Source organism: Mesorhizobium sp. C395A (assembly GCF_030323205.1).
Taxonomy (GTDB): domain Bacteria; phylum Pseudomonadota; class Alphaproteobacteria; order Rhizobiales; family Rhizobiaceae; genus Mesorhizobium.
On record NZ_CP100473.1, the window covers coordinates 3,717,061 to 3,771,758 of the forward strand.

The following is a 54,698-nucleotide window of genomic DNA, read 5'->3' on the forward strand; positions in this document are numbered from 1 at the left end:
CGGACGGCGTCGCCGCTTCCGCGACCTGGACGCCATCATAGGTCCAGACCAGCTTATCCGGCGTCCACAACAGGCCATAGGTGTGATAGCCGTCGGTGTTGGAGACATTCACCGTCGACCCGACCGTGGTGTGGGTTCCCGTCTCATTTGTGTGCGCGGTCATGAGAAGCGCATTCGGGTTCTGCCCATACATTTCGATCACGTCGAGTTCCGGGGGCCATGAACCGTCTTCGGGCAGAAGCCAGAAGGCCGGCCACGCGCCGGCGTTTTCCGGGAGATCGGCCCGCATTTCGAAATAGCCATAGGTCTGCGAGAAGGTGTCGTGCGTCGTCAGTATGCCGGAAGTGTATTCGTAATTGTTGATCAGCGGCTTGATGTCGTCGGGCGCATGCGCCGCGGTTATGGTGAGCACGCCGCTTGCGACGCTGAACGGATGGACCGAGCTGGTCGGCGCATAATTGGCGTCGATATACCATTGCAGCTCGCCGTTCTGGGGCTGCGAGCTGCCGTTCTGCGCCCCCCACCAGAAATTGGAATCCCAGATGCCGCTCTGGCCGTTCCACAGCCTCAGCGTGTTGAAATCGTCGTTGAAGGACAGCGTCATGCCGGTCTTGTCGATCGGCAGCTCGAACTGCCCGGGCTGAAACTTGTCGATCGTGGTGTTGTGGAACACCAGCACCTCGCTCGAGCCGAGGTTCAGCTGCACGTTCGATCCCACCTGGACCATATTGGCGTGGACGGCCTCGAACGAGGTGAAGGTATAGCCGTTGAGGCGCACCGTGTCGGTCGCGCCGAAATCGGAGATCAGGTCGCTGCCATTGCCCTTGGTGACGATGAAGGTATCGGCGCCGGCGCCGCCGATCAGCACGTCATTGCCCTTGCCGCCGTCCAGCGTCTGGCTGCCAGCGCCGCCCGTTATGATGTTGTCCTGAGCATTGCCGAAGGCATAGTGGCCGTCGCCGGTGACGACGAGGTTCTCGAAATTGGCGGGCAGCTTGTAGCTCATCCAGGTATCGATCGTGTCGACGCCCGCGCCGTAGTTCTCGACCGCTTTGTTGATCGTCGAATAGAGATGGTAATAGTCGTCGCCCGCGCCGCCATACATGGTGACCTTGACGTTGGTGTCGCCCCAGAAGGAATCGTTGCCCGAGGTGCCGTAGCGGTAAGACGCGCCTCCAGTCGCCGAGAACCAATGGGTGGAAGCGCCGGTATAGGGAAGTGGAATGCCTTTGGCGTTGAGGACTGTGGCCATTCCGACACTCCTTGCGCGTGCTGCCTTGGTCGTTCGACAACCTTCGAGCGACCATTTCGGATCAACTCTTAAATTGATCCGTCGTTCCAGGGAATCATTCTATAGTACACCAAGGAGATCGTCGCCCATCATTTAATAGATAATGCCGAAGGCGTTAAGCCGATCCTAATACAACTTTGTAGGAGAGACTTACAATTTTAATAAATTGTGAGATCCGCGCCGAAAAGTTAAGCAATCTGTCAATGATGCATGCAAATTTGACGCGACACGGCCGCCTGCCTGAGGCGGCGGTCGAAGTCGTGGGCGGATGGCCGCCGGCAAAGGGCTCAAGAAAATTTGACAGGCTGTGTCGGACCGGGTGAGGTTCACCCGTCCTTGGGGCATCGAACAACGAAACCACAAAGGATACCGAAGAGATGCCAAGCACCGTACGTTTGCACCGCGTTCTGACGACCAGCCCGGAGAAGGTCTACCGCGCATTCATAGAAGCCGACGCGCTGGCGAAATGGCTTCCGCCGAACGGCTTCACTTGCACGGTACACAGCTTCGACGCGAAAGTCGATGGCGCCTTCAAGATGTCGTTCCGAAACTTCACGACGGGCGGCAGCCATTCCTTCGACGGCGAATATCTCGAACTCGTTCCCGGCGAGCGCCTGCGCTACACCGACAGGTTCGACGACCCCAATTTGCCCGGCCAGATCGAAGTGACCGTGCTCCTGAAGAAAGTGTCGGTCGGCACGGAACTCGACATCATGCAGGCCGGCATTCCGGACGTTATTCCGGCCGAAGCCTGCTATCTCGGCTGGCAGGAGTCGCTGCGCAATCTGGCAAAGCTCGTCGAACCCGAGATCAATCAGTAGAGCCCATCGGATCGGCGGCGCCGCCCAGCCAGTCCGCGCCGCCGACAATGCCGAGCCGAGGACTCATCCCTCACGGCCCGGTGCAGATCGGCAACGGTTGTGGCGGCGGTGGCGGGTTGTCCTTGGCGTATTGCGCGATGATCGGCTCAAGGCTCTTTCGCGGCCAGAATTTCGGCTTGCCGATCTCCTTCAGGCAGGACGCATTCCAATAGGCGCCCGATTTACCAACGGCGGCGATGTCGCGCGATTCCGGGTAGATATAGAGCGTCGTCGGATTGCTCTTCACCATCGAAATGATCTGGTCGGCGTCGGACGGCGACCAGCTGGTGCAGCCATTGCTGCGGCCGCCGGCGTAATCCACCAGCTTGCCGTATGGGACGAAGCCGTCATGGTCGGCATAGGAGCTGTTCGGGTTCTTGCGCAGGCACATGCCGCGCAACAGCTGCGCCGCGTGGCCGCCGATCACCCGCTGCCTGGCATTCGCCGTCTCCCCCTCACCGTCGAACTGGATGAAGGTGCGCAGCAGCGCCTGGTCCTTTCTTGCGCCAATGCGGTAAAAACCCTTGAATGAGGTCTTTGCCTCGCCGGTCATATAGGCGCCACCGGTCGTCAAGGACGAGTCCAGGGCATTGCCGAAGTTTTTCGCGCAGCGTTTGCCGTTGGAGAAATCGACCACGCCTTTCAAATTGCGGCCGCCGCCATGGCCCGACGAGATCGCCCTGAACGACTGCTTGGCCTCGCAAATGACGTAGTAGCGCCGCCCTAGCACGCCATTGCCGAGATCGCCGGGGCGCGTCGCATCCATGGCGAAATAGCAGCTATTGTGGACCGCGCCTTGCGCGACCTTCTTCAGGTAAAGCGCGCGCGCCCGCTCCAGCACCACTTGCGAAATCTCGCCGTCGTCATTGCCGACATGGGCCTGCAGCCAGGCCGGTATATCGGAGGACGCGGCAAAAGACCGGGCAGACATCGTCAAGGCGATGCCGGCGACGGCGAGGAGGCCAAAGACAAAGACAGCCAGAGATTTCAACCGCACAACCCTCCCGCCCGAACCGTTCTGCGATTCTCGGAAACCCATCCATAAATCGTCGCGCGTCGATCGGCGAAACACATCTTGTTCAGAACCGCGCAAGCAAGTCAGGTAGCTGCCTGTTCGCCTTTCACAGCGCCAGGCTGCCCTGTTCCGCCTCCGCGGCATTGGGGTCGCCCGGCGCCGTCGCCCAGGCAAGCTCGACCAGCGTCACCGTGCGGCGGCCGGTGCCGTCGAGCTGGCAGACGATGAGGCCCTGCTCCTCGATATAGGTGAGCAGCCGCCGGGCGCGCCGCAGCGAATGCGAGCCGTAGGCGCGCGCGATCGCCGCGTCGCTCGGGCACGGCCAGCCCTCCTTGGCGGCGCGGGCGATCATCATGAACACGCCCTGCATGTCCTCGGGCAGCAGCGAGGCGCGCACGGAAACGTCCTGCCAGGCGTCATCGCCTGCCATGTCGGCGCCGAGCCCGGCGCGGGCGCGCGTCAGCATGCGACGGAATTCTGAGAGGTCCGGCACCACCGAAGCGAGGCCTTCGATGCGGCAGCGGACGACGAACTCCTGATAAAGCACGCCGATGACGCGGAAACCCGCATCGGGCTGCGCCATGATGGCGCGCAGGACACGGTCCACCTGCTCTCGCCGGTCGGCGATATCCTCGGCGCTTACCGCCGGTTCCGCAGGTTCCGGGCGGATCTCCATCGCCGCAGACTTCGCCGCCATCAGCTGGTCGAGCAAATCGGGCGACGCCATCCGGCGCGGCGCGCGCATCGTCTCGGGCGGCGGCGCCGCCAGGATGATGGCCCGTGCGTCCTCGAGCGCTGTTTCCGGCATTGCCATCAGCCGCGGCGTACCGTTGCGCGGGCTGGTCTCGGTCTGGCCGATGCGCACGCCGAGCGGGCGGCGCGACAGCGCCGGTCCCAGCGCCATGAAGTGCCCGCGCTCCAGATCGCGAAACGCCTCCGCCTGGCGCCGTTCCATGCCCAGAAGGTCGGCGGCGCGCGCCATGTCGATATCGAGGAAGGTACGGCCCATGAGGAAGTTGGAGGCCTCCGCCGCGACATTCTTGGCGAGCTTTGCCAGCCGCTGCGTGGCGATGATGCCGGCAAGGCCACGCTTGCGGCCGCGGCACATCAGATTGGTCATGGCGCCGAGCGAGAGTTTGCGCGCCTCGTCGGAAACCTCGCCGGCCACCGCCGGTGCGAACAGCTGCGCTTCGTCGACCACCACCAGCATCGGATACCAATGCTCCCGGGCGGCCTCGAACAATCCGCCGAGAAAGGCAGCGGCGCGCCGCATCTGGTTCTCGGCATCGAGCCCTTCGAGATTGAGCACCGTGGAGACGCGGTGGATGCGCGCCCGCTCGCCGGCTGCTTGCAGGCCACGCTCCGTATGCTCCTCGGCATCGATGACCAGATGGCCGTAATGGTCGCCCAGCGAGACGAAATCGCCTTCCGGGTCGATGATGGTCTGCTGCACCCAGGGCGCGCTCTGCTCCAGGAGCCGGCGCAAAAGGTGCGATTTGCCGGAGCCGGAATTGCCTTGCACCAGAAGCCGGGTCGCCAGCAGCTCCTCAAGGTCGAGCGCCGCCGGCGCACCCGCCGTCGTCTGTCCCATCTCGATGGCTACGGTCATGTCACGACTCTCCTTGCGGACAGGGCTTATCAACCCGGCCGCGAGCCGTCGAGCGCGCCATGGCAACTCGCCCGCTGTTCCACACCTATGCTGCCAAAGCGCCACACATCAGCCCATCTGCCCATAGGGAAGGCACATCAAGCGGAGTTGACCGGCGGCAGAAGCGGCGCTTCCAGCCCGTCGAAGGGATCGCGCCAGGCATCGATGGCTTCGAGCCGGCGATACCAACCCAGAACAGAGGGATAGTCCGCCAGCGGCAGGCCGGCTGCATCGTTGAACGGCAAAAACGTCGCCATGCGGAAATCGGCATAGGAGAGCGACTTGCCCACAAGCCATGGCCGCTTGGCGAGCTCCGCCTCGAGAATCGCTGCCGCGATGCGGAACTCCGCCAGCCCCTCCTCGACCTTGCCCTGGTCGACAGGCCCAATCCCGTAGCGCTGCTTGGTTCCGCGCTCGAAATGCACGGTGTCGCAGGCCCGGACGAAATTTTCCTTGCCCCAGCTCAGCCAGCGGATCATGTCGGGTTGGTCGCCGCCGCCGCGCCAGAAATCCGAACCCGCTTCGCGCGACAGAAGGCAGGCTATGGCGTCGGCTTCCCACAGGCTGCCGCCCGGCCATGCCAATATCGGCAGGGTAAGATTGGGATTGAGCTGACGAAACCGCTCAGCCTGCCCGGGCGCCATGGGTGCCGCAAACTCAAACTCGACCTTGGCCTGCAGATGACCTGCCGTTGCAACCGCGAGGCGCGGATTGGGATTGCGGCTGAAGTACAGTTTCATGTCCGGTCCTGGATGCTGTGGGCTCGATCCTATCAAACACGCAAACGTGCCATCTCGGCAATCTGGTCGGACCACGATTCCGCTGGCACACGCCGTCGTTCGGCTTATTATTTCCTTCGGGAGAGGGTTCTTGGCAGGAGGAAGCCATGAACGTAGTGCAGAGCGTACCTGTCATCGACGTGACAACCCAGAACCTTGTTTCCTCTGCGCTTTCCAGATTCCGCGCCGGCGATACCGTCTCGACCAGGGCGGCGCTCGACGCTATCCGCCGCATGGATCCAACCTGTGTCGACAGCGACGACGATCTCGTCGAGCTCGTCGTCATGGCGGCAATTGGTAAGACCATGGCGGTCGTGTTCGACCACCGCTCCCGCTAGCCCTGTGGGACGAACCTGTGCCGTTCAACTCGCTTGAGCTCGAGTGGATTCGGTTGGCGAGCTTTTACAACTGCAGCCCGGGAGGCGCACGTCTTCGTGCGCGAAGGCCGGCAATAGCATAAGCGGGCAAGACTCAGATCCCCAAGGGATGCGGCATGTAGCCGACGAAGCCGCCGATCTTCCAGTGGCCCGCCACCTTCCTGCAAAAATACAGCGTCTGCCATTTCAGCTTGTCGACGCTGCCATCGGCCTTGGCCACCGAGCCGTTGAACTTCTTGTGCAGCACGGCGCGGTCGCCATCGACGTCGATGTCGCGCATGTTGGTGACGCGAAACAGCGCCTCGCGCAGCGGCTCGGCGAATCTGGCCGCCGCCGTCTCCTTGGCCTGGCGCAGCCATTCGTCGCGATAGACGGCAAGGCTCGGGAATTGCAGACGCCAGGCGTCGGCATCGCTGAGGAAATGCGCATGCATGCCGAAGAAGCTGTCGGCGAGGAAATCATCCTCGACCATCGACCAGTCCTGACCGATAAAGGCGTCGATGTCGCGCCGCACCAACATTTCCCAGAGCGCGTGGCGATCGGCATCGCCCTCTGGAAACGGGTTCTTGTCGAAGGTCATTGAAATCTCCTGTCGGGAAAATGCGACGCGCAAGATGCTGGCGAGCCTGCGATAAAGCAACACGCGTTTGGAAAAATGCTGCTTTCCAAAAAGCCCCCTATGAGGATCACCGGGACAGGCGTAGAGCGGTCGGCGAAAACGGGACGCGGCCCGCCATTCTGAACAGGAGTTTCCTTTGCCTAAAGAGTGTTTTGGAACATCCCACGTGCCGCTGTCGCCGGCCGTGCGCGCCGGGGATTTCGTCTACATCTCAGGTCAGGTGCCGGTCGACAGCGACCGCATCGTGGTCAAGGGCGGCATCACCGAGCAGACCGAGCAGGTGCTGCAGAATGTGAAGGCGGCACTCGCGCTGGCCGGTTGCACCATGGACGATGTCGTCAAGACCACGGTCTGGCTCGAGGACGCGCGCGACTTCGGCGCCTTCAATGCCGTCTATGCCAAGCACTTCCCGAAGAATCCGCCGGCCCGCACCACGGTCGAATCGCGGCTGATGATCGACATCAAGATCGAGGTCGAAGCCGTCGCCTACCGGCCGGTTTGACCAGTCGGGGCATGATCCCGAAAGTGGAAACCGGTTTTCTCGGACAAACGGAAACCGTTTTGTCCAGAGATCATGCCCCAAAACGAAGAGAGGCAGGCGCCGATGCAGTTCGATCTCCTGATCACGGGCGGCCGCCTGATCGATCCGGCCTCGGGCCTGGACGCGCCGCGCGATGTCGCCGTTGCGGGCGGTCGCGTCGCGGCCATCGAGACTGCCATCGACGCCGAGCATGCTACGCAGGTCGTGGATGCCAGGGATTGCATCGTCACGCCCGGCCTCATCGACCTGCACAGCCATGTCTATTGGGGCGGCACCTCGCTGGGCGTCGACGCCGACCGGCTGGCGGCCAAGAGCGGAACCACTACCTTCATCGATGCCGGCAGCGCCGGCGCCGGCAATTTTCTGGGCTTTCGCCGCCATGTCATCGAGCGCTCGAAGGTGCGTATTCTCGCCTACGTCAACATCTCCTTTGCCGGCATATTCGGCTTCTCGCAAAGCGTCTCGGTCGGCGAATGCAGCGATCTCAGGCTCTGCGAGCCACGCGAGACGGTGGCCGCGGTGCGCGAGCACGCCGATGTCGTCGTTGGGGTAAAAGTGCGCTCCGGCAAGCATGCCGGCGGCGCCAGCGGCATCGCCCCGGTCGATCTTGCGCTGGAAGCCGCCGACCAGGTCGGTCTGCCGCTGATGGCGCATATAGACGAGCCGCCGCCCGGCCGTTCCGAGGTGCTGCCACGGCTGCGCCGCGGCGACATCCTCACCCATTGTTTTCGGCCATTCCCCAACGCGCCGGTGTTCGCTTCCGGCGCGGTGCGGCCGGACATGCGGCTGGCCCGCGAACGCGGTGTCATCTTCGACATCGGCCACGGCATGGGATCGTTCGACTTCGCCGTGGCGAAAGCGATGCTGGCCGAGGGCCTCGCGCCCGACGTCATCTCCAGCGACGTGCACCTCTACTGCGTCGACGGTCCGGCCTTCGACATACTGGTCTGCATGTCGAAGCTGATGGCGCTGGGCATGCCGCTGGTCGAGGTGCTGCGCGCCGCCACGCAAAGGCCAGCCGAGGCGATCGCCAGGCCGGAGCTTGGGACGCTGAAAGTTGGCGGTGTCGGCGATGTCGCGGTGCTGAGACTGCGCCCCGGGCGCTTTACCTTCGTCGATGCGGTCGGTGCGGCGCTGATCGCGGATCAGCGGCTGGTCTCAGAAGGCATTGTTATCGGCGGTGTCTGGTGGCCGAACGAGGCGCCCGACCACAACGAGACCGAGCGCTTCGAGCCGCATGCGGCACATACGCATGTCGAGGTCGCGGCACGGCATTTCGGGCGTGGATAATCTCCCTCCTTGAGGGGGAGATGGCCGGCAGGCCAGAGGGGGTCGGTTCGACCGGACGCAAGCTCCTCGCGGCAGCTGGAGGTCAGCGCTCCACGCGCGGCGACCCCCTCTGTCGCCTTCGGCGACATCTCCCCCTCGAGGGGGGAGGAGATCGCTAGCGCCCTGCGTTACTCACCGCCCCAAACACCGGCGTCGCAATCCCTTCCATCCGCGCCTTGATCTGCAGCGCCACATATTTCGAGTAAAACCGCGACAGCGCCAGATTGCCGCCGTGGAACCACAGCGCGTCCTGCGCCGTCGGCTTCCACATGTTGCGCAGCTCGCCTTGCCAAGGACCGGGATCGCCCTTGACGCCGGAGCCGAGGCCCCAGCATGGCCCGACCTTGTCGGCGACCTCGCGCGAGACGATGGCCGCCACGGTCTCGTTCATCGACTGGTAGCCGGTACAGGCGACGATCGCATCGACGGCCAGCTCGCTGCGGTCGTCGAACAGGATGCCGGTCGGCGTCAATGAACTGATGCCGACGCCGCTCTTCACTTTGATCTCGCCATTGATGATCAGTTCGCAGGCGCCGACATCGATGTAGTAGCCGGAGCCGGTGCGGTAGGCCTTCATCAACAGCCCGGTCTCGTCCTCGCCGAAATCGATGGCGAAGCCGGCGGCGCGCAGCCGGTCGTAGAAGGACGCATCGCGCGCCTTGATAACTTCGTACAGATCTCGCTGGCCCTTGGGCACCAGCGCGAACGGCGTCGACGCGACGATCAGGTCGGCCTTGTCGGTGCTGATGCCACGCGCCAGAGCCTTTTCCGAAAAGATCTCGAAGCCGACTTCCATCAGAGTGTCGGATTTCACCACTGTCGTCGGCGAGCGCTGGATCATGGTGACATCGGCGCCGCTTTCCCAGAGATCGACGCTGACATCGTGCCCGGAGCTTGCCGCGCCGATGACCGCGACCTTTTTTCCGCGGAATTTCTCGCCGCTTGCATACTGGCTGGAATGCAGGAGTTCGCCCTTGAAGGTCTCGGCGCCGGGCAGCGCGGTCTGCCGCGGCGGACCGTAGGCGCCGGTGGCAAAGACGATATGCTTCGGCTTCAGCGTGATCTGCCGGCCGACACGGTCGACCACCACAGTCCATACCTTCTCGGTCTCGTCATAGCTGGCGCTGACGCATTTGGTGGCGACCCAGTAGTTGAGCTCCATCACCCTGGTGTACATCTCCAGCCAGTCGCCCATCTTGTCCTTGGGCGTGAACACCGGCCAGTTCTCCGGGAACGGAATGTAGGGCAGATGGTCGTACCAGACCGGATCGTGCAGCACGAGCGAGCGATAACGGTTGCGCCAGGAATCGCCGGGGCGCGCATTTTTCTCGATGATGATCGTGGGCACACCGAGCTGCCTCAGCCGCGCGCCGAGCATGATGCCGCCCTGCCCGCCGCCAATGACCAGGCAATAGGGCTGCTCAGTGGCGCCGAGATCGCGCGTCTCGCGCGCCCGCGCCTCCGCCCATGTCTCGCGTGCAGGGTCGGCCTTGTGGCGGATGCCGAGCGGCCGCGCCGGTCCCTTTTTCTCCTCGAACCCTTTGAGCTCCCGCACCGCCGTGAACAAGGTCCGGCAGCGGCCGTCCGTGAGGCGCACAATCCCTTCGCCCCGCGCGACCGACGTTTCGAACGTGAACCAGGCCTCGACGGTGCCCTCATCCGAGGTCGCCTCGCCGGACAGCGTCCAGTGTGAGGGCTTCGCTTCCGCCAGCGTCGCTTGCAGCATGTCGCGGATCGCACCGCGGCCTTCCATCGTGGTGATGTTCCAGGTGAAAGCCAGCAGATCGCGCCAGTAGCAATCCTCGCCGAACAGGTTGGCGGCCGCCTCGGCGTCATCAGCTTCCAGCGCCCGCGCAAGCGCGCAAAGCCATGTCGCCGCCTGTTTCGATGGTGCCATGTCGAGCATCTGTTTTTCCCTCGTTTTGCGTTCCCATTGTTTCCAAAGACGGCGGCGCCGCAAGAGGGGTCGCGATATCATGGCGTCGGTTTCTAGCGGCCCGGAACGGAGCCATCTCCCGGAAATCTTTATAGGAATTTTATATCTTTCCTCCGCGGCCCGTCTCGAACCTTTATGGCGATCGGGTCCATATTCCACTTCGAGCAAAACGCTCCGGACGCCGTAGCCCTCGAAGCTACGGCGGGTAGTTCTCATGGATTTCTGGCTCGCCAGTCGCTGGGGCCAAATACAAGCAGAAGCAAGGACAAACACAAATGGACATCGTCGTCATCGGAATCGAGGTTTTGTTCTTCGGTCTTTCCCTCGCCTACATCAAAGCTTGCGACGCTCTTTAAGCGGAAGGATCGCACCATGTTTTTCGATTACATCCTTGGCGGCGGCGTGACCTTGTTCCTGCTCGTCTACCTGACATACGCCCTCGTTCGCCCAGAACGCTTCTGAAGCAAGGCACGGAAAGCCATGACACTCAACGGATGGATACAGATCCTGGTTTATTGCGGGATCGTCGTTTTGCTGGTGAAGCCGCTCGGCGGCTACATGTACCGCGTCTTCAACGGCGACCGCACATTGCTGTCGCCAATACTCGGGCCTGTTGAGCGCGGCCTCTACCGCATTTCGGGAACCAGCGAGCGCGAGGAGCAGCACTGGACGACCTACGCGGCAGGAATCATCTTCTTCAGCCTTGCCAGCTTCCTGGTGCTGTACTTTCTGCAACGCCTGCAGGGCGTCCTGCCTTACAATCCGGCCGGGATGGCATCGGTCGAACCCAATCTCGCCTTCAACACTGCCGTCAGCTTCGTCACCAACACCAACTGGCAGAATTACGGCGGCGAAAGCACGATGACCTATCTCGTGCAAATGGCCGGCCTCACCGTGCAGAACTTCATGTCGGCCGCCGTCGGCATTGCCATCGCGGTGGCGCTGATCCGCGGCTTCGCCCGCGCCTCGGCAAAATCGATCGGCAATTTCTGGGTCGATATGACCCGCTGCACGCTCTACATCCTGCTGCCGCTCAGCATCATGCTCACCCTGGTCTATGTCTGGCTCGGCATGCCGCAGACGCTGGGGCCGTATGTCGATGCCACCACGCTCGAAGGCGCCAAGCAGACGCTCGCCCTTGGGCCCGTCGCCTCGCAGGTTGCCATCAAGATGCTCGGCACCAATGGCGGCGGCTTCTTCAACGCCAATGCCGCGCATCCTTTCGAAAACCCCGACGCCATCTCCAACATGATCCAGATGGTGACGATCTTCGCGCTGGGTGCTGCACTCACCAACGTCTTCGGCCGCATGGTCGGCAACCAGCGCCAGGGCTGGGCGATCCTGGCCACGATGGGTGTGCTGTTCATCGCCGGCGTCGTTGTCTGCTACTGGGCGGAAGCCGCGGGCAATCCGCTGGTGCATGCGCTGGGCATCGATGGCGGCAACATGGAAGGCAAGGAGAGCCGCTTCGGCATTGCCGCTTCGGCACTATTCGCCGTCATCACCACGGCTGCGAGCTGCGGTGCGGTGAACGCCATGCATGACTCGTTCACAGCACTTGGCGGCCTGATCCCGATGCTCAACATGCAACTCGGCGAAGTCATCGTCGGCGGCGTCGGCGCCGGCTTCTACGGCATCGTCATGTTCATCGTCATCACCGTGTTCGTCGCCGGCCTGATGGTTGGCCGCACGCCCGAATATCTCGGCAAGAAGATCGAGGCCAAGGAGGTCAAGATGGCAATGCTCGCCATCCTCGCTCTGCCGTTGGTCATGCTGGTCTTCACGGCAATAGCGGTCGTGCTGCCAAGCGCCGTCGCCTCGATGGCCAATGGCGGTCCGCATGGCTTCTCCGAGGTTCTTTATGCCTACACTTCGGCGGCGGCCAACAACGGCTCGGCCTTTGGCGGCCTTTCCGGCAACACGCCCTGGTACAACATCACGCTCGGCATCTCCATGTGGGTGGGTCGCTTCTTCGTCATCATTCCAGCGCTTGCCATTGCCGGCTCGCTAGCGACGAAGGAGACGGTTCCGGCTTCCGCCGGCACCTTCCCGACCGACGGCCCGCTGTTCGTCGGCCTGCTCGTCGGCGTCATCCTGATCGTCGTCGGCCTGACCTTCTTCCCGGCACTGGCGATCGGACCGATCGTCGAGCACCTGGCTGCCATCAACGGCCAGACATTCTGAGGCTTGTCATGTCCTGGTTCTACCCAAAACGCATGAAGGCCCGGCCGCGAGCCGGCCCACGAGCCGGCAATGCGGGGGAGGAAACGCCCCCTCCCTTCCCCGGCGTGTCCACCTTCCTCGGCATTGCGGCGGTCAATGATCGTGATCTGGCTGCTGGCCTATGGTCCGCCGCCCCTCTTTTCGGCATCCGATCGGTCGGTGCCGGCCAACAGTTCAGATTCTGGAGCCATCAAATGAGCCAGTCCAAATCCGCGGTCATCATGGATGCCCGCATCCTGTGGCCGGCCATCGGCGGCGCCTTCAGGAAACTCGACCCCCGCACGCTGGTCAGGAACCCGGTGATGTTCGTCGTCGGCATCGTCTCGCTTCTTACCACGGTCCTGTTCGTCAAGGATCTCGTCACCGGCGGCGGCGATTTCGGCTTTACGCTGCAGATCATCATCTGGCTGTGGTTCACCGTGCTGTTCGCCAACTTCGCCGAGGCCGTCGCCGAAGGCCGCGGCAAGGCGCAGGCCGATTCGCTGCGCAAGGCGCGCACCGAAACCCAGGCCAAGCTGCTTGCCGGCGAAGACCGCTCCAGGTTCAAGCTGGTGCCCGGCACCAGCCTGAAGGTTGGCGACATCGTGCTGGTCGAAGCCGGCGACATCATCCCGTCCGACGGTGAAGTGATCGAAGGCGTGGCCTCGGTCAACGAGGCGGCAATCACCGGCGAGTCCGCACCCGTCATTCGCGAATCCGGCGGCGACCGTTCGGCGGTCACCGGCGGCACGCAGGTTTTGTCCGACTGGATTCGCGTGCGCATATCAGCCGCCTCCGGCCACACCTTCCTCGACCGCATGATCTCGCTGGTCGAGGGTGCCTCGCGCCAGAAGACGCCCAACGAGATCGCGCTCAACATCCTGCTCGTCGGCATGACGCTGATCTTCGTGCTGGCCACCGCCACGATCCCGAGCTTTGCCTCCTATTCCGGCGGCTATATCACGGTGACAGTGCTGGTCGCGCTGTTCGTCACCTTGATCCCGACCACCATCGGCGCCCTGCTGTCGGCCATCGGCATTGCCGGCATGGACCGCCTGGTGCGCTTCAACGTGCTGGCCATGTCCGGCCGCGCCGTGGAAGCGGCGGGCGACGTCGATACGCTTTTGCTCGACAAGACCGGCACCATCACGCTCGGCAACCGCCAGGCCACCGAATTTCGGCCGGTCAAGGGTGTGACCGAGCAGGAACTGGCCGATGCGGCACAGCTTGCCTCGCTCGCCGACGAGACGCCCGAGGGACGCTCGATCGTCGTGCTGGCCAAGGAAAAATACGCCATCCGCGCCCGCGACATGGCGACATTGCACGCCAGTTTCGTGCCCTTCACCGCGCAGACCCGGATGAGCGGCGTCGACATCGACGGCTCGTCGGTGCGCAAGGGCGCCGTCGATTCGGTTCTCGCCTATGTCAGCCAGTCGACATCGGCCACCCATGGCGCGCGCCCCGGCAGCGACACCGTCAAGGATCTCCAGGCGATCGCCGACGAGATCGCCAAGGCCGGCGGCACGCCGCTGGCCGTCGAGCGTGACGGCCGCCTGCTCGGCGTCGTCCACCTCAAGGACATCGTCAAGGGTGGCATCCGCGAGCGCTTTGCCGAACTGCGCAAAATGGGCATCCGCACCGTGATGATCACCGGCGACAATCCGATGACTGCGGCGGCGATCGCAGCCGAAGCCGGCGTCGACGATTTCCTCGCCCAGGCCACGCCCGAGGACAAGCTGAAGCTGATCCGCGACGAACAGGCCAAGGGCAAGCTGGTCGCCATGTGCGGTGACGGCACCAACGACGCGCCGGCCTTGGCGCAGGCCGATGTCGGCGTCGCCATGAACACCGGCACGGTTGCCGCCCGCGAGGCCGGCAACATGATTGACCTCGATAGTGACCCGACCAAGCTGATCGAGATCGTCGAGATCGGCAAGGCGCTGCTGATGACCCGCGGTTCGCTGACGACCTTCTCGATCGCCAACGACGTCGCCAAATACTTCGCCATCATCCCGGCCATGTTTGCCGTCTTCTACGTTGCGCCGGGACATACAATCGGCCCCCTGCAAGCGCTCAACATCATGCACTTGGCGACGCCGCAGAGCGCCATCCTGTCGGCCATCATCTTCAACGCGCTGATCATCATCGCTCTGATCCCGCTGTCGCTGAAAGGCGTCAAATACCGGGCCATCGGCGCCGGCGCGCTGCTCAGCCGCAACCTCCTGGTCTACGGCCTCGGCGGCATCATCGTTCCCTTCGCCGGCATCAAGGCGATCGACATGATCGTCACCGGCCTCGGCCTCGCTTAAGGAAATACGTCCATGCTCACTCAGATAAGACCCGCTGTTATCATGATCGTCTTTTTCACCGTTTTGACCGGCCTGATCTATCCCCTGGGCATGACCGGCATCGCCCAGGCGCTGTTTCCGCACCAGGCCAATGGCAGCTTGATCGAGAAAAACGGCACGGTCATCGGCTCCGAACTGATCGGCCAGGGCTTTGCCGACGACAAGTATTTCCATGGCCGCCCCTCGGCTGCCGGCGACGGATACAACGCCGCAGCGTCCAGCGGCTCCAATCTCGGTCCAACCAACCCCAAGCTGATCGACCGCATCAAGGGCGATGTTGCAAAGCTGAAGGCGGAGAACCCGAACCAGCCGGTGCCGATGGATCTGGTGACGACGTCCGGCAGCGGCCTCGACCCCACCATCAGCCCGGACGCCGCCTATTTCCAGGTCGCTCGGGTGGCCAAGGCCAGGGGCTTCGACGAAGCCAAGGTCAAGGCGCTTGTCGACAGTCATGTCGAAGGCCGCGAACTCGGCTTCCTCGGCGAGCCGGTCGTCAATGTGCTGGCGCTCAACCTGGCACTGGACGATACCAAGCAGTGAGAGACAATCTCTGAAGCCAGGGGCCAGGGATCGACACGATCCTCGGCGCCGTTCATGATCGAGCCTGATGCCGGACGCCAGAAGCAACTATACCAGACCCTCTCCGGACGCGCTGCTCGAGCATGCGGAACGGGAAGAGCGCGGCCGCCTGCGGATATTTCTGGGTGCTGCACCCGGTGTCGGCAAGACCTACGAAATGCTGATGGCCGGCCGCGCCATGCTTGCCGACGGCATCGACGTGGTCATCGGCATCGTCGAAACCCACGGCCGCAAGGAAACCCTGGCGCTGGTCGAAGGCTACGAGGTCATCCCGCGCCAGAAGGTCGACTACAAGGACCGCGTGCTGAATGAGATGGACATCGACGCCATCCTCGCCCGCCGGCCGGCGCTGGTGCTCGTCGACGAACTCGCCCACACCAACGCACCCGGCAGCCGCCACCCCAAGCGCTATCTCGACGTCCAGGAAATCCTTGCGCGCGGCATCGACGTCTACACCACGCTCAATATCCAGCATGTCGAGAGCCTGAATGACGTCGTGGCACAGATCACCCGCGTCAGGGTGCGCGAAACGGTCCCGGACTCCATCATCGACCAGGCCGACGACATCGAGATCATCGACCTCACGCCCGACGACCTGATCAAGCGGCTGAAAGAGGGAAAGGTCTATTTCCCCAACACTGCCCAGCGCGCAGTCGAAAACTATTTCTCGCCGGGCAATCTGACCGCGCTTCGGGAATTGGCGCTGCGCCGCACCGCCCAGCGCGTCGACGAGCAGTTGCTCAACCACATGCAGTCGCACGCGATTCCCGGCCCTTGGGCGGCGGGCGAAAGGGTGCTCGTCTGCGTCGATGCGCGTCCGGGCGGAGCGTCTCGTGTCCGCTATGCGCGCCGGCTGGCCGACCGGCTGCGCGCACCGTGGACGGCGCTGCATGTCGACACGCCGCGTTCGGCCGCCATGTCGGAGGAAGACAAGGACCAGCTGGCCACGCTCTTGCGCCTGGCCGAGCAGCTCGGCGCCGAGGTGACGACCATTCCGGGCCAGAACGTCGCCCAGGACATCGTCCGCCACGCCATGGCCAACAACTTCACCCATATCGTCGTCGGCAGGCCGACCCGCTCGCGCTGGCGCGAACTGATCGAGGGTTCGCTCACCTACGATCTGATCCGCAATGCCGGCGATATCAGCGTCCATGTCATTTCAGGAACGGAGCGCGACAACGAGGCCACGTCGAGGGTCAAGGCGGCGGCCGAGCAGACGCCATTTCAAATCTGGCCTTATCTTTTCTCGACCGTCTATGTCGCCGGCGCGCTTGCCGTCAGCGCCGTCCTCGATCAGTTCCTCGACGTTCGCAACCTTGCCAGCGTGCTGCTGCTGGCGGTGCTGACATCGGCAGTGACCTTTGGCCTGTGGCCGGCGCTGTACGCCTGTTTCCTCAGCGCCATTGCCTTCAACTTCTTCTTTCTCGAGCCGCGCTACACGATGACGATCCGCGATCCGGAGAGCATCGTTGCCTTCGCCGTCTTCCTCGTCGTTGCCGTCATCGCCAGCAATCTGACGGCGCGTGTGCAGCGTCAGGCAGCCGCCGCCCGTTCACGCGCCCGGGCCACCGAGGACATCTACCTCTTTTCAAAGAAGCTCGCCGGCGCCGGCACGCTCGACGACGTTTTGTGGGCCACAGCCTTCCAGATCGCCTCGATGCTGAAGCTGCGCGTGGTGCTGCTTTTGCCGGAAGAAGGCACGATCACCGTCAAGGCCGGTTATCCCCCCGATGACACGCTGGCCGAGGCCGACATCGCGGCTGCACGCTGGGCTTGGGAACACAACCGGGCTGCCGGCCGTGGCGCCGATACCCTGCCCGGGGCAAAACGCCTCTACCTCCCCTTGCGCACCGCACGCACGGCCGTCGGCGTCGTCGGCCTCGACAATGACAAGCAAGGCCCGCTGCTGACGCCCGAGCAACAGCGCCTGCTCGACGCGCTGGCCGACCAGGCGGCGGTTGCCATCGAGCGCATCCAGCTGGTCGCCGATGTCGACCGCGCCAGGCTGGCGGCCGAGGCCGACCGCTTGCGCTCGGCACTGCTGACGTCGATCTCGCATGATCTGAAGACGCCGCTGGCGGCCATCATGGGCGCGGCCGGCACGCTCAGGGAATTTGCGCCGGCACTGCCCGAGAACGATCGGGCCGAGCTGCTGACCACCGTGCTCGACGAGTCCGAACGGCTGAACCGCTTCATCGCCAATCTGCTCGACATGACCAAGATTGAATCGGGCGCCATGGAACCGAATTTCGCCCTGCACTATGTCGGCGATGTCGTTGGCTCGGCCTTGCAGCGGGCACGCAAGATCACTGCCGGGCACAAGACCGAGGTTGATATTCCGGCCGACCTGCCGATGCTGAAGCTTGATCCCGTGCTGTTCGAACAAATGCTGTTCAATCTGCTCGACAATGCCGCGAAATACGCGCCACAGGGATCGACAATCCGGCTGCAGGGCTGGGCCGACAATGGCTCCGTCGCGCTGCAGATCATGGATGAGGGACCGGGCATTCCGCCCGCCGACCTGGAGCGCGTCTTCGACAGCTTTTACCGGGTGCGCAAGCGCGATCAGGTCCAGGCCGGCACCGGGCTCGGCCTGTCGATCTGCCGGGGCTTCATCGAGGCGATGGGCGGCACGATCATGGCGGCGAACCGCAGCGATCGCCAAGGCGCGGTCTTCACCATCCGCATGCCGAAGCCGGCACGATCGCCCGGCCTGGACGAACGGAACGCGGACGGGCAAAACTCTGGTGATCCGGCATGACAAATTCCAACGTCAGCATACTGGTCGTCGACGACGAGCCGCCGATCCGCAAACTGCTGCGCGTCGGCCTCGGCAGCCAGGGCTATGCGGTCAGCGAGGCGCCCAACGCCAACGCTGCGATCGAACTCGTCGACGCGCAAAAGCCGGATCTGATCCTGCTCGATCTCGGCCTGCCCGGCATGGGCGGCCTCGACCTCCTGCGCAAATGGCGCGGCGACGGCCTCGACGTGCCCGTGGTCATCCTGTCCAGCCGCACCGACGAAGCCGGCATCGTCGCGGCGCTCGAACTCGGCGCTGACGACTACATCACCAAGCCGTTCGGCATGAACGAGCTGGTCGCCCGCATCCGCGTCGCGCTGCGCCACAAATTCCAGCAGCAGGGCGAAAAGCCGGTGTTCCACACCGGCGATCTCAGCGTCGACCTGGTCAAGCGCATCGTCAAGGTCGAAGGCAAGGAGATAAAGCTCTCCCCCAAGGAGTACGACATATTGCGCATTATGGTGCAGCATGCCGGCAAGGTGCTGACCCACCATTTCATTCTGAAGCAGGTGTGGGGCGATTCGACCGACGTGCAGTATCTGAGGGTCTATGTCCGCCAGCTCCGGCAGAAGATCGAAAAGTCGCCCGACCAGCCGCGCTACATCACCACCGAAACCGGGGTGGGGTACCGGCTGCGCGAGGTTGAGTGACCGGACGTTTTCCGCTCAGTCCGCCGAGAGTTCCGCGGTCCGTGCCAGTGCGCCGCCGAAGCCGTTGAGCGGGATAGTGAAACTCACCGCTTGACCGGTGTCGGCCGCGAAGGCGTCAATCTTCAGCGTGGTGGCTGCCTTGAGCAGCGGCGTGACGCTGGCATCGAACGCCACCGGCACCAGGCAGCCGACGGCCTGGCAGGTGTTGAACGGCAAGCTGCCTTCCAGCTTCTGGTCGTCGATGGTCAGGCTGACTCCTTTGGCGAGCGCCAGGCCGAACGGCAGCGCCAGCGTTCCGGCGGCATCCTCGCCGCTCTTGCTCGACAGCTCGATCGCCAGCAGGCGCTGGTTGGACTGCTTGTTGAACTGCTGATGCGACAGGCTGCAAACCTTGGCCGTGCCGGTTACCTGGCAATTGACCGTCCAGTCGCCATGTGTCTCGGACAGCGCCGAGGCGCCGCCAGGCAATGTCGGGCCGGCAGCAGGGGCGGGCGCTGCGGCGGCAGGCGCCGCCTTGTCGGTCTTGGTTTGCGCCGCGACTGCCACCGGGCCAAGAATACAGATGCTGCCCAGTAGCGCCGCGAAATATACTTGCCTGCTTTTCATCAATATGCTCCCGATTGTGCCTCGAGTCAGCAGCGATTGAGCCCGAGATCCGCGCCCGATAGAGCGGTCAATCGATCTTTTCTGTCAAGTGCGGCCAGGCCGCTTCCTCAGGGATTTCGCCAACCCGTGGCAGATCGGCCCATGGCAGACCCACCCATGGCAGATCGAGACGAACGCCCTATATAGAGAGGAGGTTATATCTGTACGGGAACGAACTGATGTCGACGCTTCGCCTATCGACAGTTCTGATGTCGGCAATGCTGGCGGTGGCAACGCTCGCCGGAATCATGCAATCTGCTGCGGCTCAGTCCGTCAATCCCAGCGCCAACCGGCTGATCCAGCAGAACCAACTGCAGCAATTGCGCAACAGCCTGCAGCGGCAGCAGTTCCAGCAACAGCAGCAGCAATATCGCGAGCAGGACCGTCGGATCGTGCCGCAGCCGCGCCCCGAAGTGCCCGTCGTCCGGCAAGCTTGTCCGATTCAGATCGTCAACAACCATATTGTGCGTGTTTGCCGTTGATATCGGTCGCTTGCGATTTACTTAGTCGACTTATTTACCAAAAATGCCTCATCGCCTCGCGGGCATATCAGGGGTTTGCAGGCGGCGTGCGGCGGTGCGCCCGCCGACCGGATTTTCAGCACATGGCGACGACCAAGAAAAAGGCGGTACGCAAGGCAAGGCGAGGCGAACGCATTCGCCAGGTCGCCGCCATTCCCTTTCGCCTGGACGTTTCAGGCAATTTCGAAGTGATGCTGGTGACGTCGCGAGCGACGAAGCGGTTCATCGTGCCCAAGGGCTGGCCCATGAAAGGCAAGAGCGGGCGCAAGGCCGCCACCATCGAGGCGCGCGAAGAAGCCGGCGTGCTCGGCAAGACCCGCAAGGCGCCGGCCGGCAGCTATTCCTATTGGAAACGGCTGGAGCACAATTTCGTGCGCGTCGACGTCGTCGTCTATCTGTTGGAGGTGTCCGAGGAACTGGCCAACTGGCAGGAGGCCAAGAGCCGCCAGCGGGCATGGCTCAAGCCGCAGGACGCGGCGTTGCTCATCGATGAGCCGGATCTCTCGACGCTGATGGCCAACCTGGCGCCGCCTCAGCCGGCAGTGCCGGACCCAGCCTGAACCAACCTCACTTGCCCTCGTCCCCTTTAGTGGGACCCTCATCCCCCTCAGCGGGAAATGGCCGCAGCGGCGTGCCCGTATAGGCCCACAACCATTCGCGCGGCAGCGGACCCTTGTTGCGGTCGCTTTGCTGCGACTGCTCCCATGCATGCGCCAGGATGCCGACCGAGCGCGAGAGCACGAACAGGCCGCGCGTCAACGGCGGCGGAAAGCCGAGCTCGCCATAGATGACGGCGGTGGCGCCGTCGATGTTGAGCGGTATTTTCTTCCCCTTGCGCCGTGCCACCTCTGATTCGACGGCCTCGGCGATGTCGGCAAAGCGTCCGCTGACGACGCCGCGCGCGGCAAACTCGCGCGTCACTGCGATCAGGCGCGGCGCGCGCGGATCGACCGGGTGGAAGCGATGGCCGAAGCCCGGCACATAGCCTTTCTCCTCGGCGAAGAAACGGTCGAGCCGTGCGGCTACGGCTTGGTCCAGCGCAACACCCTGGTCAAGTGCCACGGCAATGTCGCCATAGAAGGACAGCGCCTGTTCGCCGGCGCCGCCATGCACGTCACCCAGCACGTTGACGGCGGACGCCATGGCGCTGTTGATGCCGACGCCGCAGGTGATGGCCATGCGGGCAATGGCGATCGACGGCGCCTGCGGCCCGTGGTCGACGGCCGCCCCCAGCGCAATGCCGAGCAGCGCCGCCTGCTCCTCGCTCGGCAATTCGCCGCGCAGCATCAGCCAGATCGTGGCCGGAAAGCTGACGCGGCCGATCAGCTCCTGGATTTCATAGCCGCGCAGCCGGATAATGCCGGGGCTCATCTCGATGATGCCGGTCTGCCACCATTCCTCGCCGCGTTCGCGGCCGGTTTTTCTCTCGCTCACGCGCTTCTCCTGGCGCGCGGCGGCAGGGTGGAAAAAACCTCGTCCATATGCTCGCCCAGCACAGGCGGCGGCAGGACCGGCAAGGGTGCCGCGCCATCGACCATGAAGCCGCCGCGCACCACGGTCAGCGGCTGCGCCATGCCGGGCAGACCCTGGAAACGCGTGGTCATGTCGCGCTCGACCACCTGGCGCTCGCCAAGCACTTGGGGGATCGTCAGCACCCGGCCCGCCGGCACGCCGGCGCGGTTGAATTTTTCCTCCCAGGCTGCGGCCGAGGCGCTCGCCAAGGCCGTCTCGATCAGCACCTTCAGCACAGCGCGGTTCTGCTTGCGCGTCTCGCGCTCGGCAAAGCGCGGATCGTCGGCCAGTTCCGGCTGGCCGATCAGCCGGCAAAGCGTGACGAACTGCTCCTGCTTGTTGGCGGCGATGTTGAGCAGGCCGTCGCCGGTGCGAAACGCGCCGGAGGGCGCAGCCGTCATGTTCTCATTGCCCATCGGCTGCGGCTCGACGCCGGCGGTCAGATAGTTGGACACCGGCCAGCCCAGCGCCGACAGCGTGCATTCGAGCATCGAGACATCGAGAAACGCGCCCTCGCCCGAGGTCTTCTGCTTGACCAGCGCCGCGGCGATGGCGAAGGCCCCGACCAGCCCGCCCAGCGTGTCGGCGACGGGATAGCCGACCCGCAAGGGTGCGGTCTCCGGCGTGCCGGTGATGCTCATGATGCCGGACAGCCCCTGGATGATCTGGTCGTAGGCCGGATTGTCGCGCATCGGCCCGGTCTGGCCGAACCCCGATATGGCGCAATAGACGAGACCCGGACGAACCGCTTTCAGCGCCTCATAGCCAAGCCCCAGCCGCCCCATCACGCCCGGTCGAAAGTTCTCGACCAGCGCATCGGCGGAGGCGACGAGATCGAGGAAGCGTTCGCGGTCGGCTTCGCTTTTGAGATCCAGCACCACCGATCGCTTGCCGGCATTCTGCGCCAGGAACGACGCGCCCATCCCCGCCTCGTTGAGCGCCGGCGAGGCGCCGAGCTGGCGCGCCAGATCGCCGCCTTGCGGCGTCTCGACCTTGATGACATCGGCGCCGAGCAGCGCCAGCTGGTAGGCACAATAAGGGCCCGCCAGCACATTGGTCAGGTCGAGAATGCGGATGCCGGCAAGCAGATCGGTCATGATGCTCCAGGTCGCTCAGGCATCGCCCGGCACATGCTCGGGTCCGCGCCGGCGCCGATGCTCGATGAAGGCCCAGATATGCGGACCGGCGAGCCCGATGAAGGCAAGGATCAGCAGCACCAGCGACAGCTTGTGGGTGTAGAACACCGACCAGTCGCCGTTCGAGATCGTCATCGCCCGGCGGAACTGCGTTTCGGCAAGCGGCCCCAGGATCATGCCGATGATGACCGGCGCGGTCGGGAAATCGAAGCGCCGCATCAGGAAGCCGGCGGCCCCCAGGAGATAGAGGATGACGAGGTCGATCGGCGATTGCGAGATGCCGTAGGTGCCGACGGTGGCGAACACCAGGATGCCGGCATAGAGCTGCGGCGCCGGGATTTTCAACAGCCGTACCCACAGCCCGATCAGCGGCAGGTTGAGGACGACCAGGATGACGTTGGCGATGAACAGGCTGGCGATCAGGCCCCAGACCAGATCGGCCTGCGTCGTCAACAGCAGCGGTCCCGGATTGATGCCGTAGCTCTGGAAGGCCGACAGCATGATTGCGGCGGTCGCCGAGGTCGGCAGGCCAAGGGTGAGCATCGGCACCAGCACGCCGGCAGCAGACGCATTGTTGGCGGCTTCCGGTCCGGCAACGCCCTCGATGGCGCCGACCGTGCCGAACTCCTCCTTGTGCTTCGACAGCTTCTTTTCGATGGCATAGGACAGGAAGGTCGGGATCTCGGCGCCGCCGGCAGGCATGGCGCCGATCGGGAAGCCGATGAAAGCGCCGCGCAGCCATGGCTTCCACGATCGTCCCCATTCGGCCGCTGTCATGTAGAGCGATCCCTTGAGCGGCACGATCTCGTCCTTGCCGGCATAGCGGCGCGAGGCCATGTAGAGCGTCTCGCCGACGGCAAACAGGCCGACCGCGGCAATGATGACATCGACGCCATCGAGCAGTTCGTTCATGCCGAAGGTGAAGCGCGGCTGTCCCGTCTGCAGGTCGACGCCGATCATGCCGATGACGAAGCCGATGAACAGGCTGGTGAGGCCGCGCACGGAGGACGAGCCGAGCACCGCCGAAACCGTGATGAAGGCGAGCACCATCAGCGAGAAATATTCGGCCGGCCCGAAGGCCAGCGCGAACTTCACCACCACCGGCGCCAGGAAGGCGACGCCCATCGTGCCGATGGTGCCGGCGACGAAGGAGCCGATCGCCGAGGTCGCCAGTGCCGCGCCGCCGCGACCCGAGCGGGCCATCCTGTTGCCTTCCAGCGCGGTGACGATGGTGGCGCTTTCGCCCGGCGTGTTGAGCAGGATCGAGGTCGTCGAGCCGCCATACATGGCGCCGTAATAGATGCCGGCGAACAGGATGAAGGAAGCCTCCGGCGCCACCTGGTAGGTGATCGGCAGCAGCAGCGCGATGGTCAGCGCCGGCCCGAGACCGGGCAGCACGCCGATGGCGGTGCCGAGCGTGGTGCCGACCAGGCACCACAGCAGGTTCATCGGCGAGAAAGCGACGGAAAATCCGTGGGCGAGATGGCCGAGCGTCTCCATGGCGTCAGCCCCTCACAGTGGCGATGATCGCGTCGATCACCGTGTTCAGCTGGTTTTCGATGAAGCCGGCGCCAATGTTGACGCCGAGCGCCCTGGCAAAGCCGAAATAGGCGGCAAGCGCCAGGATCAGGCCGGTCAGCGCATCGCGCAGCGTGTGCTTGCTGCCGAAGCCATAACAGACGAGCACGAACATGATGACCGAGGCGGCGGTGAAGCCGAGCGGCTGGATCAGCACCAGATTGGCGACCAGGCCGGCAACGACGATGCCCATGGCCTTCCAGTCGGTCGGCGTTTCCTTTTCCTCCTGCGGCTGCCAGCCGCCGCGCAACGCGGCGACGATGAGCAGCAGCGAAAGCACGATCATGCCTGTCATGGTGATGTAGGGGAAGACGGTCGGCCCGACCTTGGAATAGAGCGGCGAAACCGGGATCGCCAGGGTCTGCCACGCCACGGCCGCGGCACAGGCGAGAAGCCCGATGCCGATCAACAATTCGGGCATGGCAAGGCGCGGGGGCGCCGGCTGCTGGTCGCTGGTGCTCATCGATGTCCTCCCGAGATGGCCGGCATCCTCCCGCCGGCCGCATCCGCAGTTTCACTCCCAGCGCATGATATGTCCATGCCGCAGGCTAATGTCGGAAGGGGCGGCCGTGGCCGCCCCTGAAGACATCAGGCGAGGCCGAGATCCTTGAGGATCGCGGTGATGCGGGCGGTGTCGTCGACGAGGAATTTCGCATAATCGTCGCCGGTCAGAAGGATGGGGGTCCAGTTGCGGTTCTTGCATTCGGCTGCCCAGGCATCGCTCTTGGCCATGGTCTCGATCATCGTGACCATCGCCGCCTTGTCGGCGTCGGAGACGCCTGGCGGTGCGAATACGCCGCGCCAGTTGAACAGTTCGACGTCGATGCCGGCTTCCTTCATCGTCGGTGCGTCGATGCCGTCCTGGCGCTTGTCGGCGGAGATCGCCAACAGCCGAAGCGCGCCCGCCTTGACCTGCTCGGAGAACTCGCCGAAGCCGGAAATGCCGGCCGCCACCTGGTTGCCGAGCAGCGCCGACAGGGCCTCGCCGCCGCCGGCGAAAGGCACATAGGAGAGGTTGGTTGCCGGAACGCCGACCGTCTTGGCGATCAGCCCGAACAGGATGTGGTCGGAGCCACCGGCCGAGCCGCCGGCCACCGGAACCTTGGTCGGATCCGCTTTGAGCGCGGCGACGAAATCGCCGGCCGTCTTGAACGGCGAATCCGCCGGCACCACCAGCGCCTCGAACTCGCCGGTGAGGCGAGCGATTGGCGTCACTTCGGAGAGGTTGTTGGCCGATTTGTTGGCGATGATGGCGCCGACCATGACCATGCCGGCCACCATCAGCGAATTGCCCTTGCCCTTCCACTGGCTGATGAACTGCGGCAGGCCGACAGTACCGCCGGCGCCGCCGACATTGGTGATCTGCGAGCCGGAGATCAGTTTTTCACTGCGCAGCACCTGGTCGATGGTGCGCCCCGTCTGGTCCCAGCCGCCGCCGGGCGCGGCCGGCACGAAGATCTGGATCTGCGGTGCATCCTGACCGAGGGCGGGCGTCAAATGCGTTGCAACGAATCCGGCAGCGCCTGCGGCCGCGGTGCTCATCAAAAATCTGCGTCTGTTCAGCATGGGATTCCTCCAAATCACGACACCTCCTCCGGTGCCTGCCAGAAACGTAGCCTGAAAACAGACCCGCTCGGCAAAAATTCATGCCGAATTCGGTACGTTCTGTCAACAGGAACGCTGTTCTACTAGACAGAACCATGGATGTGCGGCACAATCGCTTCGGCCGGCCTTTGTCCGAGCAGGTAAACTGGAATGAAACTGTTCGTGAGATGACCGAAGCGCGATCCCAGCCGTTGCCGGCCGATGGTGTTGCCGCGCTCGACCGCGCGATCGCCATTCTCGACGCGTTCGCGACCGCCGACCGCTCGCTCAGCCTGGCCGAGATCGCGGCGCGCACCGGGCTCTACAAAAGCACCATTTTGAGGCTGGCGAACTCATTGCTGCGCGGGCAGTTGCTGGAGCGGCTCGACGATGGCCGCTACCGCATCGGACCCGCCACCTTTCGGCTTGGCGCGCTTTACCAGCGCTCGGTCGTGGCGGTCGACATCCTGCTGCCGATCATGCGTGATCTTGCCGAACGCAGTTGGGAAAGCGTGGCGTTCTATGTCCGCTCGGGCGACGCCCGCACCTGTCTCTACCGCGTCGAATCCAAGCATCCTATCCGCTACACGATCCGGGAAGGCGACCTGCTGCCGTTGCTCACCGGCTCGGGCGGCCGCGTGCTGGCAGCGTTTTCAGGCCAGCCGGGCGAACCATACGAGACCATCCGCAAGGCCTGCCACTATCTGTCGATCGGCGACCGCGACCCTGAGACGGCGGGCGTCTCGGTGCCGGTGTTCGGACCGGGCCGCGTTCTGCTCGGCGCCTTGACGCTCGCCGGCCCGTCGACACGCGTCGATACGGCGTTCCTGCGCCGCATGACACCGGACCTGCTGGAGGCCGCCGCTCGCGCCACCCGCGCCTTCGGCGAGGATGCCTCGACGCTGGAGCAGGCAGCGCGCCTAGCCGGCGCTGAAACCGTGATCGGCCTCAGTTCGCCTTGACCAGCACCACGCGGCGGTTCTTGGCGCGGCCGGTTTCGTCATCATTGCTGGCGACAGGCGCCATCATGCCGGCGCCGGCGGCGGTCAGCCGGCCGCCATCGATGCCGTATTTCGAGACCAGCGCCGCCTTTACCGACTGCGCCCGCCGCGACGACAGATCGATATTGTAGTCGAAGGCGCCCTGGTTGTCGGTATGACCGACGACGATCACCGCCATGCCGGGCTCGTTGGTCAGAAGCGTCGAGATCTCCTTCAGCGTCGGTTCCGATTCCGGCTTGATGTCGGCCTTGTCGGTGTCGAAGAAGATGCCGTAGAGCGAGATGGAGCCGGTGGCCGACAGCGAATCCGCCATCTTGGCCGCTTCGACCACCACCATCTTCTTGTCGCGCGCCTTGGGCTCCAGCACCTGAACGACGGCGATGGTGCGGCCGTTGAGTTCCTTGCAGTAGAGGTCGTCGGTCAGCGAATAGGCCTGAACAGTGACATAGGCGTCGCCGCCATCCTGCGGCACCTTGGCAGCGAAGAAGCGCTGGTCGTTGATACCGGTGGTTACCGCACAGGCGCCATTGGAAAAGGCCGCGTCCTTGACGTCGCTTTCATGGAAGAAATACATCATCAGGCTCATGTCGCCGCCGCCACCGCTCGACGACCGGTCGGCGGCGCCGCCGCACTCTTCCTTCTTGCATTCGAACAGGACTTCGCCGCCGGCGGCCGCGATCACATCCTGGTAGTTGCGCAGCACTTCGAGCGGGGAGCGCTCGGCCGGCAGCACATAGGCGATGCGGGTCAGCGCGCCTTCGACCTCGGCCTTCTTGTCCGGCGCGAACACACGGTTGTTCATCGTGTCACGGGCCTCCGGATCGGCGCTCGGCTTCAGCGGCGACAGCGGCACTGTAAAATCGGTATAGGCGAATTTTTCGTAGGAGACGATGAACGACCCCTCGTAGCGCTTGGCCAGATGATTGTCGGCACCGCCCTCGATGTCGGCGGTCGGCACCGTCGCATCGGCGCCCGCCAGTTGCACGGCCGCCAGCAGCAGCAGCCCCGCCCAGAAAAGCTTCAGAAATATCGCATTGATCGCACGCATGGTCGGCTCCCCCAAAGAGCAATTCCAGGAAAAGTGTGAGCGGTTTTCCCACAGGAATTGCGTAGCTAGATTAGAATAGCCAACCCTAGCAGAACGTGGAAATTGCGTCGATGAAGCGCTTCACACCCGCCGTTCGAGCAGGATCGTCAGCCCGTCGTGATAGGTGGTTTCCAGGACCTTGGTGTAGCCGCACTTTGCCGCAACGTTCAACGAACCGGTGTTTTCCGGATCGATGATGCAGACGGTTCTCGCGCCGGCAAAGGTGTCGTCGCCCCAGGCCAGGGCCCTTCTGACGACTTCGCTGGCAAGACCCTTGCCATGCGCTTGCGGCGCCAGCGCCCAGCCGGCTTCCGGAATGCCCTCGAGCGACGGCTCGATGTCCCGCTTCAGATCGTGGAATCCGGCCTCGCCGATGAAGCGACCGCTGGCCTTGTCCTCGACCGCCCAGAAGCCGTAGCCGAGCAGCGACCACAGGCCGGCATGCCGCAGGAACCGCATCCAGCTTTCCTCCCGCGTCCGCGGCTTGCCGCCGATGAAACGGGTGGTGACGGGGTCGGCCCACATGACGGCATAGTCGTCGAAATCTTCGATCCGGTGCGCCCGCATGATGGTCCGTTCCGTTTCGAGAACCGGGACGCCGGCTGTTTTTGGACTGCCCATGAAACTCTGCCTCCGTTGACGGTCAGCGCTTAGCAAACCAGCGCGCCCGGACAAGGGCCAAGCCGGATCATCATTCAGCCAGGGAAGCTTCCGAACGGCCTGGCGCGACCAGGCGGTCGAAGCGAACAGCGTCGGCTTACTTTCAGCCGTGCCAGACCATCTTCATGTAGAGCCCACCGCGCCGCAATTCGTCCAGCATCTGGTCGAGCCGCTTCTGCCTGGTGTCGCTGCGTTTGGCGCGGGCGACCCAGCCGAGATAATCGTTCTTCTGGTAGTCCGGCCGCGCCTCGTAGGCCGCTGTCAGTCCTTTTTCGGTCAGGGCGATGCGGATGTCGTCCGGCATCGGGTTCAGGGCGCGCTTCAGTCCGGTCATTTCAGAAAACCCCAGCTGTCAGGATGGCGACGCCGATGGTCCAACCCAGGTCCGCCTCTGGGAATTCTGCCGAACGATGCTACCTTTCGCAACCGGTCCGGCAAGGGCCGGTCTCGATACCGCCAATGGGAGGAGAACGCCATGGACACCACCGATCTCGTGCTTGCCATTTTCCATCATCTGCTGGTGTTGTCGCTGGCCGGCATCATCGGCGCCGAATTTGTCCTGATCCGCGGCGACCTCTCCGCCGCCACGCTCAAGCGGCTTGCCGGCATCGACCGCCATTATGGCATCATCGCCATGCTGATCATCATCATCGGCATCTGCCGCGTCATCTACGGCCTGAAGGGCTGGGAATTCTACGTCTACAACTGGGTGTTCTGGGCCAAGATGGCGGCGTTCGGCATCGTTGGCCTGCTGTCGATCATCCCGACCATCCGCTTCATCTCCTGGAACCGGCAAGCCAGCGCCAGTCCCGGCTTCCAGGTGCCGGCGGCGGAACTCGCCTCGGTGAAGACCTATGTGCGCGCCGAGGCCTTCATCTTCCTGCTGATCCCGGTCTTCGCGGCGGCGATGGCGCGCGGCTACGGTTATTGAAGCAACGCCAACACGAAACCCCATCTTCGCCGGGCATACTCCCCCTGATTGCCATGGTTGCGCACGGCTGTATTTTGCAGTTTGCGTCAGGCGACAATCTGTTAGCTTGCCTTTGTTGCACCGTCGCTGCCTGACCTGCACAGCGATCGGAGATTGATATCCTGGGAGGAGAATTACGATGAGGAAAATTGTAGCCGCCCTGGCCGCCGCCGCGGCCGTCTCGCTTTATTCGTTCGCCGCCAGCGCACAGACCTATCCCGAGCGCACCATCACCGTCGTCGTGCCGTTTGCGGCCGGCGGTCCGACCGACACGGTTACGCGGCTCGTCGCCGAAGCCATGTCGAAGGATCTTGGCCAGCAGATCATCGTCGAAAATGTCGGCGGCGCCGGCGGCACGCTGGGCGCCGGCCGCGTCGCCAACGCCGACCCGGATGGCTACACGCTGCTCCTCCATCACATCGGCATGGCGACCAGCGCGACCCTCTACAGAAAACTCGCCTATGACACGCTGAACGCCTTCGAGTATGTCGGCCTCGTCACCGAGGTGCCGATGGCGATCGTCGCCCGCAAGGACCTTGAGCCGGTCGACCTGAAAGGGCTGGTCGAATACGCCAAGACCAACAAGGACACCATCACCGTCGCCAACGCCGGCATCGGCGCTGCCTCGCATCTGTGCGGCATGCTGTTCATGAGCGCCATCGGCACGCCGCTGGTCACCGTGCCCTACAAGGGCACCGGCCCGGCCATGACCGACCTTCTCGGCGGCCAGGTCGACATTATGTGCGACCAGACCACCAACACCACCAAGCAGATCCAGGGCGGCACGATCAAGGCCTATGCCGTCACCACGCCGGAACGCCTCGACGTGCTGAAGGACGTGCCGACGACCATCGAAGCCGGCCTGCCCGCGGTGCAGGTCGGCATCTGGCACGGCCTCTATGCGCCGAAGGGCACGCCGGCCGAGATCACCGGCCGACTGTCGAAATCGCTCCAGGTCGCACTGAAGGACCCCAACGTCATCGCCCGCTTCGCCGAACTCGGCACCAAGCCGTCGTCCGAGGCCGACGCGACGCCGGCAGCGCTGAAGGCCAAGCTGGAAGGCGAGATCACGCGCTGGAAGCCGATCATCGAAGCCGCCGGCCAATACGCCGACTGAGGCTTGAACGGGGCGCTGCCGGCGCCCCGTTTTCGCTTCGACGTCCGTTTTCACATTTGCAACGGCAAGCCCGTTGCAAGGGTCAGGGGAGGACCGCCATGAAACCTTTCGCCATCGACAGGACAAACGGCCTGTGCGCCGCGCTGTTCATCTTTTTCGGCGCCTTTTTCGCGATACAATCGCTCGGCCTCGAAATCGGCACCGCCTTTCGCATGGGACCGGGCTATTTCCCGCTGGTGCTGGCGATCGTGCTGATCGTGCTCGGCGCCATCATCCTCGTCCAGGCGGTGCGCGTCGAGGGCGAGCCGATCGGCCCCATTGCGTGGCGCGGCATGCTGTTGATCCTGCCGGCGCCGATCTTTTTCGGCATGACCGTGCGCGGCCTCGGCTTCGTCCCGTCGATCTTCCTGACGGCGTTGATCGCCTCTTTTGCCAGCGCCCGCATGAAGCCGCTGACGGCACTTCTGCTGTCGGCCGGCCTGACGCTGTTTTCGGTGCTGGTCTTCAGCTACGCGCTCGGGCTGCCATTCCAGCGCTTCGGCCCCTGGTTGCCCCAATGGCTGGCATTGTGAGGCGCTGAGATGGACCTCCTCAGGAACCTCGAACTCGGCTTTTCGACGGCCACCACGCCGGCCAATCTGGGTTTTTGCCTCATCGGCGTTCTGCTCGGCACGCTGATCGGCGTCCTGCCCGGCATCGGCGCCACCGCAACCATCGCCATGCTGCTGCCGATCACCTTCCAGATCGGCGACCCGGTCTCGTCCCTCATCATGCTGGCCGGCATCTACTACGGCGCCCAGTATGGCGGTTCGACCACCGCCATTCTCATCAACATGCCCGGCGAATCCTCCTCGGCCGTGACCGCCATCGACGGCTACCAGATGGCCAGGAACGGTCGCGCCGGGGCGGCTCTGGCGATCGCCGCGATCGGCTCGTTCTTCGCCGGCACGGTGTCGACCTTTCTCGTCGCCGTCTTTGCCCCGCCGCTGACGGCAATAGCCCTGCAATTCGGCGCGGCCGAATATTTTTCGCTGATGATCGTCGGCCTCGTCTCGTCCATCGCGCTCGCCCACGGCTCGATCGTCAAGGCGCTGGCGATGGTCGTGCTCGGCCTGCTGCTCGGCATTGTCGGCACCGACATCTACACCGGCACGCCGCGCTTCACGCTCGGCATCCGCGAATATGCCGACGGGCTGAACTTCGTCGCGGTGGCGGTCGGCGTCTTCGGCGTTGCCGAGATCCTGCGCAATCTCGAAAACGAGCACGAGCGCTCGGTGATGATCAAAAAGGTCTCCGGCCTGATGCCGACCCGCGACGACTTCAAGGCGATGGCCGCGCCCATCGTGCGCGGCACGATCATCGGTTCGGCGCTCGGCATCCTGCCCGGCGGCGGCGCGGTGCTTGCGGCCTTTGCCTCCTACACGGTCGAAAAGCGCGTGTCGAAACACCCGGAGGAGTTCGGCAAGGGCGCCATCGCCGGCGTCGCCGGACCGGAATCGGCCAACAATGCCGGCGCCCAGACCTCCTTCATTCCGATGCTGACGCTGGGCATTCCGGCCAATCCGGTCATGGCGCTGATGATCGGCGCCATGATCATCCAGGGCATCGTGCCCGGCCCCAATGTCGCGATCGAGCAGCCGGCGCTGTTCTGGGGCATCATCGCCTCGATGTGGATCGGCAATCTGATGCTGATTGTGCTGAACCTGCCGCTGATCGGGCTATGGGTGAAGCTGCTGACGATCCCCTATTATGTGCTCTTCCCGATCATCATGGCGTTCTGCTCGATCGGCGTTTACAGCGTCAACACCAACGCCTTCGATCTCTACGCGGTCGCATTCTTCGGCCTGCTCGGCTACATCCTGACCAAGCTGCGCTGCGAACCCGCACCCCTGCTGCTCGGCTTCGTGCTCGGCCCGCTGCTCGAGGAAAACCTGCGCCGCGCCATGATCCTGTCGCGCGGCGACCCCTCGACCTTCGTGACGCGGCCGATCAGCGCCGGCCTGCTGCTCGTCGCACTGGCCGTGCTCGTCGTCGTCTTCCTGCCGTCGGTCAAGAAGAAGCGCGAAGAGGTGTTCGTGGAGGAAAGCTAGTTGTCGGGACGCCGTGCGCCGCGATTTCCACGAGCGGCGCCGGCACGTCTGTCGTCTTCACCTCGGCCTTGCAGAGATCGGCGATGACGCAGGCCGGGCAATCGGGCTTGCGCGCCTTGCAGACATAGCGGCCATGCAGGATCAGCCAGTGATGCGCATGGCGCATATACTCGTCCGGGATGATCCGCAGCAGCCCTTGCGCGACCTGTTCGGGCGTCTTGCCTGGCGCCAGGCCGAGGCGGTTGCCGATGCGGAAAATATGGGTGTCGACCGCCATCGTGTGCTGGCCGAACGCCATGTTGAGCACGACATTGGCGGTCTTGCGCCCGACCCCCGGCAGCTTGACCAACTCATCGCGCTCGCTGGGCACCTCGCCGCCGTAATCGCGTATCAGCGCCTCCGAGAGCGCCACGACATTCTTGGCCTTGTTGCGCCAGAGCCCGATCGTGCGGATGTACTCGCCGACCCTGGCTCCGCCCAGCGCCAGCATCTTTTCAGGTGTGTCGACGACCTTGAACAACGCCCGCGTCGCCTTGTTGACGCCGGCATCGGTCGCCTGCGCCGACAGCACCACGGCCACCAGCAGCGTGAAGGCGTTGACATGCTCGAGCTCGCCCTTCGGCTCGGGCCGTTGCACCGAAAACCGCCGGAAGATCTCATGCACCTCGGCCGCGCTGTAGAGCGAACGGACCCGCGCCGGCGCCGGTCGCGGCTTGGCATTCGAGCCGTCGCGCCGCCCGGGCGGCAGTTCACTTTTGGATAGGGAAAGATTTTTGGACTTGGGGCTGGCCATTCCCTTCCTATAATATCCTGGGATGAGCGACACAAACGCCTCGTTTCAGGCCGACGAGCCATTCTTCCAGGCGCTGCTGACACCGCACCGCTCGCTAGGCCGCACCGGCTTTGCCGTGCTAATGGGCGCGCTGCTGTTCGGCTGGGTGGTGACCGGGGCGTTTTTCCTGTCGCGCGGCGCCTGGCCGGTGTTCGGCTTCTTCGGCCTCGACGTCATCGCCGTCTACGTCGCCTTCCGCGCCAACTATCGCGCCGCCCGTGCCCGCGAGGAAGTGTCGGTGTCGCGCACCAGCCTCGACATCCGCAAGACGGCGCCCTCGGGAAAGTCGGAAGCGCATCGCTTCAACCCGTTCTGGGCGCGCTTTTCCGTCGCTCGCCATGCCGAGATCGGCATCACCAGGATGACGGTGGAAGCACAAGGACAGAATGTGCCGATCGGATCATTCCTGGACCCAGACTCCCGCGAGAGTTTTGCTGTGGCCTTTTCGCGGGCACTGACAAAAGCCAGGACGCGCTAGAGCCGCCGCATTAGAACCGGTAGCGTAAAATCCTGCCGACCTTGCGCAATGCGGGAATGTGTCTCCACAGTCCGATGAACAGTTTCGCGGACCAGCCCATGTGCGCGGTGCGTTCGGCGCTGTAGGCCGAGATGTCATCGACAAAGCGCAGCTTCGGAACGGCACGCTCCAGTACCTGCGGGTCGTCGATCGCCCAGTGAACCTCGGCGCCCGTCGCCCTGATGGTCGGATTGAGGCGCAGCATCTTCAGGCCGAAGTGGCTGTAGGCGTCGAACATCAGCTCGCCGCCGGCAAGATGCGCGACAAGGCGTGACAGCAGCCGTGGCCCCTCCTCTACCGGGAGATAAGGCGTCAACCCCTCCATCACCACGACGGCCGGACGATTGCGCGGCACTTCTGCCAGCCAGTCTGGGTCGGTTACCGAAGAGCCGACGAGGTGGTAGTGGTCCCGGGACGGGTAAAGCTTGCGCCGGAGCGCGATGACATCCGGAAAATCGACATCGAACCACTCCACGCCTTCGGGTGGATCGACACGGAAAATGCGCGTATCGAGCCCGCAGCCGAGATGCAGCACGATGGCGCCGGGATTTCTGGCGATGAAGTCCTGAACGCGGACATCATACGTCTTGGCCCGGATCGCCAGGCCGATGCCGAGATTGGTGTCGACCTTGAGGCGCGAGAAATCATAGTCGATCTTGCGCACGGCCTCGTCGGCGAAGCGATCCCCGAGCAGCGAATGCGGCAGCCGGCTTTCCAGTGCCTTGCCATAAAGCGTCATCAGCAAGGTCTCCCTTGCTCCGCTCAGATTCACCCTTTCGCCGGCCATTGGCATCTCCCGGGGCGCAATCCAGTATTTATCTGGTAACAGGCGGCAACAAGGCAAGTTTCGGGTGGTTGCAAGGGGCGGAAAGACCGATATTCGCGGTCAAGGAGATATTGCCATGAACGCCCAGATGACCATGAATACGCAGATGAAACCGACAGCGATCCTGCAGCACGACATCACCCCCGAGGGCAGCGACTACGAGGTCGTGCGCCGCGCCATCGAGAAGATCAGCCTCGACTATCGCGACCAGCCCTCGCTGGAAGCCCTGGCAGCCGATGTCGGCGAGACACCCACGGGCCTGCAAAAGCTGTTCACCCGCTGGGCCGGCCTGTCGCCAAAAGCCTTCCTGCAGGCGGTCACCCTCGACCATGCCCGCAAACTGCTCGATTCCGGCATGCCGCTCCTTGAAACATCGTTCGAACTCGGCATGTCCGGCCCCGGCCGGCTGCACGATTTGTTCGTCACCCACGAGGCGATGTCGCCGGGCGACTACAAGACGCGCGGCGCTGGCCTGACCATCCGCTACGGCTACCACATCTCGCCCTTCGGCATCGCCCTGATCATGGTCACCGACCGTGGCCTTGCGGGGCTCGCCTTCAACGATCCGGGCGGCGAGCGGGCGGCGTTCGCCGACATGTCGGGCCGCTGGCCGAACGCCACCTATGTCGAGGACATGAGCGCCACCCAGCCCTATGCGGCGCGCATCTTCGATCCGACATTGTGGCGCGCCGACCAGCCGCTGCGCGTGGTGATGATCGGCTCCGACTTCCAGCTGCGCGTCTGGGACGCGCTGCTCAGGATCCCGATGGGCAAGGCCTGCACTTATTCCTCGATCGCCTCCAGGATCGGCGCGCCAAACGCCAGCCGGGCGGTGGGGGCGGCGGTCGGCGCCAACCCATTGTCATTCGTCGTCCCTTGCCATCGGGCGCTGGGCAAGTCCGGCGCACTCACCGGCTACCACTGGGGCCTGACCCGCAAACGCGCCATCCTCGGTTGGGAAGCGGGCCAGACCGCGTCCTGAAGCTGCCCGCATCAAACAACACCGGCGAAATCCCTTCGCCGGTGTTGTTCTTTTTGCGAGCTCCCGGCGCAAAACATCCGCACGCTCTGGCAAGCCGCCGGCTTACAGGTTAGCTTCCCGCGCATTCCGCAGGAGGCTTTCTTGATCATCGTTGTCGGCTCGATCAACCTCGACCTTATCGCCAATGTCGACCGCCTGCCTTCGCCGGGCGAGACGGTCCGCGGCTCCGGCTTCGCCACCGCGCCCGGCGGCAAGGGCGCCAACCAGGCGCTGGCTGCGGCGCGCGCCGGCGCCAAGGTGCGCATGGTCGGCGCCGTCGGCAAGGACAATTTCGCAACCGAAGCCCTGGCTTTGCTCGTGGCCGGCAAGGTCGATCTCTCCGGCGTCGGCCAGAGCTTCGCCTCCACCGGCACGGCGCTGATCCTCGTCGGCGCCGATGGCGAGAATGTCATTGCCGTGGTGCCGGGCGCCAATGATTCGGTGCTGCCCGGCGATCTCGCCAAGGCTTTCCTTGCGAAGGGCGACGTCGTCCTGCTGCAGCACGAGATCCCGTTGCAGACTGTCGATGCAGCGCTCGACGCCGCACGCGCCGCCGCCGCGGTCACCGTGCTCAACACCGCGCCGTTCCGTAGCGAGGCGGCAGCGTTGCTCGGCAAGGCCGACTACGCCGTCGCCAACGAAACCGAATTCGACCTTTACGGCGAGGCGCTGTCGCTGAAAGGCCGCGACCGCCCGGCGCGCATGCGCGACTTCGCCCGCAAGACCGGCCGCACCATCGTCGTCACGCTCGGCGGCGACGGCGTGCTGGCGGCGACCCCGGAGGATTTCCTGACCGTGCCGGCGCTGAAGATCACGCCGGTCGACACCGTCGGGGCCGGCGATACTTTTTGCGGTTATCTCGCCGCCGGGCTGGCGTCCAACCTGCCGCTGGAGCAGGCTCTCACCCGCGCCGCAGCCGCCGGCTCGCTCGCCTGCCTGAAGCCCGGCGCCCAGCCGGCCATCCCGCTGGCCGCGGATGTGGACACCGCCCTGCGCAACAACGCCGGATGACAGCCCTGCGCCCCGCAACGAAGCACGCCGTGCCCCCCGCCGGCGACATCTGCCGGATGTCCGCTGTCGACCTGGCCGAGGCGATCCGGCTGCGCCGCCTGTCCGTGCGCGAGTTGGTCGCCGCATTCCTTGACCGCATCGACACGGCAAACCCGCTGGTCAATGCCATCGTCTCGTTGCGCGAGCGCTCCGACATCCTGCGCGAGGCCGACGCGGCGGACGCGCATCTAGCGCAAGGCGGGCCGGCCGGCTCGCTGTTTGGCCTGCCGATGGCGATAAAAGACCTCGCCATGACGCGCGGCTTGAGGACCAGTTTCGGCTCGCCGATCTTCGCCGATTTCGTGCCGCAGGAGGATGATTTCTTCGTCGAGCGCATCCGCAAGGCCGGCGGCATCATCATCGGCAAGACCAACGTTCCCGAATTCGGGCTGGGATCCAACACCTACAATAATGTTTTCGGACCGACGCTGAACGCGTTCGATCCGGCGCTGACCGCCGGCGGCTCGAGCGGCGGCGCAGCGGTCGCCCTTGCGCTCGACATGGTCCCGGTCGCCGACGGCAGCGATTTCGGCGGCTCGCTCCGCAATCCGGCGGCGTGGAACAATGTCTTTGGCTTCCGCCCGTCGCAGGGCCTTGTCCCCGGTGGGCCGGACCTCGAAGTCTTTCATGCCCAGATGGGCATAGACGGGCCGATGGGCCGCAGCATCAGCGACATGGCGCTGCTGCTCGATGTGCAGGCGGGCTACCACCCGCACGCGCCGCTGTCTTGGGAGAAACCCGGCTCGTTCCTCGAAGGGCTGGCAACGCCGGCAAGCGGCGGCCGCGTCGGCTGGCTCGGTGATCTCGGCGGTCACCTGCCGGTAGAGCCTGGCATCCTCGATCTGTGCGAGGCCGCACTCGGCCGCTTCGCGGAGGCATCCTTCCTGACCGAGCCCTTGCTGCCGGATTTCGATTTCGAGGCACTGTGGCAAGCCTTCGTGACGCTGCGGCAGGCGAGCAGCGGCTCGGCGCTGAAAGTCCATTATGACGACCTACACAAGCGCGCCCTGCTGAAGCCGGAAGCCGTCTGGGAGGTGGAGAACGCCATGCGGCTGACGGCGCCGCAGATCCGCGCGGCCTCGGTCATCCGCACCTCCTGGCACCGGACGCTGCTGTCGCTGTTCGAGCGCTTCGATCTCATCGCGGTGCCGACTGCGCAAGTGTTTCCTTTCGACGTCGACATCCACTGGCCGCGCGAAGTCGGCGGACGCGCCATGGACAGCTACCATCGCTGGATGCAGGTTTCGGCCTTCGCCACGCTCGGCGGCTGTCCGGCGCTCAATGTGCCTGTCGGCTTCGACGACAAAGGCCGCCCCATGGGCATGCAGTTGATCGGCCGGCCGCGCGGCGACCTCGCCGTGCTCAGGGCCGGAGCGGCCTATGAGGCGACCTTGCCTTGGCAGGTGGGGGCGTCCTGACGCGAGGGGCGGCACGGTCTGCGACCGGCTTGCACCAGCCCCGCCGCCATGCATTGATTGCAGCCAGCCGCCTAAGCGCATCCTCGAGGAAATCCCCATGTCGCTGGAACTCTACGCCGCCTATGTCCTTGCCTGCATCGTCATCATCCTGGTGCCCGGTCCGACTGTGACGCTGATCATCGCCAACAGCATCCGCCACGGCGCGCGCGCCGGGCTTGCCAATGTCGCCGGCACGCAGGCCGGGCTTGCCATCATGATCGCCATCGTCGGCATCGGCCTCAACACGCTGATCGCGGGCATGGGCCACTGGTTCGAATGGGTGCGTCTGATCGGCGCCGCCTATCTGATCTGGATGGGGGTGCAGATGTTCCGCGCCAAGGGCACGCTGAACGCCGACGGCACGGCGAGAAAGCCGCGTGGCGGCTTCTTCCTGCAGGGTCTGCTGGTGGCGCTGAGCAACCCCAAGACCCTGGTGTTCTTCGGCGCCTTCTTCCCGCAATTCATCGCCCCGCAGGGCAATTACACCCTGCAGATCGTCGTCATGGGCCTTACCGCCATGATCTTTGCCGCCGTCTCGGACTCGACCTACGCGCTCGCCGCCAGCCGCGCCGGCCGCCTGCTCTCGGCCAGCCGCATCAAGCTGATGTCCAGGATCAGCGGCAGCTTTCTGGTCGGCGGCGGCCTGTGGCTGGCGTTTTCCAAGGCGAAGTGACGACCGCCAACGGTCGTTCCCAACGGAGCCGGTACGTGAAGGCTGATTGAAAGTCAGTCTTCACGCCACCACATGAATCGGCGTGGGGGGATTCACGTCGATGTCATGGACTTACGCTGGCATAAAAAGGGACGCGCCCGGCGTGATCCTGATCGTCGTCCTGTTTGCGGTGATGGTTCCTTCGGCTCTCTACAAATGGACGAATGATGCGAGCCCCATCCGGTCGGTCGAGCCAATCGACGCAACGGTCAAAAGTACCCATTCAGACAACGGCCGCACGCTTTATCTGGTTGCACTCGAAACCGGTTCGTCCATTCTTGTCGAAGACGACCTCCCGCATCTGATCGGCGCGCCGGCAAGATTGGAGCGCGTCACGCGCGAGAATGGATCGACCTTCTACAGGTTCGCAAATTGAACTACCGCCGGTCACGATACCAATGAAACGCAGCGTCCTTGCTGTCAGGTGATACGCATTGGCCAAGGCTCGGCATTCCCTTGCCTGGATGACCCTGCAGGAGAACCTCAGGGGCATCCTCATCACCATCCTCGTCGTGGGCGTTTGCGCCCTTGCAATTGGCATCCCGATTGCGAGGCAAAGCAGCCCCATCGTCAATGTCGAACGCCTGACCGGTACAGTGGTCAACGTTCTCAACGCTCCTGCAAGTCCCGAGGTCGCGATCGGCAGCGGGTTCCGTTACTTGTATGGAATTCGCCTCGATGAAAATGACGGCCTGGTGTTTGCATATGACAACACGACAGTGCCGAGAGCCATTGGCTCCAAGGTTTCGATCGAGCGGCAGCGTCGCCGCAACGATACCGAAACATACCGCCTGCTTCGCGAATAAGTGCACAGGTATCGCCCAGAAGCGCTAAGCCCCTGGGCGAACGATCTGTATCAAGGCAGGCTTAAAGCCGAGCCAACCGCTCCACCAGCAGCGCAAAGAACGCGTCATGGTCGATGTCGCGCATCACCATGGCGTTCTTCGGCCGCTTGGTCACGCCCCACCAGTCGATCACGGTCATGCCCATGGTGAGTTCGGAGGCGGTTTCGACGGTGACGTTGCAGTTGCGGCCCTTGAACAGCTCCGGCTTCAACAGATAGGCGATGACGCAGGGGTCGTGCAGCGGGCCGCCATCGGTGCCGTATTTCTCCTCGTCGAAGCGCTCGAAGAACTCCAGCATCTCGGCCGTCGCGGTGCCGACCCGGGTGCCGAGCTGGCGGATGGCCTGCGTGCGCTTGGCCGTGGTCAGCGCCTTGTGGGTAACGTCGAGCGGCATCATGACGATCGGAATGCCGGATTTGAACACCAGGTCGGCGGCTTGCGGATCGACATAGATGTTGAATTCTGCGGTCGGCGTGACATTGCCGCCTTCGAAGAAACCGCCGCCCATCAGTACGATTTCCTTGATGCGCGGCGCGATCTTCGGCTCACGGATCAGCGCCAGCGCGACATTGGTGAGCGGGCCGAGCGCGCACAGCGTGATCGTGCCGGCCTCTTCCTTCATCAGCGTCTCGACGATGAAGTCGACCGCATACTGGCCCTGCAGCTTCATCTTCGGATCGGGCAGTTGCGGGCCGTTGAGGCCGGTCTTGCCATGCACTTCCTCGGCGGTGACCAGCTCGCGCGCCAACGGGCGGATGGCGCCTGCATAGACCTTGATGTCGGGCCGGCCGGCCAGTTCGCAGATTTTCCTGGCGTTCTTTTCGGTCAATTTCAGCGGCACGTTGCCGGCAACAGCAGAGATGCCGACGATCTCCAGCTCGGCGCTGCCGAGCGCCAGCAATATGGCGACGGCATCGTCCTGGCCGGGATCCGTGTCGATGATGATCTTGCGGGTCTGGGGCATTTCATTTCCTTATGCGGGGGAGTCTTTTTGGCGGGGGTGTTCGGCGGCTTGAACTTGGCCGCGGCGCGGACCATATCAAGACCATCGGGAAAAATGCCATCCGGGTTTTTCCAGTTTATGTCGCTCCAAAGAGGACAGTGTAACATGAGCCGAATGACGCCCTTCTCCAGCCCGCTTCTCCTTGGTTTCGATGCCATGGAAAAGACCCTGGAACGACTGGCGAAATCCGGTGACAGTTATCCTCCCTACAACATCGAGCGCCTCAGCGGTGCTGACGGCAAGGCCGAAAGGCTGCGCATTACGCTGGCTGTCGCGGGTTTCGCCGAAAGCGATCTCGATGTCACCACGGAGGAAAACCAGTTGGTCGTGCGCGGCCGTCAAACCGACGACACCGAGCGCGAATTCCTCCATCGCGGCATCGCCGCGCGCCAATTCCAGCGCTGTTTCGTGCTGGCCGACGGCATGCGGGTGATCGCAGCGGAACTGAAGAACGGCCTTTTGTCGATCGATCTCGATCGGCCGGATACCGAACGGCTGGTACGGAAAATAAATATATCGGTGAAAGACTGATCTTTACCGATGGCTCTCATGCGGGATGGCCTTGAGCGGCGTCCTCGCGCCAAGGAGGCTTGAAATGACCAGAACTGACGAAACCATCACCATGACCAGCGGCGAATTCGCCCATCTCGGCGAAGGCTCGGTCGCTTATCTCCGGAAGGTCTCGAGCGACGAGCTGCTCGGGCGCTTCCCCAACCTCGGCGAAATAGCGCCTGGTATGGTCCTGTGGGCCCTGTTTGCCGCCAACGGCCAGCCGATCCTGCTTTCGGATGCGAAAGACCGGGCTTTGGCCGGCGCCATGGAAAACGACCTGACCACTGTCGCCATTCACTAAGGCGACTGCTGGCGGTTGAAATGGAGAGGGCCGCCTTCGGCGGCCCCTGGAAGACTTAATTCCAAAGAACTTCAGGCGGCGTGCGAGGCTTGCGTGTCCGACAGCAGAGCGTGGATGGCGACCGCGTCGCGCGTGCCCCTGATCTTGGCCACCGTGTCGGCGTCGCGCAAAACCCTGGCGATGCGCGACAGTGCCTTGAGGTGATCGGCGCCGGCGCCTTCCGGGGCCAGCAGCAAGAACACCAGATCGACCGGCTGGTCATCCAGGGCCTCGAAATCGACCGGCGTCTCCAGCCGGGCAAAGACGCCGGCGATGCGCTTCACCCCGGCGAGCTTGCCGTGCGGAATGGCGATGCCGTTGCCGACGCCGGTGGAGCCCAGCCGTTCGCGCTGCAGGATGGTGTCGAACACTTCGCGCTCCGGAATGCCGGAAATCGCCGCCGCTCTCTCGGACAGCAACTGCAAAAGCTGCTTTTTGGAGTTCGCCTTCAACGCCGGCAAGATCGCCGGAACGTTGAGAAGATCGCTCAGATCCATATTTGAAATCCCTTATTCGCCTGCCGTCGCCAGTCCTCGCCCCTCGCGCGGCTGGCTATTATCCCTGTGCGACCATTGTCGTCACCTGTGCGACCATTGTCGTTGTCGTCACGCCTGTGCGACTTTGGTCGTCGACGGGTCGATCCAGCCGATATTTCCGTCCGGCCGCCGATAGACGATGTTGAGGTGGTCGTTTCCGGCGTTGCGGAAGACGAAAACCGGGCTGTCCTTGGTGTCGAGTTCGATAACCGCCGACGCCACCGACATGGTCTGCAGCGTCATGGTTGATTCGGCGACGATGGCCGGGGCGTAGTCCTCCGGAATGTCCTCATCGTCATCGGTCAGCGGCGCCATCACCGTATAGGCGATGTCGGTGATTTCACCATTTCCAGTGCCTGAATTGTGCGATTTCAGACGGCGTTTGTAGCGCCGCAGCCTGGTTTCGAGGCGGTCCGCGGCCGCCTCGAAGGCAAGTGTCGGATCCTGGGAATCGCCGGTTGCCTGCAGCGAAGCGCCGGAATCCAGCCTGATCATGCAATCGGCCGAGTAACGCGACCCCGATTTGATGACCGTGACGTGCCCTGAAAAACCGCGATCGAAATATTTTCCAATCGCCTCGCCGACACGATCGGTAATGCGCGTACGCAACGCATCGCCGATATCCATGTGTTTACCCGATATGCGCAATTTCATCTGAAAACTGACCTTCCTTGCTCAGGCTTCAAACTGGCCAGAGTTTATACTCGTGATCCGTGCGCACAAGCTTTGCGGCGTCAACTCGCGCCGATTTTAGATCCGAACTTTCCGGTTGATCACAATCCGCCTTCTTGGCCGTCCCGTGGCCTTCATCGTGACGGACCATCCGCATGCGGGCCGCGAGCCCGTCTCATGCGGGCGGGCTTCTAGACACTTCATTGCAGCTTGTCAATTAATGCATGTCGCCCAGAAGTGCGCTGCGGTTCTGGGACAACGACATGCATCAAAACAAAGACTTAAAGCGCGTCGTATGAATCCGTTTCAGCGCGATGCGCTTTAAGGTCGGAAAGTTGTGGAATCCAGCCATAGCAAAAGCCTTGCCGGGCAAGCAGACCTAGCGCCCCGCGCTCGCCAGAGCGCGCTTTTCACGCCGCCGCTGCACCGACGAGGGAATATTCATACCCTCCCGGTACTTGGCCACCGTGCGCCGGGCAATATCGACGCCGCTTTCCTTCAACATGTCGACGATTGCGTCATCGGACAGCACATCGGCGGGCTTTTCCTCGTCGATCAGCTGCTTGATGCGGTCGCGCACCGCTTCCGAGGAATGCGCATCACCGCCGCCCGACGCCGCGATCGAAGCCGTGAAGAAATAACGCAGCTCGAACACGCCACGCGGCGTCAGCATGTATTTGTTGGCCGTCACCCGGCTGACGGTCGATTCATGCATGCCGATGGCATCGGCCACCGTGCGTAGGTTGAGCGGCCTGAGCTGACGCACGCCATGGACGAGAAAAGCGTCCTGCTGGCGCACGATTTCCGACGCCACTTTCAGGATCGTCTTTGCCCGCTGGTCGAGACTGCGCGTCAGCCAGTTGGCATTCTGCAGGCATTCGGCCAGGAAATCCTTCTCCGCCTGATTCTTCGCATGCGGCGAGACCTGGGCGAAATAGATGTGATCGACAAGCACGCGCGGCAGCGTCTCGGCATTGAGCTCGACCGTCCAGCTGCCGTCATTGGCGGCGCGGACTTCGACATCGGCGACGATGGCGTCGCTGGCGCCGCCCGAAAACGCCATGCCCGGGCGCGGGTCGAGCGCGCGGATTTCGGCCAACATGTCGAGGAGATCCTCCTCGTCGACCCCGCAAAGCCGCTTCAGCGTCTGGAAATCGCGCCGCGCCAACAGTTCGAGGTTGCCGACCAGCATCTTCATCGCCGGATCGAGACGATCGCGCATGGCAAGCTGCAGCGACAGGCATTCGGCAAGGTCGCGCGCAAACAGGCCGACCGGCTCGAATGTGTGGCAGGCTGCCAGCACATTGGCCACCATCGCCTGATCGGCGCCGAGCCGTTTGGCGATCTCGGCGGGATCGGCGCGCAGATAGCCGGCCTCGTCCAGGCCGTCGGCCAGTTCGGCTGCGATCAGCCTTGCGGCCGGATCGGCAAAGGCAAGCGCGATCTGCTCGCCGACATGCTGGCGCAGCGTGATCGCCGCGGCGGCCATGTCGCCGACGTCGAAGCCTTCGGACGAACCGGACGAACCATTGCCGGTGGCCGACTTCCACTGCGCCGTCAGGTCGGGACCGAGCCGCTCGCTGGTGCCGGGATCGTCAGGGAACAGATTTTCCAGCGAGCTGTCGAGCTTGTCGGAGATCGCTTCGGCGCTCCACGCCGTCTCGTTTTCGAACCAGTCGCCATCGGCGGCAGGCTCAGGAGCGACATCGCCCTTCTGCACCTGGTCGCCTGCGGCGTCATCCTGGGGCTCGGCGCGCTCCAGCAGCGGATTGCGCTCGATCTCGTCGTCGATGAAGTGGTCGAGCTCGACATGGGTGAGCTGCAACAGCCTGATCGACTGCATCAGCTGCGGCGTCATCACCAGCGACTGGGATTGTCGTAGCTGTAGTTTCGCCGCCAACGCCATGGTTCGGTTTCAAACGCCCTTCTGCACCCGGAAGCCTACACATCAGAAGCTGCCGAAAATGAATTTTCCGACCTTCCATAGAAACTGGCCCGGCTTTTGCTTGTCAAGGCGAACGATGGCAAAAGGCGCCTACCGAAGCATTATCTCACGCAAAATCGGAGAAAAAAGCCCCGCGGGGCGGCAAAAATCACGTCAGGAAACAAATTTCACGCTCAGAGCGTGAAACCTTCGCCCAGGTAGAGCCGGCGCACATCGGGGTTCGCCACCACCTCGTCGGCACGGCCATGCGTCAGCACCTGGCCGGCATGGATGATGTAGGCGCGGTCGATGAGGCCGAGCGTTTCGCGCACATTGTGGTCGGTAATCAGCACGCCGATGCCGCGCGCCGTCAGATGACGAACCAGCTGCTGGATGTCGGCGACGGCAATCGGGTCGATGCCGGCGAACGGCTCGTCGAGCAGCATGTAGGCCGGGCGCGTCGCCAAAGCGCGGGCGATCTCAAGACGTCGCCGCTCGCCACCCGACAGCGACATGGACGGCGACTTGCGCAGATGGCTGATGTGAAATTCCTCGAGCAGTTCGTCGAGATTGCGCTCGCGCACCTTGCGGTCCTTCTCAACCACTTCGAGCACGGCGCGGATGTTCTGCTCGACATTCAGGCCGCGGAAGATCGAGGCTTCCTGCGGCAAATAGCCGATGCCGAGGCGGGCGCGGCGGTACATCGGCATCGAGGTGACGTCGAAACCGTCGATCTCGATCGTGCCCTCATCGACCGGCACCAGGCCGGTGACCATGTAGAAACAGGTGGTCTTGCCGGCGCCGTTCGGCCCGAGCAGCCCGACAGCCTCGCCGGCGCGCACGCCGATGGTGACACCACTGACCACCTTGCGGCCCTTGTAGCTCTTGGTCAGACCCTTGGCGATCAGGGTGCCCTTGAACTTCGCGGAATCGACGGTGACTGTGGCCGGTGCAGCAAGTTTACTGGCCGCCCGTCCCGGAAGGCGGGTCAGCAGCGAAGATACGCCAGTCATTCGGGCTTCGGGGCCTCGGATTTCGGTGGCGGCGTCATCGACATGATGACGCGCCCGCCGCAGCCATCGACCTGAGCCAGGCCGCTTTTCATCTGCACGGTGAGCTTGCAGCCCTTGAGGACGTTGGGTCCTTGGGACAAGACGACCTCCTTGCCCGACAGGACGAGAACCTGCGTCTTCATGTCGAACGTGGCGTTGTCGCCGGTGGCGATCTGGTCATTCGACTTGATGTAGACTTTGTTCTTGACCACCAGATGGTCGATATTGGCCGAACCGGTCATCGCCGAAGCGCCGGCGGCAGCACCTTTGGCGGCGTTGGGGTCCTTGACGTAGTAGACCTCCATGCTGCCGGCCTTGAGCAGCGTTGGCCCTTGCGTGACGGTGACGTTGCCGCTGAACAGCGCCATGCTGTCGGCCTGGCGGACCTCAAGTTTGTCGCTCTCGATCTGGATCGGCTGGTCGCCCGACAGTTTGAGCCCGGATTGGCTGCTGGCGCTGGACTGAGCCCAGGACGGCGCCATACCCAGCAACAGCAAGGCCGAGGCTGCGGCGACAAGCCGTGCCGAATTACTGGGACGCATTCGTTTCTCCGCTCTTTGCCTCTGCCGCCTTCATAGTGGCCGGATCGATGTGAACGCTTACCTTGTTCTCGAAAACGATGACCTTGCCATTGTCTTCGACCGACATTGAACCCGCGGTGATCCGCGAGCCGTTACGGCTGACATCGACCGCATCACCTGTCTTCATAGAGCCTTTGCCCATATCGAGGAAGACCGATTTGAAGATGGCAGCGACGCCGTCGGTGGTGGTGACGGTAACGTTGCTGGTCATGTCCATCGTGTTGGCGTTTCTGTTGTAGATGCCGCGCTTGGCGTCGACGGTCGCCACATTGTCGGCCGTCAGCGGCAATTTGGCATGGATGCCTTCGAGTTCGATGATGTCCTGCTTGCCGACATCCTGGATGGCGCGCAAGGCCATCAGCGAATAGGGCAGCTTGTCCTTGGTGAAGCCGTTGAGCTTCGGATTGGCCATCACCAGCTTGCCATCCGCGAAAGCGGTGCCGTCTGCCTGTATCGAAATGCTGATCGGCGCCGCCAGATAGGAATAGACCGGAAACGCAACCGCGATCCCTGCGGCAAGCACCGGCACGGCAAACTTAAGCACGCGCACGCGGCGCGAGTGGCGCTGGGCGCGGTCGAAGGCGTCGCCGCGCGTGCCCGCTGGCGCCGTGGGCGCCAAGGCCGCATCGGCATTGGTCGGTTCGTTCGATCGCGCAAGCATGACTGACTTCTAATAAACCCTTGTCCGCCAAAACACCTGCTATAGGTGGGTTGCCGGCCCCCGCAAGCAAGCACAAGCGGAGGAAAACCGCAAAAATGTGACGGCCGCTGTTTTACAGACGGAACTCAGGCGACACAATTTCGCACTTCATAGCAGAAACGAACGCACCGCGTCATTTTTTCCTGAATGCCTCCGTCGTGAAGGTCGCTTCGTCGCAGGCTCTTGAGGAAGAGGTAGCCGGGCGCGGACGCTTGCTTTAAAAGCATCGCTTCCCACCGACTGTGAGGCAGACCATGGCACTGAGAGCCGACGACCTGATCGACCGCCGCCGCTTGCGGCGCAAGCTGACCTTCTGGCGCGGCGCCGCCATTGCCATCGTGGCCCTTGGGGTGATTGCGCTTGCAAGCTGGTTCTATGGCGGCGACCTCGGCGGTTCTTCCGTCGACCACATCGCCAAGGTCAGGATCGAAGGCACCATCACCGAGGACGAGGAACTGATCAAGCGGCTGGAAACGATCCGCACATCCTCGCAAGTCAAGGGCGTCATCCTGGCGATCGATTCGCCCGGCGGCACCACGGTCGGCGGTGAATCGATCTACGAGGAGGTGCGCAAGCTTGCCGCCGACAAGCCGGTGGTGGCCGAGGTCGGCACGCTGGCCGCATCGGCCGGCTACATGATCGCCAGTGCCAGCGACCATATCGTTGCCCGCAAGACGTCGATCGTCGGCTCGATCGGTGTGCTCATCCAGTATCCCGATGTCAGCGGTCTGATGGACAAGGTCGGCATCAAGCTCGAGGAAGTGAAATCCTCGCCGCTGAAGGCATCGCCCTCGCCCTTCAAGCCGACCAATGAAGACGAGCGAGCCATGGTCCGCAAGCTCATTCTCGACAGCTATGACTGGTTTGTCGGCATCGTCGCCGAGCGCCGCAAGATGACCCGCGATCAGGCACTGGCCCTTGCCGACGGCTCGATCTTCACCGGCCGCCAGGGCCTTGCCAACGGTCTGATCGACGCTGTCGGCGGCGAGAGCGTGGCGATCGACTGGCTGGCGACCAAGGGTGTCGACGCCAAGCTCAAGGTGGTGGAATGGAAGGACACCGAGCGGCGTGGCGGCTTCCTGTTCTCGAAAGCAATAGCGCGCAGCGTCGGCAGCGCGCTCGGCCTGTCGGAGGCCGGCAGCGACGTGCTTCACGAAATTGGCGCGGATCGCTTGTTTCTTGACGGTCTCGTTTCCGTCTGGCACCCTTGATCTGCCGGTTGGGGCGAGTAAAAAAGCAAATAAAATCATCCTGATAATTTGACCGCAGCGCTTTCACGGGGACCTTTCTGATGATCAAATCCGAGCTTGTGCAGATCATTGCCACGCGCAACCCGCATCTTTTCCTGCGCGACGTCGAAAACATCGTGGGAGCGATCTTCGACGAGATCACCGATGCCCTAGCGGAAGGCAATCGGGTCGAGTTGCGTGGCTTCGGCGCTTTTTCGGTGAAGAATCGCCCTGCCCGCACCGGCCGCAACCCGCGCACCGGCGAATCCGTCGAGGTCGAGGAGAAGTGGGTGCCGTTCTTCAAGACCGGAAAGGAATTGCGTGAAAGGCTGAATGGCGGCAAGTAGGCGCGGACCACGCGCCGACCTTATCAAGGCCTGCCTTCTCCAGGGAATCTCTATGTTGAACCGCTTCATACTTATCGTGGTCTTCGTGCCGCTCGCCGTCATCCTGATTGCGCTGGCCGTCGCCAACCGCGAGCTGGTCGCCTTCACGCTCGACCCGTTCAACCCCGGCAATCCGAAACTGACGCTGACCTTGCCGCTGTTCATCTTCCTGTTCGTGGCGCTCGCCATCGGCATGGTCGTCGGCAGCCTGGCGACCTGGGTCAAGCAGGGCCGCTACCGCAAGCTGGCGCGCCAGCGCGGGGTCGAGGCCGAGAATTTGCGCCAGGCGGTCAGCCGTATACCCGCCGTGCAGCAGGGCGCGGCCACCGGGCCGGCGCTGCCGAAGCCAACGGCCTGAAGCCGAAGCTTTTATCTTCGCGGAGTTTTGCATGCTGACCATTTCGGCCGACGCTGTCGACCAGGCGCTGACCTTTCCCGGGCTGGTCGAGACATTGCGCGCGGCCTTCCGCGAGGGTGCTGTGCAACCCGTCCGCCATCATCACGGAGTCGAACGGCCCGACGGTGCCACTTCCACGCTGCTGTTGATGCCGGCGTGGACCGACTTCCATGCGGCCGGCACGTCGGTCGGCGGTCATATCGGCGTCAAGATCGTCACCGTATCGCCCGACAACAACGCCATCGGCAAACCGGCGGTAATGGGGCTCTACCTCCTGCTCAACGGCGCCACCGGCGAGCCCGAAGCGCTGATCGACGGCCAACGGCTGACACAGTGGCGCACCGCTTGCGCCTCGGCGGTGGCGGCCTCCTATCTCGCCTGCGAGGACGCATCGCGGCTTCTGGTGGTCGGCGCCGGCGCGCTGTCGCCGTTCCTCGCCAAGGCGCACTCCGCGGTGCGGCCGATCAAGACCATCCGCATCTGGAACCGCACGCCCGCCAATGCCGAAAAGGTCGCGGCTGATTTGCGCGCGGACGGTTTCAACGCCGAGGCCGCAAGCGATCTCGACGCCGAACTCGCCGAGGCCGACATCGTCTCATCGGCGACGATCACGACGACGCCGCTGGTCAAGGGTGCGCTGCTCAAGCCGGGCGCGCATGTCGATCTGGTCGGCGGCTTCACGCCGACCATGCGCGAGAGCGACGACGACGCGATCGCGCGCGCCCGCGTCTATGTCGACACCCGCGCCGGCGCCACCAAGGAAGCCGGCGACATCGTCCAGCCGCTCGCCTCCGGCGTGCTGAAGCCGGAAGCCATCGTCGCCGATTTGCATGAGCTGGCGCGCGGGGAAAAACAGGGCCGGCAGAGCCCCACTGAGGTCACGCTGTTCAAGTCGGTCGGCGCCGCGCTTGAGGACCTTGCCGCCGGCATTGCCGTCTACAACGCGCTCAAGCAGTAGCGTCTGCGCCGGTTCTGCGATCGAACTTCCTGATCGCTTCCGCGCTGACCGGGGTGAAGAAGTTCACCAGATTGCCATCGGGATCGCGCAGCAGCAGCGACCGGTTACCCCATGGCATCGTCGTCGGCGTCTGTACGAAATCGCCGATAATTTTCGCCAGCCTGCTGTACTCAGCATCAACATCGGCGACGCGAAACTCGATGATCGCTGAGCGATTGGCGGCCGGCTGCGCCACATCAGTTCCGAACAGGGCCAGCGTGCGGGTGCTGCCGATCGCCAGTGTGCAGGACGGCGTTGCCAGTTCGGCGAAATCGTCTGTGAACCAGGTTGCGGTAAGCCCGGTGATCGTGTCGTAGAATGCCACCAAGGGCTTGATCTGATCGGTAATGATGCGGATCGAGACGAAGTCCATCTTATTCTCCTGGGCAAGCGCGACGCTATCTGAAGACAATCGCTTGTCGCACAAGGCTGCTGACAACTTGGTGTCAGCAGCCTTGTCACGGTGCCTTGCCGATCCGGCGGCTGGATGCTTGAGCCTGCCTTCATGGCAGCGCCCATCGCCTCGGCGATCAGCGCGAAATCATGCGCGGCAATTTCGAACAGGCCAAAGCGCAGCTGGTAACCCCAGTTCGATTTGCCCGCGGTGAAGTCGAGCTGCTCGAGCAGCGGCTTGATCGGCGCCTCCTCGGCCTTGGCCCATTCGACATCCCTGCGGAACGGCGTGAAGCCACCGCCCATGTCGCCCTGGTAAGGCTCGCCTTCTCGCACGGTGCCGATTGCCGTGAAGGCCTGCAGGCCGTCCTTCTCGCGCAGAATTGTGGTCGGCGAGTAGTAGATGATGCCGTCGCCGGGCTTGATGCGGCGCAAAGGTGCCGCCTTGCCGTGGTTGACCTGCATGAAGCCGGCCTCGCGGCCGCGCCGGACATGTTCGGCGGAAGCGACCGCGATCCAGTGGGCACTCATTTCTGTTCTCCATTGGCCTGTTCCCCATTGGCCTGTTCTCCGTCGTTCAGCCAGTAGACGCGCAGCCGGTGCTCGTCGGGATCGAGCGCAACGAAGGTGCGGCCGAAGTCCATGTCGGTCGGCGTCTGCAGAATGGTCAAGCCGCGTCCTGCCCAGTCCGTGTAAGCGGCGTCCACCGCATCAGGCCGGTCCAACGCGAAGACGAGCTCCGCACCGCCGCCCGCGGCTGCGGCCGCCGGCTCCACGGTGTGGCGCGACCACAGGCCGAGCTTGAAGCCATTGTCGAGCACGAACAGCACGAAGGTCGGCGACGTCTCCACCGGCTGGCGTCCCAGCAGCGCACCGTAGAAGGCGCCGCTCCGCTCCGGGCTGTCGACATAAAGGATGACGAAATTGGGGGTGTTCATGTCTGCTCTCCAGGGTTTCGATTGGAGGAGCATAGGTGACCCCACTGTCAGATTCTGGCAGCAGCGGCTTGCGAGGGCGTAGAAAGGAGCATTAAGCGCCGGGCTGGCGCTTCGGTGCGTCCAGCGTCGCGCGCCATTCCTTCAGCAGCGCCTGCCGACGACGTGGATAGCGGATATCCGTGGTGTTGAGCCCCGACATCCGGTCGGCGCGAAAATGTCTGAAATCCTGCCGCGTCTCGCACCAGGCCACCACCACCCGCACCTTGTCGAAAAAGCCGAGCGCGAATGGCCAGATCAAGCGCTCGGAGGCGGCGCCGCCGGCATCGCGGTAAAGAAAGCCGAGTTTTCTCTCGTTGCGGATCGCCTGGCGCACCAGGCCAAGGTCGATGCTTTCGACAGCATCGCCGTGCGGCCCGACCAAAAGCGCGGTCGCATCGAGGTCCTCGCGCAGATCATCCGGCAGCACAGCGGCGATCTTGGCCAGCGCGTCGGTGGCGGCGGCCGACAGCCGCTTGTCCGGTTGTCTGGCAACCCAACGCGATCCCAGAACGATGGCCTCGATCTCCTCGTCGGTGAACATCAGTGGCGGCAGCATGAAGCCGGGTTTCAGCACATAGCCCAGCCCAGCCTCGCCCTCGATCGGCGTGCCTTGCCCCTGCAGCGTGGCAATGTCGCGGTAGAGCGTTCGGATCGAAACGTCCATCTCGCCGGCAAGCGTGCGACCGCTCACCGGCCGGCGATGCCGGCGCAGGATCTGGATCAAGTCGAGCAGGCGTTCGGAACGGGACATGATTCGAGATTTGCCTGTTTCCTCAGCGAGGTCCACCACCTCAGACATTCGCACGCTGGACCATTTTGTTTGCGCAGCCGGTGACCCTATGTCAAAAGCGGCCTGCCCCTCCGGAGACGCTCCTGCTTGAAGTCCTTTCGCGACAAACGCCGCGACAACCGTCCGCCCGCAAAGGGCAGGACCGAACACGCGCGGCCGCAGCCGGGCACCGTACCAGTCCGACCCGAAGCCAGACAGCCACGCCACGAAACAAAACCGGACGCCCGGTCTGATCCGAAGCCCGCCCCCCGTATCCTGGCGCGTCGCGAAGGCATCCTGCCCACTGAGCGCCTGCCGGTGATCCTCGAAGTGGCGCCCAATCGGGATTATGCGCTGCTCGACAGCGGTGCCGGCGAGAAGCTCGAACAATACGGCCCCTACCGCATCGTGCGGCCCGAGGGACAGGCGATCTGGCAAAAGGCCTTGCCCGCCAGGGACTGGGACCGCGCCGACGCCATCTTCACCGGCGACACCGACGAAGAAGGCATCGGCCGCTGGCGGTTCCCGAAGGTACCGCTGGGCGAGACCTGGCCGATGAAGCATGACGGCATCGACTATCTCGGCCGCTTCACCTCGTTTCGCCATGTCGGCGTCTTCCCCGAGCAGGCTTCGCACTGGGACCATATGGCCAGCCTGATCGCGGCGGCCAACCGCCCGGTCAAGGTGCTGAACCTGTTCGGCTATACCGGGCTCGCGTCTCTCGTAGCCGCCCGTGCCGGCGCCGAGGTCACCCATGTCGATGCCTCCAGGAAGGCGGTCGGCTGGGCGCGCGAAAACCAGGAAATGGCCGGTCTCGGCAGCAAGCCGATCCGCTGGATCGTTGACGATGCAGTGAAATTCGTCGAGCGCGAAGAGCGCCGCGGCAGCCGCTACGACATCATCCTGTTCGACCCGCCCGCCTATGGCCGCGGCCCCAAGGGCGAGGTCTGGCAGTTGTTCGAGGACCTGCCCGGCCTGACCGATCTTTGCCGCGCGATCCTGACGCCGAAACCGCTCACCGTGGTGCTGACCGCCTATTCCATCCGCGCCTCCTTCTTCGCCGTCCATGCCTTGATGCGCGACACCTTTGCCGGCATGGGCGGCACCGTTGAATCAGGCGAACTGATCATCCGCGAGCAATCCGCCGGCCGGGCGCTGTCGACATCGCTGTTTTCGCGCTGGGTGGCCTGAATGCCCGGGAGACCTGAATGCCCGGGAGTCCCGAATGAATGAGCGGCACGCAGGTGCGCCCGGGCAGGTCAAGGAAGTCACCAGCCTTGCCAATCCGCTGATCAAGGACATCAAGGCGCTCGCCCAGAAGAAATTCCGCGACCAGCAGAACGCCTTCATGGCCGAAGGGCTGAAGCTGGTCATCGACGCCCTCGACCTCGGCTGGTCGATCAGGACGCTGGTTTTCGCCAAGGCCGGACGCGGCAATGCGGCGGTCGAAAAGGTGGCGGCGCGCACGGTTGCCGCCGGCGGCACCGTGCTCGAAGTGTCCGAAAAAGTGCTGGTCGCCATCACCCGCCGTGACAATCCGCAAATGGTGGTCGGCGTCTTCCGGCAAAAACTGCTGCCGCTAAGAGACATCCGCGCTCACGACGGCGACGTCTGGGTGGCGCTCGACCGGGTGCGCGATCCCGGCAATCTCGGCACCGTCATCCGCACCGTCGATGCCGTCGGCGCCAAGGGCGTCATCCTGGTCGGCGAGACTACCGATCCTTTTTCTGTCGAGACCGTGCGCGCCACCATGGGCTCGATCTTCGCCGTGCCGGTGACCAAGGCGACGCCGGAAGCATTTCTGGCTTGGCGAAACAGCTTCTCGGGCCTGGTGGTCGGCACCCATCTGAAGGGTGCGGTCGACTACCGCTCGGTCGATTTCTCCCGAGGACCGGTGCTCTTGATGATGGGCAATGAGCAGCAGGGCCTGCCCGACAATCTGGCGGAAAGCTGCGACCGGCTGCTGCGGATTCCGCAGGCCGGCCGCGCCGATTCACTCAATTTGGCGGTCGCCACCGGAATCATGCTGTTCGAGATCCGGCGCGGCGCGCTGAA

59 protein-coding genes and 1 pseudogene (2 of these 60 only partly in view) are annotated in these 54,698 nt (G+C 63.9%); 32 read left to right on the top strand and 28 right to left on the bottom strand.

Annotated elements, in window-relative coordinates:
* Positions 1–1,252 carry the 5' portion of an endo-1,3-1,4-beta-glycanase EglC gene (eglC, locus tag NLY37_RS18175; RefSeq protein WP_023714107.1) on the bottom strand. 173 nt of this gene lie to the left of the window's left edge, so 1,252 of the gene's 1,425 nt are visible here — the first part of the coding sequence; it begins with the start codon at positions 1,250–1,252; its stop codon lies off the left edge, out of view.
* Between the two features lie 416 nt (positions 1,253–1,668).
* On the opposite strand from eglC, the gene NLY37_RS18180 reads away from it, so the two are divergent.
* Positions 1,669–2,112 (top strand): SRPBCC family protein, encoded by a 444-nt coding sequence (locus NLY37_RS18180; RefSeq protein WP_023740857.1) that lies wholly within the window; start codon positions 1,669–1,671, stop codon positions 2,110–2,112.
* Between the two features lie 70 nt (positions 2,113–2,182).
* On the opposite strand, the gene NLY37_RS18185 is transcribed toward NLY37_RS18180, so the two are convergent.
* The 3 genes from NLY37_RS18185 to NLY37_RS18195 form a co-directional block, all read right to left on the bottom strand.
* Positions 2,183–3,082, bottom strand: coding sequence for a hypothetical protein (locus tag NLY37_RS18185; RefSeq protein WP_502882113.1), 900 nt, complete (start codon positions 3,080–3,082; stop codon positions 2,183–2,185).
* A 190-nt stretch (positions 3,083–3,272) separates the two neighbouring features.
* The gene (locus NLY37_RS18190; protein WP_023740855.1) at positions 3,273–4,775 is read right to left on the bottom strand and encodes a helicase HerA domain-containing protein; all 1,503 of its coding nucleotides are present in this window, start codon (positions 4,773–4,775) and stop codon (positions 3,273–3,275) included.
* Between the two features lie 137 nt (positions 4,776–4,912).
* Positions 4,913–5,554, bottom strand: coding sequence for a glutathione S-transferase family protein (locus NLY37_RS18195; protein ID WP_023740854.1), 642 nt, complete (start codon positions 5,552–5,554; stop codon positions 4,913–4,915).
* A 146-nt stretch (positions 5,555–5,700) separates the two neighbouring features.
* On the opposite strand from NLY37_RS18195, the gene NLY37_RS18200 reads away from it, so the two are divergent.
* On the top strand, positions 5,701–5,931 hold the full coding sequence (locus tag NLY37_RS18200) for a hypothetical protein (protein WP_023726475.1): 231 nt from the start codon (positions 5,701–5,703) through the stop codon (positions 5,929–5,931).
* A gap of 133 nt (positions 5,932–6,064) precedes the next feature.
* On the opposite strand, the gene NLY37_RS18205 is transcribed toward NLY37_RS18200, so the two are convergent.
* Positions 6,065–6,550 carry a hypothetical protein gene (locus tag NLY37_RS18205; RefSeq protein WP_023669704.1) on the bottom strand — a complete coding sequence of 162 codons (486 nt, stop codon included), beginning with the start codon at positions 6,548–6,550 and terminating at the stop codon, positions 6,065–6,067.
* Positions 6,551–6,725: 175 nt separating this feature from the next.
* Between NLY37_RS18205 and NLY37_RS18210 the strand changes: the two genes are divergently transcribed.
* A complete protein-coding gene (locus NLY37_RS18210; RefSeq protein WP_023707576.1) occupies positions 6,726–7,091 on the top strand; it encodes a RidA family protein in 366 nt (121 codons plus the stop codon).
* Positions 7,092–7,193: 102 nt separating this feature from the next.
* Positions 7,194–8,420, top strand: a complete 1,227-nt coding sequence (locus tag NLY37_RS18215; protein ID WP_023740853.1) for an amidohydrolase/deacetylase family metallohydrolase — start codon at positions 7,194–7,196, stop codon at positions 8,418–8,420.
* A 154-nt stretch (positions 8,421–8,574) separates the two neighbouring features.
* Here the strand turns inward: NLY37_RS18215 and NLY37_RS18220 are convergent, their stop codons facing one another.
* Complete coding sequence (locus NLY37_RS18220) at positions 8,575–10,365, bottom strand: flavin-containing monooxygenase (RefSeq protein ID WP_023740852.1); 1,791 nt, start codon at positions 10,363–10,365, stop codon at positions 8,575–8,577.
* Between the two features lie 402 nt (positions 10,366–10,767).
* Here NLY37_RS18220 and NLY37_RS18225 point away from each other — a divergent pair, with 402 nt between their 5' ends.
* The 6 genes from NLY37_RS18225 (at position 10,768) to NLY37_RS18250 (ending at position 18,974) form a co-directional block, all read left to right on the top strand.
* Positions 10,768–10,857, top strand: a complete 90-nt coding sequence (locus NLY37_RS18225; protein WP_023740851.1) for a K(+)-transporting ATPase subunit F — start codon at positions 10,768–10,770, stop codon at positions 10,855–10,857.
* Between the two features lie 18 nt (positions 10,858–10,875).
* On the top strand, positions 10,876–12,579 hold the full coding sequence (kdpA, locus tag NLY37_RS18230; RefSeq protein ID WP_023740850.1) for a potassium-transporting ATPase subunit KdpA: 1,704 nt from the start codon (positions 10,876–10,878) through the stop codon (positions 12,577–12,579).
* A 233-nt stretch (positions 12,580–12,812) separates the two neighbouring features.
* On the top strand, positions 12,813–14,906 hold the full coding sequence (gene kdpB, locus NLY37_RS18235) for a potassium-transporting ATPase subunit KdpB (RefSeq protein WP_286440120.1): 2,094 nt from the start codon (positions 12,813–12,815) through the stop codon (positions 14,904–14,906).
* 12 nt (positions 14,907–14,918) lie between these two features.
* Entirely contained in the window at positions 14,919–15,485 is a 567-nt protein-coding gene (gene kdpC, locus NLY37_RS18240; RefSeq protein ID WP_023740849.1) for a potassium-transporting ATPase subunit KdpC, read from the top strand.
* A gap of 67 nt (positions 15,486–15,552) precedes the next feature.
* Positions 15,553–18,285: a DUF4118 domain-containing protein gene (locus NLY37_RS18245; RefSeq protein ID WP_286440121.1), complete on the top strand. Its 2,733-nt coding sequence runs from the start codon at positions 15,553–15,555 to the stop codon at positions 18,283–18,285.
* Positions 18,282–18,974, top strand: a complete 693-nt coding sequence (locus NLY37_RS18250) for a response regulator transcription factor (RefSeq protein ID WP_023704189.1) — start codon at positions 18,282–18,284, stop codon at positions 18,972–18,974. Before NLY37_RS18245 ends, NLY37_RS18250 begins: the two co-directional genes overlap by 4 nt.
* Before the next feature lie 15 nt (positions 18,975–18,989).
* Here the strand turns inward: NLY37_RS18250 and NLY37_RS18255 are convergent, their stop codons facing one another.
* Entirely contained in the window at positions 18,990–19,580 is a 591-nt protein-coding gene (locus tag NLY37_RS18255; RefSeq protein ID WP_023669715.1) for an invasion associated locus B family protein, read from the bottom strand.
* A 218-nt stretch (positions 19,581–19,798) separates the two neighbouring features.
* On the opposite strand from NLY37_RS18255, the gene NLY37_RS18260 reads away from it, so the two are divergent.
* Entirely contained in the window at positions 19,799–20,101 is a 303-nt protein-coding gene (locus NLY37_RS18260) for a hypothetical protein (RefSeq protein WP_023740848.1), read from the top strand.
* 122 nt (positions 20,102–20,223) lie between these two features.
* Complete coding sequence (locus NLY37_RS18265; RefSeq protein WP_023669717.1) at positions 20,224–20,700, top strand: NUDIX hydrolase; 477 nt, start codon at positions 20,224–20,226, stop codon at positions 20,698–20,700.
* 7 nt (positions 20,701–20,707) lie between these two features.
* Here NLY37_RS18265 and NLY37_RS18270 read toward each other — a convergent pair whose 3' ends face one another.
* The 5 genes from NLY37_RS18270 to NLY37_RS18290 form a co-directional block, all read right to left on the bottom strand.
* Positions 20,708–21,574, bottom strand: coding sequence for a citryl-CoA lyase (locus NLY37_RS18270; RefSeq protein WP_033002990.1), 867 nt, complete (start codon positions 21,572–21,574; stop codon positions 20,708–20,710).
* Complete coding sequence (locus NLY37_RS18275) at positions 21,571–22,749, bottom strand: CaiB/BaiF CoA transferase family protein (RefSeq protein WP_031196007.1); 1,179 nt, start codon at positions 22,747–22,749, stop codon at positions 21,571–21,573. The genes NLY37_RS18270 and NLY37_RS18275 overlap by 4 nt, the downstream gene beginning before the upstream one ends.
* Positions 22,750–22,764: 15 nt before the next feature.
* On the bottom strand, positions 22,765–24,288 hold the full coding sequence (locus NLY37_RS18280; RefSeq protein ID WP_023686551.1) for a tripartite tricarboxylate transporter permease: 1,524 nt from the start codon (positions 24,286–24,288) through the stop codon (positions 22,765–22,767).
* 4 nt (positions 24,289–24,292) lie between these two features.
* A complete protein-coding gene (locus NLY37_RS18285) occupies positions 24,293–24,829 on the bottom strand; it encodes a tripartite tricarboxylate transporter TctB family protein (protein WP_023700086.1) in 537 nt (178 codons plus the stop codon).
* A gap of 125 nt (positions 24,830–24,954) precedes the next feature.
* Positions 24,955–25,932, bottom strand: coding sequence for a Bug family tripartite tricarboxylate transporter substrate binding protein (locus NLY37_RS18290; RefSeq protein WP_023726470.1), 978 nt, complete (start codon positions 25,930–25,932; stop codon positions 24,955–24,957).
* 206 nt (positions 25,933–26,138) lie between these two features.
* Between NLY37_RS18290 and NLY37_RS18295 the strand changes: the two genes are divergently transcribed.
* Positions 26,139–26,912 carry an IclR family transcriptional regulator gene (locus tag NLY37_RS18295; RefSeq protein WP_023740846.1) on the top strand — a complete coding sequence of 258 codons (774 nt, stop codon included), beginning with the start codon at positions 26,139–26,141 and terminating at the stop codon, positions 26,910–26,912.
* Here NLY37_RS18295 and NLY37_RS18300 read toward each other — a convergent pair.
* From NLY37_RS18300 to NLY37_RS18310, 3 genes are all read right to left on the bottom strand, one after another.
* Positions 26,899–27,999, bottom strand: a complete 1,101-nt coding sequence (locus NLY37_RS18300; RefSeq protein ID WP_023740845.1) for an OmpA family protein — start codon at positions 27,997–27,999, stop codon at positions 26,899–26,901. The two genes, NLY37_RS18295 and NLY37_RS18300, sit on opposite strands and share 14 nt — an antisense overlap.
* Before the next feature lie 120 nt (positions 28,000–28,119).
* Positions 28,120–28,659: a GNAT family N-acetyltransferase gene (locus tag NLY37_RS18305; protein ID WP_023683084.1), complete on the bottom strand. Its 540-nt coding sequence runs from the start codon at positions 28,657–28,659 to the stop codon at positions 28,120–28,122.
* A gap of 142 nt (positions 28,660–28,801) precedes the next feature.
* Positions 28,802–29,032, bottom strand: coding sequence for a YdeI/OmpD-associated family protein (locus NLY37_RS18310; protein ID WP_023683083.1), 231 nt, complete (start codon positions 29,030–29,032; stop codon positions 28,802–28,804).
* Between the two features lie 141 nt (positions 29,033–29,173).
* Here NLY37_RS18310 and NLY37_RS18315 point away from each other — a divergent pair, with 141 nt between their 5' ends.
* The 4 genes from NLY37_RS18315 to NLY37_RS18330 all read left to right on the top strand — a co-directional run bounded on the left by NLY37_RS18315 (position 29,174) and on the right by NLY37_RS18330 (position 32,875).
* On the top strand, positions 29,174–29,629 hold the full coding sequence (locus NLY37_RS18315) for a DUF2214 family protein (protein WP_023699121.1): 456 nt from the start codon (positions 29,174–29,176) through the stop codon (positions 29,627–29,629).
* Positions 29,630–29,807: 178 nt separating this feature from the next.
* Positions 29,808–30,785: a tripartite tricarboxylate transporter substrate-binding protein gene (locus NLY37_RS18320; RefSeq protein WP_023740844.1), complete on the top strand. Its 978-nt coding sequence runs from the start codon at positions 29,808–29,810 to the stop codon at positions 30,783–30,785.
* 98 nt (positions 30,786–30,883) lie between these two features.
* Complete coding sequence (locus NLY37_RS18325) at positions 30,884–31,357, top strand: tripartite tricarboxylate transporter TctB family protein (RefSeq protein WP_023740843.1); 474 nt, start codon at positions 30,884–30,886, stop codon at positions 31,355–31,357.
* A gap of 9 nt (positions 31,358–31,366) precedes the next feature.
* On the top strand, positions 31,367–32,875 hold the full coding sequence (locus NLY37_RS18330; protein ID WP_023683079.1) for a tripartite tricarboxylate transporter permease: 1,509 nt from the start codon (positions 31,367–31,369) through the stop codon (positions 32,873–32,875).
* On the opposite strand, the gene nth is transcribed toward NLY37_RS18330, so the two are convergent.
* Entirely contained in the window at positions 32,835–33,668 is an 834-nt protein-coding gene (nth, locus tag NLY37_RS18335) for an endonuclease III (RefSeq protein ID WP_023740842.1), read from the bottom strand. The two genes, NLY37_RS18330 and nth, sit on opposite strands and share 41 nt — an antisense overlap.
* 22 nt (positions 33,669–33,690) lie before the next feature.
* Here nth and NLY37_RS18340 point away from each other — a divergent pair, with 22 nt between their 5' ends.
* Positions 33,691–34,185, top strand: a complete 495-nt coding sequence (locus NLY37_RS18340) for a DUF2244 domain-containing protein (protein WP_023700093.1) — start codon at positions 33,691–33,693, stop codon at positions 34,183–34,185.
* A 10-nt stretch (positions 34,186–34,195) separates the two neighbouring features.
* Here the strand turns inward: NLY37_RS18340 and NLY37_RS18345 are convergent, their stop codons facing one another.
* Positions 34,196–35,011: a class I SAM-dependent methyltransferase gene (locus NLY37_RS18345; protein WP_023683077.1), complete on the bottom strand. Its 816-nt coding sequence runs from the start codon at positions 35,009–35,011 to the stop codon at positions 34,196–34,198.
* A gap of 115 nt (positions 35,012–35,126) precedes the next feature.
* Between NLY37_RS18345 and NLY37_RS18350 the strand changes: the two genes are divergently transcribed.
* The 6 genes from NLY37_RS18350 to NLY37_RS18375 all read left to right on the top strand — a co-directional run bounded on the left by NLY37_RS18350 (position 35,127) and on the right by NLY37_RS18375 (position 40,096).
* A complete protein-coding gene (locus tag NLY37_RS18350) occupies positions 35,127–36,032 on the top strand; it encodes a methylated-DNA--[protein]-cysteine S-methyltransferase (RefSeq protein WP_023669734.1) in 906 nt (301 codons plus the stop codon).
* A 141-nt stretch (positions 36,033–36,173) separates the two neighbouring features.
* Positions 36,174–37,082 (top strand): ribokinase, encoded by a 909-nt coding sequence (locus NLY37_RS18355; RefSeq protein WP_023740841.1) that lies wholly within the window; start codon positions 36,174–36,176, stop codon positions 37,080–37,082.
* Positions 37,079–38,539, top strand: a complete 1,461-nt coding sequence (locus NLY37_RS18360) for an amidase (RefSeq protein WP_031245918.1) — start codon at positions 37,079–37,081, stop codon at positions 38,537–38,539. Before NLY37_RS18355 ends, NLY37_RS18360 begins: the two co-directional genes overlap by 4 nt.
* 97 nt (positions 38,540–38,636) lie before the next feature.
* Positions 38,637–39,251 (top strand): LysE family translocator, encoded by a 615-nt coding sequence (locus tag NLY37_RS18365; protein ID WP_023728526.1) that lies wholly within the window; start codon positions 38,637–38,639, stop codon positions 39,249–39,251.
* 142 nt (positions 39,252–39,393) lie between these two features.
* Positions 39,394–39,666 carry a hypothetical protein gene (locus tag NLY37_RS18370; protein WP_023712342.1) on the top strand — a complete coding sequence of 91 codons (273 nt, stop codon included), beginning with the start codon at positions 39,394–39,396 and terminating at the stop codon, positions 39,664–39,666.
* A 58-nt stretch (positions 39,667–39,724) separates the two neighbouring features.
* Positions 39,725–40,096, top strand: a complete 372-nt coding sequence (locus NLY37_RS18375) for a hypothetical protein (RefSeq protein ID WP_023712341.1) — start codon at positions 39,725–39,727, stop codon at positions 40,094–40,096.
* 61 nt (positions 40,097–40,157) lie between these two features.
* Here NLY37_RS18375 and NLY37_RS18380 read toward each other — a convergent pair whose 3' ends face one another.
* Positions 40,158–41,099 carry a nucleoside hydrolase gene (locus tag NLY37_RS18380; protein ID WP_023669740.1) on the bottom strand — a complete coding sequence of 314 codons (942 nt, stop codon included), beginning with the start codon at positions 41,097–41,099 and terminating at the stop codon, positions 40,158–40,160.
* Positions 41,100–41,243: 144 nt separating this feature from the next.
* On the opposite strand from NLY37_RS18380, the gene NLY37_RS18385 reads away from it, so the two are divergent.
* Together NLY37_RS18385 and NLY37_RS18390 are read left to right on the top strand one after the other, a co-directional pair.
* Positions 41,244–41,669 carry an Hsp20 family protein gene (locus tag NLY37_RS18385; RefSeq protein ID WP_023669741.1) on the top strand — a complete coding sequence of 142 codons (426 nt, stop codon included), beginning with the start codon at positions 41,244–41,246 and terminating at the stop codon, positions 41,667–41,669.
* 64 nt (positions 41,670–41,733) lie between these two features.
* A complete protein-coding gene (locus NLY37_RS18390) occupies positions 41,734–41,991 on the top strand; it encodes a BQ00720 family protein (protein ID WP_023683072.1) in 258 nt (85 codons plus the stop codon).
* A gap of 71 nt (positions 41,992–42,062) precedes the next feature.
* Here the strand turns inward: NLY37_RS18390 and ptsN are convergent, their stop codons facing one another.
* The 6 genes from ptsN to lptC form a co-directional block, all read right to left on the bottom strand.
* Positions 42,063–42,527 (bottom strand): PTS IIA-like nitrogen regulatory protein PtsN, encoded by a 465-nt coding sequence (ptsN, locus tag NLY37_RS18395; RefSeq protein ID WP_023669743.1) that lies wholly within the window; start codon positions 42,525–42,527, stop codon positions 42,063–42,065.
* A gap of 108 nt (positions 42,528–42,635) precedes the next feature.
* Entirely contained in the window at positions 42,636–43,220 is a 585-nt protein-coding gene (hpf, locus tag NLY37_RS18400) for a ribosome hibernation-promoting factor, HPF/YfiA family (protein ID WP_023683071.1), read from the bottom strand.
* 397 nt (positions 43,221–43,617) lie between these two features.
* Positions 43,618–45,144 (bottom strand): RNA polymerase factor sigma-54, encoded by a 1,527-nt coding sequence (rpoN, locus tag NLY37_RS18405; RefSeq protein ID WP_023740839.1) that lies wholly within the window; start codon positions 45,142–45,144, stop codon positions 43,618–43,620.
* Positions 45,145–45,356: 212 nt separating this feature from the next.
* Positions 45,357–46,175, bottom strand: a complete 819-nt coding sequence (gene lptB, locus NLY37_RS18410; RefSeq protein ID WP_023700100.1) for an LPS export ABC transporter ATP-binding protein — start codon at positions 46,173–46,175, stop codon at positions 45,357–45,359.
* Positions 46,172–46,756 (bottom strand): LptA/OstA family protein, encoded by a 585-nt coding sequence (locus tag NLY37_RS18415; RefSeq protein WP_023683069.1) that lies wholly within the window; start codon positions 46,754–46,756, stop codon positions 46,172–46,174. Before NLY37_RS18415 ends, lptB begins: the two co-directional genes overlap by 4 nt.
* Complete coding sequence (gene lptC / locus NLY37_RS18420; protein ID WP_023740838.1) at positions 46,743–47,456, bottom strand: LPS export ABC transporter periplasmic protein LptC; 714 nt, start codon at positions 47,454–47,456, stop codon at positions 46,743–46,745. Before lptC ends, NLY37_RS18415 begins: the two co-directional genes overlap by 14 nt.
* Positions 47,457–47,749: 293 nt before the next feature.
* On the opposite strand from lptC, the gene sppA reads away from it, so the two are divergent.
* From sppA to lhpI, 4 genes are all read left to right on the top strand, one after another.
* A complete protein-coding gene (gene sppA, locus NLY37_RS18425) occupies positions 47,750–48,706 on the top strand; it encodes a signal peptide peptidase SppA (RefSeq protein ID WP_023698204.1) in 957 nt (318 codons plus the stop codon).
* Positions 48,707–48,786: 80 nt separating this feature from the next.
* Positions 48,787–49,071 (top strand): integration host factor subunit beta, encoded by a 285-nt coding sequence (locus tag NLY37_RS18430; RefSeq protein ID WP_006200394.1) that lies wholly within the window; start codon positions 48,787–48,789, stop codon positions 49,069–49,071.
* Between the two features lie 52 nt (positions 49,072–49,123).
* Positions 49,124–49,468: a lipopolysaccharide assembly protein LapA domain-containing protein gene (locus NLY37_RS18435; protein ID WP_023691965.1), complete on the top strand. Its 345-nt coding sequence runs from the start codon at positions 49,124–49,126 to the stop codon at positions 49,466–49,468.
* A gap of 31 nt (positions 49,469–49,499) precedes the next feature.
* Positions 49,500–50,465 carry a bifunctional Delta(1)-pyrroline-2-carboxylate/Delta(1)-piperideine-2-carboxylate reductase gene (gene lhpI / locus NLY37_RS18440; RefSeq protein WP_023714119.1) on the top strand — a complete coding sequence of 322 codons (966 nt, stop codon included), beginning with the start codon at positions 49,500–49,502 and terminating at the stop codon, positions 50,463–50,465.
* On the opposite strand, the gene NLY37_RS18445 is transcribed toward lhpI, so the two are convergent.
* The 4 genes and pseudogenes from NLY37_RS18445 to NLY37_RS18460 all read right to left on the bottom strand — a co-directional run bounded on the left by NLY37_RS18445 (position 50,455) and on the right by NLY37_RS18460 (position 52,625).
* Complete coding sequence (locus NLY37_RS18445; RefSeq protein WP_023714120.1) at positions 50,455–50,877, bottom strand: VOC family protein; 423 nt, start codon at positions 50,875–50,877, stop codon at positions 50,455–50,457. The two genes, lhpI and NLY37_RS18445, sit on opposite strands and share 11 nt — an antisense overlap.
* Before the next feature lie 134 nt (positions 50,878–51,011).
* Positions 51,012–51,428, bottom strand: a pseudogene (locus NLY37_RS18450) (EVE domain-containing protein); the annotation flags it as partial.
* Positions 51,425–51,835 carry a VOC family protein gene (locus tag NLY37_RS18455; protein WP_023740837.1) on the bottom strand — a complete coding sequence of 137 codons (411 nt, stop codon included), beginning with the start codon at positions 51,833–51,835 and terminating at the stop codon, positions 51,425–51,427. The pseudogene NLY37_RS18450 and the gene NLY37_RS18455, both read right to left, overlap by 4 nt.
* Before the next feature lie 91 nt (positions 51,836–51,926).
* Complete coding sequence (locus NLY37_RS18460) at positions 51,927–52,625, bottom strand: helix-turn-helix transcriptional regulator (RefSeq protein WP_023740836.1); 699 nt, start codon at positions 52,623–52,625, stop codon at positions 51,927–51,929.
* A 126-nt stretch (positions 52,626–52,751) separates the two neighbouring features.
* Here NLY37_RS18460 and NLY37_RS18465 point away from each other — a divergent pair, with 126 nt between their 5' ends.
* Both NLY37_RS18465 and NLY37_RS18470 read left to right on the top strand, forming a co-directional pair.
* A complete protein-coding gene (locus NLY37_RS18465) occupies positions 52,752–53,834 on the top strand; it encodes an RsmD family RNA methyltransferase (RefSeq protein ID WP_023740835.1) in 1,083 nt (360 codons plus the stop codon).
* Between the two features lie 34 nt (positions 53,835–53,868).
* Positions 53,869–54,698, top strand: the 5' portion of a protein-coding gene (locus NLY37_RS18470; protein ID WP_023683061.1) for a TrmH family RNA methyltransferase. It continues 28 nt past the right edge of the window; only the first 830 of its 858 coding nucleotides appear in the window; the start codon lies at positions 53,869–53,871; its stop codon lies beyond the right edge, outside the window.

Bases quoted from the DNA above. Each gene is read 5' to 3' on its own strand.
- sppA (WP_023698204.1), top strand. From the start codon at position 47,750: ATGGCACTGAGAGCCGACGACCTGATCGACCGCCGCCGCTTGCGGCGC.
- NLY37_RS18295 (WP_023740846.1), top strand. From the start codon at position 26,139: ATGACCGAAGCGCGATCCCAGCCGTTGCCGGCCGATGGTGTTGCCGCG.
- NLY37_RS18325 (WP_023740843.1), top strand. From the start codon at position 30,884: ATGAAACCTTTCGCCATCGACAGGACAAACGGCCTGTGCGCCGCGCTG.
- ptsN (WP_023669743.1), bottom strand. From the start codon at position 42,527: ATGGATCTGAGCGATCTTCTCAACGTTCCGGCGATCTTGCCGGCGTTG.
- NLY37_RS18365 (WP_023728526.1), top strand. From the start codon at position 38,637: ATGTCGCTGGAACTCTACGCCGCCTATGTCCTTGCCTGCATCGTCATC.
- NLY37_RS18390 (WP_023683072.1), top strand. From the start codon at position 41,734: ATGACCAGAACTGACGAAACCATCACCATGACCAGCGGCGAATTCGCC.
- NLY37_RS18190 (WP_023740855.1), bottom strand. From the start codon at position 4,775: ATGACCGTAGCCATCGAGATGGGACAGACGACGGCGGGTGCGCCGGCG.
- NLY37_RS18385 (WP_023669741.1), top strand. From the start codon at position 41,244: ATGAGCCGAATGACGCCCTTCTCCAGCCCGCTTCTCCTTGGTTTCGAT.
- NLY37_RS18460 (WP_023740836.1), bottom strand. From the start codon at position 52,625: ATGTCCCGTTCCGAACGCCTGCTCGACTTGATCCAGATCCTGCGCCGG.
- lptC (WP_023740838.1), bottom strand. From the start codon at position 47,456: ATGCTTGCGCGATCGAACGAACCGACCAATGCCGATGCGGCCTTGGCG.
- NLY37_RS18380 (WP_023669740.1), bottom strand. From the start codon at position 41,099: ATGCCCCAGACCCGCAAGATCATCATCGACACGGATCCCGGCCAGGAC.
- NLY37_RS18445 (WP_023714120.1), bottom strand. From the start codon at position 50,877: ATGGACTTCGTCTCGATCCGCATCATTACCGATCAGATCAAGCCCTTG.
- NLY37_RS18320 (WP_023740844.1), top strand. From the start codon at position 29,808: ATGAGGAAAATTGTAGCCGCCCTGGCCGCCGCCGCGGCCGTCTCGCTT.
- NLY37_RS18180 (WP_023740857.1), top strand. From the start codon at position 1,669: ATGCCAAGCACCGTACGTTTGCACCGCGTTCTGACGACCAGCCCGGAG.
- lptB (WP_023700100.1), bottom strand. From the start codon at position 46,175: ATGACTGGCGTATCTTCGCTGCTGACCCGCCTTCCGGGACGGGCGGCC.
- NLY37_RS18220 (WP_023740852.1), bottom strand. From the start codon at position 10,365: ATGCTCGACATGGCACCATCGAAACAGGCGGCGACATGGCTTTGCGCG.
- NLY37_RS18265 (WP_023669717.1), top strand. From the start codon at position 20,224: ATGGCGACGACCAAGAAAAAGGCGGTACGCAAGGCAAGGCGAGGCGAA.
- kdpC (WP_023740849.1), top strand. From the start codon at position 14,919: ATGCTCACTCAGATAAGACCCGCTGTTATCATGATCGTCTTTTTCACC.
- NLY37_RS18430 (WP_006200394.1), top strand. From the start codon at position 48,787: ATGATCAAATCCGAGCTTGTGCAGATCATTGCCACGCGCAACCCGCAT.
- NLY37_RS18285 (WP_023700086.1), bottom strand. From the start codon at position 24,829: ATGAGCACCAGCGACCAGCAGCCGGCGCCCCCGCGCCTTGCCATGCCC.
- NLY37_RS18195 (WP_023740854.1), bottom strand. From the start codon at position 5,554: ATGAAACTGTACTTCAGCCGCAATCCCAATCCGCGCCTCGCGGTTGCA.
- NLY37_RS18345 (WP_023683077.1), bottom strand. From the start codon at position 35,011: ATGGCCGGCGAAAGGGTGAATCTGAGCGGAGCAAGGGAGACCTTGCTG.
- lhpI (WP_023714119.1), top strand. From the start codon at position 49,500: ATGCTGACCATTTCGGCCGACGCTGTCGACCAGGCGCTGACCTTTCCC.
- NLY37_RS18225 (WP_023740851.1), top strand. From the start codon at position 10,768: ATGTTTTTCGATTACATCCTTGGCGGCGGCGTGACCTTGTTCCTGCTC.
- NLY37_RS18330 (WP_023683079.1), top strand. From the start codon at position 31,367: ATGGACCTCCTCAGGAACCTCGAACTCGGCTTTTCGACGGCCACCACG.
- NLY37_RS18290 (WP_023726470.1), bottom strand. From the start codon at position 25,932: ATGCTGAACAGACGCAGATTTTTGATGAGCACCGCGGCCGCAGGCGCT.
- kdpA (WP_023740850.1), top strand. From the start codon at position 10,876: ATGACACTCAACGGATGGATACAGATCCTGGTTTATTGCGGGATCGTC.
- NLY37_RS18435 (WP_023691965.1), top strand. From the start codon at position 49,124: ATGTTGAACCGCTTCATACTTATCGTGGTCTTCGTGCCGCTCGCCGTC.
- NLY37_RS18280 (WP_023686551.1), bottom strand. From the start codon at position 24,288: ATGGAGACGCTCGGCCATCTCGCCCACGGATTTTCCGTCGCTTTCTCG.
- NLY37_RS18245 (WP_286440121.1), top strand. From the start codon at position 15,553: ATGCCGGACGCCAGAAGCAACTATACCAGACCCTCTCCGGACGCGCTG.
- NLY37_RS18260 (WP_023740848.1), top strand. From the start codon at position 19,799: ATGTCGACGCTTCGCCTATCGACAGTTCTGATGTCGGCAATGCTGGCG.
- NLY37_RS18255 (WP_023669715.1), bottom strand. From the start codon at position 19,580: ATGAAAAGCAGGCAAGTATATTTCGCGGCGCTACTGGGCAGCATCTGT.
- NLY37_RS18215 (WP_023740853.1), top strand. From the start codon at position 7,194: ATGCAGTTCGATCTCCTGATCACGGGCGGCCGCCTGATCGATCCGGCC.
- NLY37_RS18200 (WP_023726475.1), top strand. From the start codon at position 5,701: ATGAACGTAGTGCAGAGCGTACCTGTCATCGACGTGACAACCCAGAAC.
- kdpB (WP_286440120.1), top strand. From the start codon at position 12,813: ATGAGCCAGTCCAAATCCGCGGTCATCATGGATGCCCGCATCCTGTGG.
- NLY37_RS18315 (WP_023699121.1), top strand. From the start codon at position 29,174: ATGGACACCACCGATCTCGTGCTTGCCATTTTCCATCATCTGCTGGTG.
- NLY37_RS18205 (WP_023669704.1), bottom strand. From the start codon at position 6,550: ATGACCTTCGACAAGAACCCGTTTCCAGAGGGCGATGCCGATCGCCAC.
- NLY37_RS18310 (WP_023683083.1), bottom strand. From the start codon at position 29,032: ATGACCGGACTGAAGCGCGCCCTGAACCCGATGCCGGACGACATCCGC.
- NLY37_RS18250 (WP_023704189.1), top strand. From the start codon at position 18,282: ATGACAAATTCCAACGTCAGCATACTGGTCGTCGACGACGAGCCGCCG.
- NLY37_RS18350 (WP_023669734.1), top strand. From the start codon at position 35,127: ATGAACGCCCAGATGACCATGAATACGCAGATGAAACCGACAGCGATC.
- NLY37_RS18300 (WP_023740845.1), bottom strand. From the start codon at position 27,999: ATGCGTGCGATCAATGCGATATTTCTGAAGCTTTTCTGGGCGGGGCTG.
- NLY37_RS18305 (WP_023683084.1), bottom strand. From the start codon at position 28,659: ATGGGCAGTCCAAAAACAGCCGGCGTCCCGGTTCTCGAAACGGAACGG.
- rpoN (WP_023740839.1), bottom strand. From the start codon at position 45,144: ATGGCGTTGGCGGCGAAACTACAGCTACGACAATCCCAGTCGCTGGTG.
- nth (WP_023740842.1), bottom strand. From the start codon at position 33,668: ATGGCCAGCCCCAAGTCCAAAAATCTTTCCCTATCCAAAAGTGAACTG.
- NLY37_RS18340 (WP_023700093.1), top strand. From the start codon at position 33,691: ATGAGCGACACAAACGCCTCGTTTCAGGCCGACGAGCCATTCTTCCAG.
- NLY37_RS18185 (WP_502882113.1), bottom strand. From the start codon at position 3,082: ATGTCTGCCCGGTCTTTTGCCGCGTCCTCCGATATACCGGCCTGGCTG.
- hpf (WP_023683071.1), bottom strand. From the start codon at position 43,220: ATGAAATTGCGCATATCGGGTAAACACATGGATATCGGCGATGCGTTG.
- NLY37_RS18455 (WP_023740837.1), bottom strand. From the start codon at position 51,835: ATGAACACCCCCAATTTCGTCATCCTTTATGTCGACAGCCCGGAGCGG.
- NLY37_RS18360 (WP_031245918.1), top strand. From the start codon at position 37,079: ATGACAGCCCTGCGCCCCGCAACGAAGCACGCCGTGCCCCCCGCCGGC.
- NLY37_RS18415 (WP_023683069.1), bottom strand. From the start codon at position 46,756: ATGCGTCCCAGTAATTCGGCACGGCTTGTCGCCGCAGCCTCGGCCTTG.
- NLY37_RS18275 (WP_031196007.1), bottom strand. From the start codon at position 22,749: ATGACCGATCTGCTTGCCGGCATCCGCATTCTCGACCTGACCAATGTG.